Genomic DNA, 57671 nt, shown 5'->3' on the forward strand with positions numbered 1-57671 from the left:
TACAATCCGAAAAAAATGAATCATCGTATTGACCAACCCTCCTTTGCAACAAAATAAACGACTGCGCCTTCTGACGAAAAAAATGAATCAAATTTTCAATCCCAAATTCGTTGGTCAGTTCCTCAACAATCGATTTGTCCACCATGGATATATTTTTATATGGAGGAAAATCATGCCATGGAGTTTTAAAGATTCTTGTCAGACTTCACTGAAAGGAATGCTAGTTTCACTTTCCATTTCACTAGCACTTGCCTTGTTACGAGCTTTTTGCTTGTTTTTAATAGCCACAATGATTTCTGGTGCTGATTTCGGTAATCGTGTTTTTTCTTTTTCGAGGTAATGATCTCCCAGCTCATTTCGTAAAACATTGATTTCGTCAACGATTTTCTGGAAATTACTATTGTCGTTGTTCAGGTTGGCTATACGCCGCAGCGTATATTGCGACAAGGTACCATAGTCGATTATATCTTCACGCAACATTCGTAAAAAAGGCTTGATGGGCAATAGTTCAGGTTTGTTCGAGCGTATCCAATAATCGAGTTTATTGAGTGCGATTTTTTCAACACTTTGTTCTGAGATCGAAGACTCGACTTTTGGTTCAAATTTTTTTATCATTTCGTATTGTTGCCAAAAATCATTATCCAGAGGCAGCGCTTCAGTATCGGGTTGGCATTCTATTTCATCGAGCACTGTTTCGAGCGATACCTCCTGAATATCCACACCGTTATTGGTGGGCTGCAACATGCGGATATACAAACGGTTTTTTTTGAAAACTAAAATCAAATTGTCGTGTTCCGATGGTTTCACAACTTTTATACGGTTGGGTAAATTGGCCAATCGATCCACTATATCGGGGTATTTGTTTTTGTACTCGTTGAAGCGGTTAAGAACTTTAGTGTAAAAGCTTTCTTCCTCTGCTTTGTCGGGGTTTTGCATAATTTTACCATACAGTCCGGCGGGCGATGGTTCTTCATCAATATCGAAAATTTTAGCGTCTTCGCCCAAGGTATTATGAATCATAAACATCTTGTTCTGGGCAATCTCGCGCGATTTTACTAATTCTGCACCCTTCTCGGTAGGGAAAAAATTCACGATATATAACCGCTCGAAAACCTTTTTACTGATGCGATTGATACGTCCCAAACGTTGAATTACTCTTACGGGATTCCAAGGAATATCATAGTTGATGATCATTCCTGCTCGGTTGAGATTAAACCCTTCGCTCAATTTATCGGTACAGAGCAAAATATCGTAATTGTCGGTCTGATGAGGATGGGCTGCATCAAAATTTTTTACAATAGCTTCGTACTTCTCTTGTGTAAGATTACCTCTCACTACCAACGTGCGTTGCTCTAAACGAGGATCAGCTTTTTTGATATACTGATAGAGATAATCGACCGTATCGGCATACTCCGAAAAAATAATAATTTTTCTCTTGGGTTTTTCCATTCGAGCAGAATCTCCAAATCTTTCATTGAGGTGTTTTATCAAGCAAGCAGCTTTAGGATCCTGAGTCAAAAGCTCATACTTGTTTAAGCGTTCTAGGATTTCGTCGAAAAGCTTAAGGTCGGAGTGAATATCTTCAATAAATTTAACTTTTTCAGCAAAGGATCCGATTTTGTATCGCTTATGTTTTTTGGGATAAACACCATTGCGAATTTGGGCTTCATATTCGTTAAGTTTTTCTTCGATTTCATCCTCATCGGAAAGTTTTATGATATCTTCGAGCAGGGTGCGATCGAGAATATATTCACCATCAAGCGGATTGTCTTTGCCGGTTTTTTTTATAAAATCGAGAACCGTTTGAGTGATTCGTCGGAAATTGCGTATAGTTTTTTCGAATGCACCAAACGAACTTTCGAAACGTTTGACAATCAAACGTCTCATGAGGTTATAGAGGTTTAACTGCTGGACAAATTCGCGGGTCTTCTGGGAATCTTTTTCTTTGATGGAGGAAACTCCCACTTCGTATTCGTAAGGGCGATAGATGGCACCCGTAAATCGTCCTCCTTCGGCGGGGTCAGCAAAGTACGAGCTTATGATTTCATCATAAAACGCCGACTGCTGAGGGGTAAGTTCGTAGAACCATTCAATAGGATCGTCGACAATCGAAAGTTCTTTCACTTCATTGCTATAGTCGGGGTTTTTCTGCAAATCAAGCCGATTACGACGTATCGTAATAGGTTCAATAACATTGCGAATTTTTTTAGCTAATTGTCGGGTTCTTCTTGTCACCTTCGATAAATTAATAGTTTCTTCTTTGAAAAGCTTTTTATAGTATTCTCGAGCTTTAGATTTTTTTGTAGAATCTTTCGACTGCCAGTTTTTTCGGATATAAGCAAGCATGTCAAATTCGTTGCTAAAGCTTCGAAACTCATCGATTATATTGCTATCAAGTGTAATCGACGACTTTCGAGGCACAATAAACAGGTTGAGCAAAGCAAGAATATCGTCGGGGCTGTTGTTGAAAGGGGTTGCAGTAAGCAAAATAACTATGCGCCCACGACATATGTTCTTGAGAAGCTCATATCCCTGAGTATCGGGGTTGCGAAAACGATGAGCTTCGTCGACAATGATTACTTCAAAATCATTGTGTTCCTTGATATACTGAAACGTTTCTTCGAGCTTTCCTATCGACCTTACCTCCCAGTCGTGAAGTTCAAACTGATCGAGATACTTATTCCAACCCTCAGTTTTATTATCGTCACCTATCAAACCTGGAGGACATATGACCATGCCACGTTTTTTTAAAGCCTTGGCAATGGCACAGGCTATAATGGTCTTTCCAAGCCCTACTACATCGGCCACAATTACCCCATGATGCTTTTCAATGATCGATAAACCCATTCTGATAGCATCGAGTTGATATCGATAGCTTTTGTAGCCTATTTTTTCAAGAAACTGCGGAATATAAGTACCTATGTCTTTATGCTCATACGATTCAAGATACGATTTAAGTACCAACAGATAAGCCTCGAAAGGAGAGATTTTTTTAACATGCGTTTGATGTTCAACGATTTCAATGAGGCGTTTTTTAACATCCTCCCTTTCGGTTATTATTACTGCTTGTTCCCAAAGTTTATCAAAATATCGCTCGGCATCGTCGAATCCATAATCTGAAATTTCAACATTAAACTCGTTTTGTTTGGAAAGACCGGCTTGTGTTAAATTGCTGCTACCGGTAATGAATAAGCTTTTCGTAATTTTTTGTTGGTCGTCCAAATTAAAAAGATAAAGCTTGGCATGATTGGGCTCAAAAGTTTTCCGGATTTCGATTCTACCTTCAGCAATAAGTTGCAAGAAAAATCCAACCTGTTCGTAAAAGTCTTTGTTGTCGAAATCATCACTATTTAAAGCCCGCCGAACAGATCGATATAAAGATTCGATTTTTTCCTCATCACTTAGGTATTCATTGTTAGCATATTCGAGCAACCGGCCGTTCACCTGATCTACATCAAGACCCACGAGAATTTTAAGTTTGACATCCTTTTTATCCTGTAGCGCTTGCATGAGCTCTCGTAAACCCGAAAAATAGAAAAAACCAACAAGAAATTTCAACTCACGGCTAAACGCTATAATTTCAGTAATTCTTTTTTTCAGTTCTCGAGTTGGATTGTTGGTAATAAAATTCGACATGGATATTAGATGTTTATTTTTATTCAAAAATAAAAATTTATTTTTACAGCAGACCAATTTTACCAACTAATTACCTATTGTATTTCTATATCCTTGCCCGAGTTTTCCGTGGCATGGAGACCAGTTCCACCCCCCTTTATTATACTCCAATATCTTTGCCGTAGCTTTTGCTAACAAAGATGCTAGCCTCCTCCACATATATTACACATTGGACATACTTCAGCGTTTTTTTCATTTTCATAAAAACACCAACATGATTTTTTGCATTGAAATTGAACTTTACCCTTTTCTTAACAAATTTCTTCTTTGGCAAACTTCATTGAGTTATTTTGCTCCGCATAACAGAAAATTCACTACGGAACGGTTACATTCATGGCTAATGAATCTTTATGTAAATCTTTCTTACGATGCAACATTTAACATTGAGTGCCTACACTGATTGTATTTGAGGGTAGTGATTAAGATTTTTTAATGATTTCTTTACAGTCATTACAGAAAAAAGAGTTAATTTTGAAAAAAAAGATGAAACAGATCTGTTTTTTTGCTTTTGTAAGTTTATTTTGCATATCGTTTTTTTCACAACAACAAACTTTAGCCAGTTGGTACTTTGATGGATTGCCAGCTTCTCCTAACACGCCAGTAGTGATAGCAGCCGAAGGTGGCATTCAGCAGGGGGTCGCTACCATCTATCTCAATGGAACTCAAGGGTCAAGTAGTTGGGTTCAAGCTACAGAACTCAATTCATTCAGTGGAACGACCCTCAACGATGACCGTCCTACCCCCAATGCCAGTCAAGCTCTTGCTCTTGTGGGTAACTCTGCCAACGGAAAAAGTTTTGTCATTGTTTTTTCTACAACTGGCAAGAATAATATTCAATTGAGCTATGTGGTGCGTGCAACTTCGACAGGCTTTTCTTCTCATCTTTTTGAATACAGCGTAGATGGGATTAACTTCATTTCAATAGGAACTATAACCATTACTCGTGATGGGACATTCCGCTTGTATTCTCTCGATTTCTCTTCTATAACAGCCATGAACAATCAGCCTACTGTTTATTTAAGAGTTACTGTTAATGGTGCAACATCAGCAAGTGGAAATAACCGCCTCGACAATATTCTGATTAAGGGTACACCTATAGGAGGTGGATCCATAGATACCATACCACCTCTTGCCTTGAATGCGTGGGTGGTCACACCTCGACGTGTAAAGGTATCTTTCAATGAAGCCATAGCCGATACAGCTGCTACAAACCCATCGCACTATCAAGGAGTAGGTAGCATGGATTCGATTAAACTCAATACGAGTAAAGATACTGCTACTTTATTTCTAACTCAACCCCTGGCCAATGCTACTCCTTACATCCTCCATATTTCCAACTTACGCGATATTTCCAACAATGTGATGGACAGTATATTCACATTTACCCTATTCTACGATACGTTGCCTCCTCAACTTGTGATTACAGAAATCATGTACAATCCTCCAGAAAGCGGAATAGATAGCCTCGAATTCATTGAGATCTATAATAATGGCCCTCAGACTATTGACCTAAAAGGCTTTACGTTACGCTACGGTTCAATAAATTATGTGTTTCCCAATCATATTTTATTATCATCTGGAAGCTTTTTCCTAATAGCTCCCCAGGCTGCAAAAGCATCCAATTTTTATGGAATGACATTTTATCAGGGTCCTACAAATGGAATTAGTAATTCCGGAACAACCATCAAAATTTTAACTCCTAGTGGTCAGTTCGTTGACTCAGTTAGATACCTACCCAATGCACCATGGCCAACAGCTGCCAATGGTCAAGGTTACAGTTTATCGTTATGCAATCCAAATCTCGATAACAACAACCCTGCTAACTGGGGACTTGGAACAAACGCCTTTGGTGTTGTTAATGGATATACAGTCTACGCTGACCCAGGTCAACTCTGTACGACCCCGCCCGACAATACACCACCTACGCCTATCAATGCATGGGCCACGAACTTTACTACAGTAAAAGTATCGTACAACGAGCCCATCGACCCAGTAACGGGTACCAATCCCGCCAACTATACTGGCCTTGGCACCATTTCTAATATTGTTTTAAATTCATCCAAAGATACTGCCACTCTTCAATTGTCATCACCTTTACAAAATGCTACCATGTATACATTAACTATCAACAACATCAAAGACTTGAACAACAACCAGATGACTCAACCCGTACAATTTATCATTTACCTTGATACCAACAACCTCATTCCTAATATCGTTATTACAGAAATTATGTACAATCCACCCGAAAGTGGTATAGATAGCCTAGAATTTATAGAATTCTACAACAACGGTAATGGGGTTGTAAATTTGAAGAATTTTACCATCAAACATGGGTCGGCAGTTCACACCATTACCCAAAATTATTTCCTTCAACCTCATCAATACTTTCTCTATGCTCCGAAAGCTTCAGCAGCTTCCAATTTTTATGGTCTCAATTTCTATCAAGGTGCTACCACAGGACTAAGTAATTCTGGTTCTACCATCAAAATATTTGATGCTCAGAATAACTTATTAGATTCAGTCAGGTATCAGCCTTCAAGTCCTTGGCCTACCCAAGCCAATGGTGGTGGTTACTCATTATCTCTATGCGATCCAAATAGCGATAACAATGATCCAAGTTCCTGGACATTAGGTCATCAAGCTTTTGGAGTTGTCAATGGTGTAACAGTATATGCTGATCCTGGGCAAGGTTGCCCTTCTCCCATAGATACCGTACCACCAGTACCAATTTCTGCTCAAGCCGTCAATGCTACAACCATTAAAGTTACTTTCAACGAACCTGTGGAAACCATATCAGCAACCACAGCTTCAAATTATTCTGGTGTTGGTGCCATTACGAACGTAACTCTTGATGCTTCGCAAACTGTTGCTACTCTTGCCCTCTTAACACCACTTACACCTAATGTCGTATATTACCTTACCGTGCAAAACATATCTGATCTCGCATATAATATCATGCCTCAACCCTATATTCTGCAACTGATCTATGATACCTCAACAACTACCAAAAAACTTGTCATTACAGAAATTATGTATAATCCCCCTGAAAGTGGTGTAGATAGTTTAGAATTCATTGAAATTTATAACAACGACAACGCTAGCGTAGATCTGATCAATTACGTCCTTAAATATGGGGGAGCTCAATATACTTTTAGTCAGTCTACAGTCATACAACCCCAAGGATTTGTCATTCTCGCTCCACGTAAAACTGCTGTAAACAGTTTTTATAACGTTAATTCTATACAAATTTCTAATACAGGATTGAGTAATAGCGGTACGTTCATTGTCCTGAAAGACAACCAAGGAAGAACTGTTGACTCTGTCTATTACCTACCTTCTTCACCTTGGCCTACACAAGCCAACGGCCTTGGAAGATCACTGACACTTTGCGATCCTAATGCTGACAATACTTTACCTTCAAACTGGTATGTTTCTAACCAATGGATTGGAGAAATAAATGGTTACGGGGTTTACGCTGATCCCAACTCCTTGTGCATTTTACAAAATATTGAAGAAAAAGACAATGTCAACATCGTTGTATATCCTAACCCATTCTCCGATAGAATTAAATTAATAAGTGCTGATCCTGTATATTCTATACGAATCATATCAATTACAGGAAAAATAGTATTCGAAGAAACATCACCTTCTCATACAAACTCATTCGATATTTCTGTGGAGCATCTTTCTCGAGGCGTCTACATCGTTAGTGTTTACACTACTCGAGGCTCAAAACATTTCTCATTGATAAAACAATAAAAAACGAACGATTTCATCTTGAAGGTTACCCTTGCGGTAACCTTTTTTTGTAATATTTCATTAATCTTAAATTATTCTAAATAAGTTTTGTATATTTACCTCGAAAAAATCGAGTTATGGTATTATCGCAAGATGAAGTCATACAGTTGTTTTCAAATTTTCTACAACAGAAAGGACTTAGGAAAACAAGTGAACGATATATCATTGTAAAGGAAATATACAATTTGCGACGTCATTTTGATGTGGATACTCTGTTCATCTATTTAAAGAATAAAAAAATTCATATCAGTAAAGCTACTCTGTACAGCACACTCGACCTTCTCGTCGAAGCTGGGTTAGTAGTTAAACATCAGTTTGGTGAAGCATGCGCACAATATGAGCCAAGTTTTAGATTTGATATGCATGATCATGCTATTTGTATTCGTTGTAAGCAAATTATTGAATTCTCTTTTCCCGACCTGGATGCAATCAAAGAAAAATTTTCTCAACAACATAATTTCATCATAACCAGCTATTCTTTTATTCTATATGGTATTTGTAGTTCATGCAAAGTAAAAGACAAGTAAAGACCGATTTTATTATTTATCCGAAAAACATATTAATTTTGTGAATAAACCAACTAGATGAAATTAGATGTTGTTTTAGGCCTTCAATGGGGCGACGAAGGGAAGGGAAAAATTGTGGATGCTTTGGCACCTGAATACGATATCATTGCACGTTTTCAAGGAGGACCCAACGCAGGTCATACCATTAGTTTTAATAACAATAAATATATTTTGCACATCATACCTAGTGGAATATTTCATGAGAATATTATCAATGTAATTGGCAATGGTACAGTTATTGATCCCGTTTTATTCTCATTTGAGTATGAAATGTTAAAAAAGGTTGGGCTTTTTCCTGAGAATAATCTTCTCATAAGCAATAAAGCTCACCTTATTACTCCTACTCACAAGCTTTTAGATTACTACCAAGAAAAAAAGAGAGGTGATAATAAGATTGGAAGTACCCTTAAAGGGATAGGACCCTCCTATGGTGACAAATACTCTCGAAAAGGGCTACGCGTTGAAAGTATTTTTCATTCTTCATTTTTTGAACATTACAAAACCTTACGTAATCATCATCTCGAAAGCTTAAGAGAAATAGATATTAATGAAGTTAAACTGGAAGGATATTCTTTTCAGGAATACGAAGAAAAATGGTTTCTTTCTATCGAACTTCTAAAAAAATTCAACATCGTTTCCACTGAAATTTATTTAAACAAAGCAATCGATGAGAAAAAGAGAATTCTTGCTGAAGGAGCTCAAGGAACATTGTTGGACATTGACTTTGGTTCCTACCCCTATGTAACTTCCTCCCATACCACCATCGGAGGAGTCATAAGTGGTCTTGGAGTGCCTCCTCAACGAATTGGGCGAGTTTTTGGTGTTTTTAAAGCATATTGCACACGTGTTGGAAATGGGCCATTTCCAACCGAAATCAACTCTGAAGTAGGCAATATGCTTCGTGATTTAGGGCATGAGTACGGTTCTACCACCGGTAGGCCCCGACGAGTAGGCTGGCTCGACCTCCCTGCCCTTCGCTATGCTATCATGATAAATGGTGTAACTGATCTCATTATGACTAAAGCCGATGTCCTTGCTGATTTGGATTCGATCAAAATTTGCTATGCTTATCAAGTAAACAACAAAAGTTATACTCATCCCGTTTCAGGAAATTTTAATCATGTTATTCCTCTGTACCGTACATTTTCTTCCTGGGATCATGACTTAGTCAACATCAAACAATTTGATGATCTATCCCCAAATCTTCATGAATTTATTCGTTATATCGAATCACAAATTGAAACATCCATTTCAGCCATTTCCCTTGGACCTGATCGTGAACAATTGATAAAGAAAAACATATGAAAAAAACAGGTTTTCTTTTTTTATTTATAAGTTTTTTTGTTGTTATTTACGGACAGAATTTTAAAGAAACTTCGCAAGTACCCGTTGTGGTTAGTTCTAAGTTGGATAACCTTTATCCACAACACGAGCAGGCTAAATGGTATACCGACGGTTCTCAGTACATGGCTAAATTCACCTTGAATGGCTTATCAACGCGTGTTTATATCATGGAGTCAGGACGATGGGTAGAAACCCAACAGGATTATTTCATCGAAAATTGCCCCAGGAACATGCAAAAACACATCTCACAAGAATTTGCCGGATACAATGTGAAATCAATTACTAGGGTAGACAACAAAGACAAATCTGAATTTCGCGTTGAACTAGAACAAAATAATATCATCATTACCGCTACCTACGACGCTTCTGGCAAATATGTGGAACAAAAGTCTTCCCAAAACCAATCCCAGGACCTTACATCTCAAGGTGGTAATACACAAAAAGAAAAAAAATTACCCGTACATCCTAAAGAACTTCCGAGCAACATTACGTCGTACATTATGAAAAATTATCCAGGTTATTCTATCAAAGAATGCTACATCCTTAATGATGAAACATATCGTAATGCATATCACGTTATTCTATCAAACTCTGCTGGAGATATGCAAAAACTCTGGTTCGACTTTCAAGGAATTTTAATAAAAGTTGAAAGCAAAGAAGTTCTCACTAGTCAAAATGAGCAAAAACAAGCTAAGAATGAGAAAAAATCTGATAAAAAGACAGCTAAACAACGTGTTCCTATCCCTGAAAGCAAGGTTCCAACAGCTGCATTAGATTATTTCAACAAGAAAGCTAAAAAATCTGAAAACGTTCGTTGGGATACCATTAATAAAGAATATGTGGTTTCTTATGTCGATCCTGTAAAAAACAATGAATGCCGCATGCATTTTGACCAAAAAGGAAATTTTCTCAAACAAGTGACCCTCATACCACCAAAAAGCCTTGCCCCTCAAATTGTATCTTATATTCAAAAAAATTATCCTGGTCTTGATTTGCACGAAGCTCAAAATGTCGTCACAGCCGATAAGAAAAAATATATTCTTGTTCTCATTTACAGTCCCACATGGATCAATGATCCGATGGTTTATCATGAATTATATTTTTCGGGAAATGGTAAACTCGAAAATGAAATTCTTGCTGATTACATCGACGAAAATGATGAATATTTTAACAAATTGAAACAAGAAAAAGAAACCTATTTTATTGAATACTTAGATCAAGATAATCCGGATATAAGTGATCCAAATCTTATTGATGGTCAGCCAGTTTATCTCAAAGATCTTCCCTCTATCATCATTAACCATCTTAAAACAAATTATCCCGATTACTCCTTCAAAGAAGGTATTATCATTACCGAAAATAATCAGCTCATTTATAGTTTGATAATTAAGAAACAAGGATATAAGGAAAGAAAAAGGGTTTTCTACGACATAAAAGGTAAATTTGTTCGAGAAGAGAATGTTTATTAAAAGATGTTTTTTCTTATATCTTATCTTAGCAAACTCTCTGGTTGCTCAAAATAAAAAAGTACTCTTACAAAATGCTAACGTCCTTGAATATAACAAGGATGTCAATCCTGACGTTCAGCGATTAATTGGAAATGTAATTTTTGAACATGATGGCTCTTTACTCTTTTGCGATAGTGCCTATTTTTACTTATCTTCCAATTCTGTAAAAGCTCTCGGTAAGGTTCACATACAAATCAATGATTCTGTTAGTGCTTACGGAGATGAACTTTTCTATGATGGAGATAAGAAACTAGTCCACTTACGAGGCAAAGAAGTAGAATTGCGCGATGGTAGCATACGTCTCCTAACTAAAGAATTATCTTATGATATTAATCAGCAACAGGCCTACTATTTGGATGGTGGTATTATCCAGGATCCACGCAATACACTCAAAAGTAAACATGGGTATTATTTTACCGATCGTAAGGAATTTTTCTTTCGATTCAACGTACAAGCTGAAGGAACAAAATACAAGTTAACTTCTGATTCCATGCTTTACAATACGGATACGGAGATTCTTAGTTTTTTCGGAAAAACACATATTACATACGACTCAACGCATCTTTGGTTTAAAATGGGGTGGTTTAATAGCATAAAACTCACAGCTAAAGCTTGGGATAGTGCTTTTCTTCGCTATCGTAGTTCTATTCTGAAAGCCGATACTATTTTTTATGATGATAAAAGTAAAATAGGAAAAGGATTTATTCGTGTCCATTTTACGGACACCAATGAAAGAACTGCGTTTACTTCAAATTTTGCTCTATATCGGCAATTAGATAGCTCAATACTACTAACAGACAGTGCACTTTTTTTTACCTGGAATGAAGAAAACGACACTCTATACTTACATGCTGATACGTTGTTTTCGTATGTAGACAGTATGAAACAAAGATGTGTGGCAGCTTTTCATAAGGTGCGGTTTTACCACCCTCAACTTCAAGGACGTTGTGATTCTTTATTTTATACGACAGCTGATTCAATCCTAAAACTCTATTATTTTCCCATCATATGGTACGATCAATTTCAAGCAATTTCCGATACTATCCAATCATTACTTGGAAATAAAAGCATCAAAGAAGTCATGCTCAAATCCAACGCTTTCATTCATTACCCTTTCAAAAAAGATAGCTACAACCAAGTCAAAGGAAAAAATATTCAGATCATCTTCCAATCTGGTCAAATTTCAAAAATGAACGTTATCAACCAAAGTGAAATTCTTTACTTTATCGATGACTCTGTTCGTGGAGTAGCTGCAGATTACAGCCAGGCTGAAAAAATGACTATTCTTTTTTCTGAAAACGAAGAAATAGAAAAGGTATTTTTTTACCAAAAGATAAAAGGTTCGATTTATCCATACGATCAAATTCCAAAAGAAAAAAAAATATTAGAAGGTTTTCATCAACATTTGCTTCTAAGACCTCAGTCAGTCGGCGATTTGTTTCGTTTTTAACCTTCTGTCTGCAATATTATACGAACAATCGTTCCTTTACCTAGTGTCGACGAATGAATAAAAATTTTGCCGTGATGATCTTCCTCTATAATTCGTTTTGCAAGAGCCAGGCCCATACCTCGAACTGTTCCCTTTTTTGTAGTAAATCCAGGTTCAAATATTCTCTTGAAATAAGCACGTGGAATGCCTTTTCCGTTATCTTCCACGTCAATAATGATTCTTTTTCTTTCTTTAAAAACCCTGATAATGATATCTCCTTCCGATACGAGAGCATCTACAGCATTTTTTAAAACATTTTCCATCACCCACATAAAAAGTTGCCGGTTAATTTTAGCATAGGCTTCCATAACATCATTGATTTGAAAATGAAAACGTATTTTGGAAGGACTTCTTTTTTGTATGTACGTAATAACTTCTTGAATGAGTGGCAAAATATTCATTTTTTCCAGTTGAGGTTTAGTTCCAATTTTATCGAAACGATCAAGTACACCACGTAATTTCATTAAATCTTGCTTTATTTCTTGAATATAAGGTGACTTAACACCTTCGATCTCAAGCATTTCCACTTTGGCTTCCAAAGAAGACAACGGTGTCCCCAATTGATGAGCTGTCTCTTTGGTCATCCCGAGCCAAATTCTGTGCCGTTCCTCTCGTTTAAACGTAGAATAGTAAATAAATATGAGCAAAATCATAAATATCAAAATTGCCACTAACAAATAGAGAGACCATTTGATGTTTTTTACCCATGGTGACGACTGATAGTAGACATAATGTGTTGTGCCATCCTTAAGTTTAATCTTTAAATAGGTATTTTCGGATTTGAGCTGGTTAATAAATTTCCATAATTTAATAGAATCAGTGTCATAATTAGGAGGCAAATTTCCTTTAGCAACGACTCGTGTTTTGGTTGAATCTAAAATGACTACAGGAACTTGAAGAGAGTTTCGAACTATTTCACTTAGAAAATTACCAATCAGATCTTCCAACATTTTTTTAAGCTCGTGGAATAAGATTGATTCCTTGTAAAACAAGTAATTACGAATGGATTTATAGTTGATCTCAATAGGAGGATTATGAGAAAATTCTTGATAAAGCTTCCCAGTTAAGTTGTGAACCGTATCTGGAGAAAAATCCACGTTTTTTACAGCAATGATCTTCAAGTTTTCATCGGTCAAAACAACTGGTATGGTTGTGTTGCGAGAAATGATATAGATATAAAAACTCAGATCTTCACGATCATCAGAATAAATTAGCCTTTTAGTGGCTTCTGCCCAAATTTCAACTCGCTTTTTTTCTTCTTCTTCCACTTTCTGGAAAAACTCACGAGTATAGTCAACGAGTTCAGCTTTTTTCTGAATGGTCGATGCCCACAGGGTAACTTTATTTTCATCCTCTTTGACCACAGAGTAAATAAGCAAATTCACTGCAAAAGCGAATACCAAAACAAAGATCCCACCAAGAACAATTAAAATAATTTGCCAATGATATTTTTTTGCTCTAGATAACATAACAAACAAAAACAAAGTTAGCGTATATTTCAAAACTCTATTTTGTTCGAACTAATGACTGTTATCGCAACAAATAATACATCATGGAATCGTTCCGGGTCATATATCCCTTGCTGGAAAGAACATGCTTTCTCGAATGCAGTTTTAAAATCAAACTTGAATCCGTTAAACGAGTAAAAATTTTTCAATAAGTTCTGATAAAATATTCACACCAGTTCAAACAACCTATTCAATGTTATTGTTTTGTGAGGTTTCATGGAAAGATTATAAAAATTTGAAAATAATTCCCCATGTAAACTTTCAAAAACGATGGAGATCGGTAATTTATATTACAATAAAATAAAAAATTCAAATTCCTTTTTTGATTAAATGAAAAAACCATCTATGAAAATAAATCAAGTCTTATTTCTCTTCATGGTATATGAGCAAGAAAACATACACCTTAATTCTATTTTGCTTTGACCACTAGAATATCTTCCCAGCGAGTGGTATAGGATGGGGAAAGTTTTTGTTGCAATACTTTGTGACGCAAAGGTGCTTGCTGAGCAGCAATTCGAAGTGTATCAAATCCATACTTTTCATTGACTTTGTCGAGAACATGCATTAATTGCTCATGTTTTGCAAGATACTCGTGAAAAAAAGAAAGTTCTCTCGCCTCGGATGAGACTAGATCCATAAGAATAATACCTGCTTTTTTGATGGGATGAGGTTCATAAATCTTTTGTAATACGCTTTTAGCATAATGTAACAATTCGATAGTTGAATCAGTTCGGTGCGAAAGTCTTGCTAATCCCTGACGAAAGAAAATTTTTTCGTTGTTTTTGAAAGGATTAGATCGAAGGTAAACCATAAGCATTCCTGCAACTGAGTTTTGTTTGCGAAGCTTGAAAGCCCCACGCGAGACAAACGTAGCAATGCGTTCATATACTTCATTAAAAGTGGTAAGTTCTTCATAAAATGAACGACTTACAGAAATACTTGACCGAACATTTAGATTTTCTTCTAATTCAAAACAGGATTCACCCATTAGCTCCTTTTTTAACCGAAGCCCTACGATAGTCATCCGCTTACGGACCCATTCGTCTGAGAGCTGCGTAAAATCATAGGCTGTCTTAATTCCAATCTTATGAAAACGTGCAGACCATCGGGAACCTATACCCCAGACATCTTCAACCGGTAGCCATTTCAAAGCCTTTTCTCTCTTTCTTTCATCGTCTATGGCATAAACTCCTTGTGTTTTTTCGGGAAAAGTTTTGGCTATTTTATTAGCAACTTTGGCAAGAGCTTTGGTTGGAGCAATTCCAATGCTGATGGGGATTCCAGTACATTGATAAATGTATTTTTTGATTTTTAATCCATACTCTCGTAGAGAAGGTTCAGGTGAGAAACCACGAAAGTCGAGGAAAGCCTCATCGATACTGTAAATTTCAATTGCTGGGGCAAATTCTTGCAACAGGGTCATAACTCGCCTGCTCATGTCACCATACAACATGAAGTTAGAAGAAAAATATGTTCCATTGTGCAGATCCAGTAGGGGTTTTATTTCAAAAAAAGGAACTCCCATTGGAATTCCTAACTTTTTAGCTTCGTTGCTACGAGAAATTACGCAACCATCGTTATTAGAAAGGACCACTACGACTTTACCACGCAAATCTGGTCGAAAAACTAATTCACACGATACATAAAAGTTATTACAATCCACCAACGCAAACATTCACAAAACTGATTTAATCACATACGTAACGATGCCCCAAATGATAAAATCGTTATCTGCTGTTACCATGATAGGTGGGTAGTCGGAGTGTGCTGGCATGAGATAGCAGATATCTTTCTCAAAATGAAGGCGTTTAACAGTGAATTCTCCATCTAAAAAACACACAGCTATTCTTCCTTCTGCAGGTGAGAGGCTGCGATCGATAACGAGAATGTCACCATCACCAATTCCTGCGTCTTGCATGGAATTACCAGCTACGCGTGCGAAAAAAGTTGCTGAAGGATTTCGAATAAGAAGCTTGGCAATATCTAAAGGCATTTCAGCAAAATCATCAGCCGGAGATGGAAACCCTGCAGCAATGGTTTCGACGAACGGAAACTCACATGCTGCCTCAGATGAAGCAGAATACATCGTCCACGTAGAACTTGACCAAACCTTTTTCATTTCCATAAACACAAAATAATTTCTGGCAGATAAAACTTTATTTGATTTTTTGGATTAAAACGCGTGTATAATCGCCCGATGACGATTGAAGAAGCAACATGTATTGTCCTTCACTCAAAGATGCAAGTTGCTTCACCTGAACCAATTCCCTGTTGTCAATTACATCCTGAAAGACTATTTGGCCTATCATATCATAAAGGCTCACTTTACCAGAGAATGGTTTTTCGAAACGAATCGAAAGTTCATGTTCAAAGGGTATAGGGTAGATATAAATTCCCATTTCAAATTCACTCACAAATGAAGAATTTAAAACTGTTACGCATTGGGGCACCACAAGTGTATCAGAAGGCAAAGGTGAATTAGATGCTATGAGGGATACAGTATACGAACCACTTGTAGTATAAGTATGGACAGGATTTACCTGAGTAGAAGTTTGACCATCACCAAAATCCCATAAAAAAGTGGTAGCATTTTGACTTTCGTTGATGAAAGTAACTGTAGCATTGGGCAAAAAAACTGTATCTTGATCAGGATGAAAAGCAGCCTGAGGAAGGTTTTGTGTCCAGTATACGAAACCATCTGAATAGGCATACGAATCTTTCCCTGCACCGTTTAGAGCCCTTATGCTAGCATAATAACGCTGGCCATAAACGAGCGATGGTAAAGGTATGGTAATTTGAGTCAAGGTTCCAGTTGAAGCCCATGTAATGACATCATCCAAACCTGGAGCAGTTCCTAAAGCAAACCAATACTGACTGATACCTGAATTTGGATCTTGAGCTTCCCAACTAGCAGAGTATACCTGACTATCATACAACGTATCCACATCGATATTAATCCCATCGCGAACCCAACTAAAAACAGGAGATGTTAAATCCACGTTAACTAAACATTCAAAAGCTAAAGATATATTATGAGCACTGTCCGTTACCAGTGAAACAATTTTAGCACCAGGTGTAGATGGATTTATATTATCATAAAGTATATGAGCACCATTACCCTGTGTACTAATGGTCACTTGAGGATAGCGTGTCCGGTAAACTTTCACGTTGTTGATACTAAGACGGCTGTTGCCACTACGAAACGATATGTATTTTCCAGTAGAAAATGGCGCATCATCTTTCCACTCGCCCACAAGAACATCATCGAGATAAACAAAAGTTTCGCCGGTGATGCGATCAAAAATAATTTTCACATTATACCATTTTCCAAGTTGAATATTACACGGAAGTACCTTTACTTGTTCGAATACGTCGTTATATACTTTATAAAACTCGAGATATTTCTCTTGAGTAGCAGGTTTGATCCTAAACCAAACAAAATAGGAGTTTCCCCGATTTGTCAATGATGCAGAATCACTCATATAATGAAAACCTGCACGTATGTTGGTGCCACTTCCTTCTATTTTCATGTCAAATTCGTAAAGGTAACGATTACTGAGATCCTGTTTTAAATAAGTCCAGATATTGGTATTTGATAAAGATTCATCTGTCTGAACTAAAGTATCGCCATTATTAATAATCCACGTACCCGTCTGAACAGTCCACGAAGACAAAGATGAAGAGTTAATGTCATCGTAAATGAAACCTGCTTGAGAATTAGCAGTCCATTTGTTTCCATTCCAGCATCTTGCTTGGTAAAATCTTCTAGAAACTCCACTCCCATTGACATTATCAGAATCTTGAAAATTTACAATAAAATCAGATGTTTGCCATCCTGATACAGAAAATTGAGTGGTTGGTCTTGTCCAATCAATTTTAACGTTTTTTATGACTACGTTTGACCAATTTTTTGCTTTATCCAAAACAACTGTATTGATTCTGCAAGCTTCTTGACTTTTTGTTGGACTTTGATAACGAATCATTTTATTAGACTGGCTTCCCACAGTAATGAATTCTAAATGATCTCGAGATACGCGTACTTTAAAATCATCATAAATACCAATGCAACCACCAGTCCGAAGAGAAATATAATTGCCTGATGTTAGAGGATTAGGATCTGTCCATGAAACAACAAACGTATTATTGACATACACTTTAATGGTACCGGTGGATGGATTGTAGGTTACCTTGAAGTCATACCACACGTTGGGATCGATGACATAAGTTCCTTGAGCTAAAATTCCACTGATGGAATTGTTGGTACTTTTATATATTTCAACATTGTCACCATCAGCCCTGAAATACACCATATAAGCATTTCCACGATAAGTTTGCGTAGCATCCGAAGCAAAAAAGAAAAAGCCGAATCTACGATTAGTGCCAGTACCTTCTATACGACCAGCATATTGATAGAGGTAAACGTGTTGAGAAGTTTGAGTTAAAGATGCATAAATGTTAGGATTGGTAAGACTTTCATCACTTTGTTTTAGCCGACCATTGTCAATCGACCAATTACCCGAAACAATAGTCCAATCTGGATGTATGGTTGGTCCATTGAAGTTATCATTGAACATACCATGCTGAGCATTACATCGCCATTCAGTACCGTTATATTCAATGACTTGAAAAAATGACGTATCAATTCCAGAACCCCCAGGGTTGTCATAGTCGTCAAATTCTACCCAAAAATCATTTCCACGCCAATCATTCAATACATTTCCATCTATGTTGATGGTAGTAGCAGGAGGAATATTGTCGGAAGGTTGCGAACAAGCAAGAATTTTGTTTTTTGTTTCCGTGCGAATGAACGAGAGCTTATTATAGAGAGTATCTCCCGGGCATGTCGTTCCTCCGACATTTACATCTCTATGACCACAAATACGCTTAACAGTACCTGTTCCTCCGCTTTGCAAAACAATACTTGCTGAGGAAGTGGGATCAAATCCGTAATGATGATACCACCAAGCAAGAAATTGTGCACATTTATCAAGTTGAACTGCCGTAGGGACAGTTACATCTGCATTACCAAGGAAATTAATTCCTATGGAATATGAGTTAGATGCACCTGCATGTGCACCTTTTACGTCTCTATAATTGGAAGGATTCAAGTAGTTTGGATTATGACGTCCCTGATACATATTACCATACTTGTCAAATAGATAGTTGTAACCAATGTCGCTCCAACCAAGTGTGTTTACATGATAATTCCAATAGCTGTATACCACAGCTGCTCCATCCGTATAGGTATTTGGTGATGCACCATGATGAACTACCGTATGAGTCGGATTGATGTAAGTGATAGTATATGTGGGATTTAAACATGCATTATTACTTCCACACCAGCCTGATCGACCAATGTAAGAAGGAAAAGCAGGACAGGACTTGGGATGATCCTCGGGTGATGGATGAAGCAAACCACGATCCTCGTAATTACTCTCGGGAACAAATTGAAATGAAATTCGAATTTCTTCAATTTTGCATCTGACAGGTGCATAAAGTATGGCTTCAATGCTGTCGTGCTCGCCCATATCTATACCAAAAAGAAGATCAGTCCAAAATAGACCTGTGGGAGTTTCTTCAGGAGTCACGAATGCATCAGCATTTTTCCAGAAATCCCATTTTCCTTCTTTTTTGTGGACTCTGTAAGTAAGTAAAAATTCATTTCTCTCAACTTCATATGAAAAACATCGCCAACCTATTCCAAAGCTATTAAAAGAGATGGGTGAAGCAAGTTTAAAATAATATCCCCCTTCTTGAGTTAATTTAAAATCGTTAATTTGAACTTCAACATTTTGATTTTTCTTAGATTGTGATGGGGATATTTCTAAGACTTGACCACGTACGAACACAAAGCTCAAGAAAAACGAAAATACTAAAAGGATCTTCATACATTTCTTTTTTCAAAGATATCATATATAAACAAATAAAACAAAAAAGCAGCCCGAAGGCTGCTTTAATTATTGTTGGGAGCTATCTTGTTGCCCTGGCCGGGCAATGGATTCACGCATAGTTGTATCCGCTTGAATGTTTTTAAGACGATAATAATCCATAATGCCAAGATTGCCCGTTCTGAAAGCTTCTGCGATGGCTTTCGGAATCTCAGCTTCGGCTTCGATCACCTTGGCACGTGCACGTTGTGCTTCTGCTTTCATTTCTTGCTCAAGGGCAACTGCCATAGCTCTACGCTCTTCTGCTTTAGCTTGAGCAATATTCTTATCTGCTTGAGCTTGATCCATCTGAAGAATAGCTCCAATGTTCTTACCTACATTAATGTCTGCAATATCAATGGAGAGAATCTCGAAAGCCGTTCCAGCATCAAGTCCACGAGCTAGAACTACCTTGGATATTTTATCCGGATTCTCCATCACTTCTTTATGGTTTTCACTGCTACCAATAGCTGTAACTATACCTTCACCAACCCGGGCAATGATGGTTTCCTCACCAGCCCCACCAACCAGCTGTTTAATATTGGCACGTACAGTAATTCGAGCAAAAACTATCAACTGAATACCATCCTTTGCCACCGCCGTCACCGCTGGAGTACTGATCACTTTTGGATTTACACTCATCTGCACTGCTTCAAAAACATCACGACCCGCCAAATCAATAGCAGCAGCAGCCTTAAAATCAAGTGGAATATTTGCTTTATCCGCTGATATAAGAGCTCGAACCACATTCTTAACACGACCCCCCGCCAGGTAATGAGCCTCTAGTTCATCTCTATTTAATTTAATCCCAGCCTTCCACGACGTAATCATGGCATCCACAATTACACGAGGTGGCACTTTACGCCATCTCATTAAAATAAGCTGAATCAGAGAAATTCGAACACCAGAAATTAAAGCATTGAACCACAGCCCAATAGGAATTAAATAAAAAAACAACCACAACAACACCAGAATTCCCAGAATCATCAAAAGAATGGGACCAGTTTCAGATTTCAATAAAATGAATAAAACTTCCATTTTTTACTCTTTTTTTAATGGTTCTACATAAATTTTATATCCTTCAATCTTGACAATCTTAACAGAAACATTTTTTTCAACAAACTCGCCAGAGGAGTGAACTTCCATGATTTCATTACGAATTAGAGCTTTACCAGAAGGAGTTAATTTCGAAACCGTAACACCAATGTCTCCCACCTCGACAACATTGTTAACCTCATTAACTTTGCTGTCAATAGCATTATTCAAAGCAATTCTATTCCACGTTTTTGATTTCATGACAAAATACATAAGTACAACAAAAGCCACAAGTGTAGAAATCAGCGTAATATGGCCAGCTTCAGTTCCGTATACTTTATAAGACTGATAAACACCAATTAAAATCGATATAGCACCTAGTATACCTGCTACAAAACCTGGCAAAATCAAAAATTCCAGAATGAGCAACAACATCCCAAGTACGATCAAAAAAATGATAGCCGTCCATGTCATGATCATTCAATTTTAGAACTGAGGTTACATGATCTTAATTCTTCTTGATATTGACTTAGCAACTCAGGCGAACCTGTTTTTAAGATGCATGTACCTCTCAAATGAGTGATTAAAGTAATTTGATATGCTTGTTCCTCCGAAAATTCAAAAATACTCATCAAACATTCTAAGACATATTCAAACGTATTGACGTTGTCATTGATTAGATATAATGATCTGATCGCTTCTTTATCTTGATTTTGTTCGAGCTTTTTTCTTTTTTCAATTACCACGTTTCGAAATTGTTTTACAAAAATAAAACTTTTTACTTAATCAAAAAAAATTTATAAAAGATATTGTTTTAATATATTCAAAGTATTATTTTCGTATAAATCTATACGTAATGGTTCCTCTTTGAATTTCGGGTGCATCTTCGTCTTTGTTAAATCTGGCCTTAAGTGCTGCCTCCTTAGCAAGATCCCAAAGAGGACCTGGTTTTGCTGTTGTTCCCACTGCACCAGGTTCTGCACGAGTAACGTTACCATCTCTGTCAACCCATATAGTAACAACCACAATCCCCTGTTCTTCCTCATCATAGGACGGTAATGGTAAATTTCTTACACTCCTGCCAACCAGAGAATACGAAGGACCGGTTCCGCCTCCAGTACCAGTTCCTACTCCCCCACCTGCTCCACCACCACTTCCTGGTCCGCTTCCAGTACCACCACCTCCGCCATTACTCCCTTTTCCGCTACCTTTTCCTTGTCCCCAAGCATAATTTTTCAAACGTTCATCAATCTGGGTGTTTTGCTGATTTTCTTGTGAAGTAGATTGTGATGTTGGATTGCTAACATTATTTTCTTCCACTCGCTCAGTCGTGGTAGGTTGTCGATTTTCAGGAACAACATAATCTACAGGTTCGGTATTTTGCGTCAAAATTTGTTCGAGTGGTTTTGGATTCGAGGGAAGTTTATATTCCTCCGGATTATCAATAGCTGTCGAACTACTTTCACTTCCTCCACCACCTCCCCCTCCTACTTCGATCACTACCCCTTGCTCCTCGGGTAATGGCAAAGGAGTTCTGAAAGCCATTAAGAAAAGGAGCACTATGATCAACACTGTTATAAGTGCTGTCAAACCTGCCGACTTATATTGCTCGCTCGACATTTTCATGGTTTATCAGGTCTGGTTGCTAATATTACCTTATGGGTTGTATTATTTACTTTATTAATGTTGTTGACTATATCAATCACGTTGACAGCAAACTGAATAGGTACAGTTGCATCAGTTCTGAGAACCACGGAGGCATCCGTTTGCCCAGCAAGAGCGTTGACAATTCCACTTTTCAAACCTTTTTCATCCACTGGAATATTTTCGATATAATATTGATATTTTGCATCGATATACACATTTACAGCTCGTTTAGGTGCCATAACTCGTTCACTTTTACTGCTTGGCAGCAAAAGTTTAATTGCATTAGGGCTAATTAAAGTAGAAGTCAACATAAAAAAAATCAATAACAGAAAAACTAAATCACTCATAGAAGCGCTATTTACGTCAATCCCTCTTCTGTTTCGCATACGCAGATTCATAGGCACTACATTTTATTATGAAATAGGTTCATTTAATATATCCATAAATTCTGTAGCACGAGCTTCCAAGATAAAAACAATTTTTTCAATTCTTCCCACAATTATATTGTAAGCCAAGCTTGCTAGAATGCCCACAATAAGACCACCTACAGTTGTCACCATAGCTTCATAGATACCTCCCGAAAGCATGGAAATGTCGATGTTGTTTCCAGATTTTGAAAGGTTATAGAAAGCATTTATCATGCCTGTAACCGTACCCAAAAAGCCAATGGAAGGAGCCACACTGGCAATTGTTGAGAGAAAAGCTACGCTTTTTTCTAGCTTAGCTACTTCTAGTTTTCCCACATTTTCAATAGCTGCAGCAATATCTTCAAGGGGCCTTCCGATGCGAGAAACCCCTTTTTCTATCATCCGAGAAAGAGGTGTGTTACTAGCACGACACATGGCAAGAGCGGTATCTATTTTCCCATCTTTAATAAATTGCTTAATGTTCATCATAAATCCCTGATCTTCTTTACCTGCTTTATTGGTTACAAAGTACCTTTCAAAGAATATATACAAAACCAAAATTAGCAAAATACCTAGTACGATCATGATCGGCCCTCCCTTGAGGGTCAACTCCCAATACGAAAGGGTATCATACCCCTGTGAAGTTTGAACAACATTAGCGGTATCACTTACCACATTGTTTGTCTTATTTACCACAACATCTAGAAGAACTAGCAGATTCATAATTTTTGAAATTTACACAAAAATAACAGTTTATTTGATAACGATTTTTTTATGAAAATTATTTTTTTCGTGTTTTGTTGTTTTTTTAAAAAAAATTATATATTTGCACTGCAAAACGGTCCGGTAGTTCAGTTGGTTAGAATGCATGCCTGTCACGCATGAGGTCGCGGGTTCGAGCCCCGTCCGGACCGCTTAAATTTTTTAAAGCTTTCCTTCTTGTAATTTTTCGTTTTTCTCAACAACCTCTTTTTCAAGTTTCTCTTTGTAAGCAATGATTTTTTGTTGAATTTCAGAATCGGAAACACCAAGTATTTGAGTTGCTAAAATGGCAGCATTTTTAGCATTGTTCAAAGCCACGGTTGCAACTGGTATTCCGCTTGGCATCTGAAGAATAGAAAGCACAGAATCCCATCCATCCATAGAAATGCTCGACTTAATAGGTACACCTATTACAGGCAAAGGTGTAAGCGCAGCAATAACACCTGGTAAATGTGCAGCTCCTCCTGCTCCAGCGATAATCACTCCAATACCTCTTTTATGGGCATCGGATGCAAATTCGAAAAGTCGCTTTGGCGCTCGATGTGCCGAAAGAATTTGCAATTCGTAAGGAATACCAAAATTTTCCAACATTTCTGCTGCTTGTCTCATGATCGACAAATCTGAATCTGAACCCATTAAAATGCTAACTTTCTTACCCATAAGCGTAAAATTTTGCTCAAATGTAAAAAAAATAATAAATATGTTTTACACAAAATCCTTTTGTGTTGTTGTTGTTTAAAATAAAAGTTACTATACTGATTCATATTTAATGCCTTTACCCTATATCATAAATCTTAAAAAAAAATCATCACATTTTATTGTTCGTATCGCTCTTAATATTTTTCTGAAAAAAAAGAAAGTTATCTACTACTTGAAATTCAAATCTGATAACATAAGGTTTATCTTTGGCATGGTTATATTCTGCAAAAATCAAAATATTGCCATCAGAATATAAGATGTCAAATATGGACTCTTAAACCTGAATTAAAAGAAGATCAGATAGTTACTTTTGAATTAGGGGGAACGTCCGTTGTTATCCATGTGTTTCCTCCAATGATAGAATTTTGACCAATTCGAACTCTTCCCAAAATAGTAGCATTAGCATAAATGATGACATTGTCTTCTACTATGGGGTGGCGAGGTATACCTTTGACAGGATTTCCATTTTCATCCAAAGGAAAGCTTTTAGCACCTAATGTTACACCTTGGTATATTTTGACATTTTCACCTATTATCGTTGTCTCACCTATTACAATACCAGTGCCATGATCCATAGCAAAATATGGTCCTATCGTTGCACCTGGGTGTATATCAATTCCAGTTTTGGAATGAGCAAGTTCGGTCATCATTCGTGGGAGAATAGGAACATTCTGGACGTACAGTTGATGTGCTATCCTATAATGCATCATGGCAAGGAAACCTGGATAGCATAGGATAACCTCTCCATGATTTTTAGCAGCTGGGTCACCAAGAAAAGTTGCATGTGCATCTGTTATAAGCATTTCCTTAATAGTAGGCAGAGAATCCAAAAAAACCTCAACTTCCATCAATAATTTTGAAAAAAGTTTTTCATCATACTCGTCATTATTTAAGCCGTGATCATCACACCCATAACAAAATGATTTCTTAAGTAAGACCATCAGATTGCTTTTGGCTTCAAGTAACTTCGACAACAAAAAATCATTCAAAGCAACGGATTTTACAATATCTGTCGAAAAATAAGTAGGAAAAAGGATTTGTTTGCAGGTGCTGACAAATTCATCAACTTCTTTCCATTGTGGGAATATACCCGATGAACACTTTTGAATAAAAGGATATGTACTATCTATTCGATTAAGCTTCTTTATCAGCTGCTGCAAGTAGTTCATCTAATTTCACTTTTTCAGCAATTTCGTTATCAACTAGGATTCTACCACAATATTCACAAATCATTATTTTTTTATGCATGTTAATTTCCAATTGTCTTTGAGGTGGTATCTTGTTAAAACACCCACCACAAGCATCTCTTTCAATTTTCACAACTGCCAATCCATTTTTTACGCTCGAACGAATTCGTTGGTATGCTATTTTATATCTGTCGTCAAGATTATCCCATGCTTTTTCTCTAAGTTCGAGCAAAAATTTTTCTTCTTTTTCTGTTTCTTTGATAATTTCTTGTAGTTCTGCTTCTTTTTCCACAAGAATTTCTTCTTTCGAGGCTATTTCTTTTTTAACCTCTTCTATTTCAAATTTTATTTGTTCAATTCTAGACTTTGCTTCGCGAATATGTTTTTCGAAAAGTTCAATCTCCAGTTGCTGATATTCAATTTCCTTCGAAATAGATTCATACTCCCTGTTATTGCGTATTTTTTTTAGATCTTCATTATATTTCTCAATTAACAGTCGAGATTGTTCAATAGATTGCTTGTTATGATTGATGAATTTTTCTTTTTCAGAGATTTCTTCAATAAAATTATTTAATCTTGTTTTTAGACCATCAATGCTATCCCGAAGATCTTGAACTTCCAGAGGTAACTCGCCTCGAATGATTCGTATTTTATCAATCTGGGTATCTATATTTTGAAGAGTATACAAAGCAACAAGTTTGTTGATAACAGCTTTTTCAACTGGATCCTGAATAACTTGTTCAGTCTTTTTAATCTCTGCTGATGATAACGTATCCAATGTTGCTTTCTTTTCTTTTTCTTTTTTATCTTTGGAAGAAGTTTTTGTAGATTTTTTCGATGTAGCCATAATTGTACATTAAAAATATTGAACTTTGTTTTGTTTCTTATACATTTTTACGTTTGCAAAATTAGAGAATTTGGAAATTAAATTAAACAATTTTTTCAATCCAACATATTCCATTTCATAGTGACCTGCATCAATTAACCAAATTTTTTCGTAAGCATCAATAAAATCATGATATCTAATATCTGATGTGATGAATGCATCGGCGCCTAGCTTCAATGCTTGCCTAAGCAAACCTATGCCTGATCCACCACAAAGAGCAACTTTATGAATACGAGAAGAATTACCAACAACAAAACGTAAAATGGGCATGTCAAACACATCTTTTACCTTTTTTAATAATTCCTCTGGAGGTAATGGAACAGGAAGCATTCCTGCAACTCCTAAGCCTACCTGTGGCCAGTTATTTTCGAGTGGGTAGATGTCGTATGCAACTTCTTCATACGGATGCGCAGCAAATAGTGCCTCAAGAATTTTATCTTCAAGATCAACAGGATAAATCGTTTCAACTCTAGTCTCAGGTTCTTTATGGAGCTGACCTTTGTTTCCGACAAAAGGATTGGTTTGTTCGTTACCTCTGAATGTCCCGTAACCTTCGACGTTGTAACTACATGAGTCATAATTTCCTATGACTCCTGCTCCAGCTTTAAAAATAGCCTCTCTGACTTTTTCGACGTAATCATGTGGACAAAAAGTGACGAGTTTGCGCAATTTCTTTCTTTCAGGCTCTAAAATTTGAACATTCTCCAAACCAAGAGCTTCTGCAATGGAAAAATTTACTCCATATCGACTCTTATCCAGATTTGTATGGAGGGTAAAAACGCAGATTTGATGTGTTATGCAATATGAAATAATTTTTCCATACTCCGACTCAAGAGGAATGTTCCTGAGAGGATGAAAAAACAAAGGATGATGTGAAATCACCAAATTTGCATCATTTTCATGAGCAAATTGCAATACATTCATGTCTACATCTACACATAAAACCACTCCTTTGAGTTCAAGAGAAGTATCGCCTATCTGTAGACCCGAGTTATCGTAATTTTCTTGCCAACTGACAGGAATGAATTGTTCAAGATTGATTAAAAATTCTTTAATCGTAAATTTCATGACATTTCTTAATTTTGCTTTTACAAAAATATGTTTTATGAAAAAATCTGGTTTTATTTTGACATGTGTAGTCATTTTTAGTTTGAACTCACAAGTTTTTTATTCAGGTTTTGAATCATGGACTGGTGGAATTCCTGATCAGTGGAATGGAGTTCAGACAAACATCGGAAGTGCTAACATTATTCAAGTTACATCCGGAGCCTTGGAAGGTAATTTTGCTGTTAAGCTTGTCAATTCTTCGAGCACACATAAAAGGTTTACAACCAAGTCACTTTCGATCAATGCAGGAGAAACATATAAAATCACTTTCTATGCAAGAGGGGGTGGAGATGTGCGTGTGGGTTTATACGATGGCAATGCTTCGCAAAATCAATATTCTTCTTACACAACATTAAACAATGCTAGTAACTGGACAAAAATAACAGCCATGCTCACGGCTGATACTACGTCTACTGTAGCTGAATTTATCATCTCTGTGAGAAATACCAATAATTCTCTCGGTGACATTCAAGTTGACTCTTTCTACGTTCAAGTAGCAAATGCTCCAGAAGTTTCTGTTCAAAACATTCAATATACAACAAATACTTCAGGAAGTAGCCCTTATGCAGGTCAAGTAGTTAAAACTCGAGGAGTAGTAACTGCCGTATATCCAACTAAAGGATATTGGATTCAAAATGGCTCAGGTCCTTATTCTGGCTTGTATATTTATGATCCTAATCATTCACCTACTTTAGGGGACAGCATCGAAATCGTAGGACTGGTAGAAGAATATTACGATCTGACTGAAATGAAAAATATTTCTATTTACCAAGTCCTTAGTTCTGGTAATTCTCTGAAATACACTAATATTACACCTGCACAAGGTAACACTGAAGCTTTTGAATCTGTCCTCGTTCAACTCAATAACGTTGTATGTATTAATACCAATGCTGGTTATGGCATGTGGACTGTAGGCGATGGAATGGACACACTTCTAGTCGATGACGTTCTTTATGCTTTTTCTCCCTCTCTAAATGCTCATTATAATATTAAAGGAGTTATATACTACAGTTATTCTCAGTATAAAGTTTTACCACGCTTCGATACAGATATACAACAAATTACCACAAGTATTCAAGAATATGAAGACATTGCCGTGTATCCAAATCCTTTTTCAAGCTATCTTTACTTACAGGGACTTTATGGTACTCTTTCAATTTACAACTTAGCAGGCAAACTCATGCACGAAGAAATTATATCAAATCCACAAATAGACCTCAATCACTTAAAACCAGCCATTTATATTGTAAAAATCAAAAATAACAATGAAGTACATAATTTTGTAATCGTAAAAGAATAGATTTTCAAAGTATGTCTTTTTTTAGTTTAATCACTAAAAAATACTTCTGGAAGCATACTTTGCTTATGCTTTTTATTACTTTCATACTTGTTTTATTAATCCAAATTTTCTTACGTTTCATTACATTTCACGGAGAAAAACTTGAAGTTCCTGATTTTACGGGAATGAATATCGTTGAACTTCAAGTCAATAAAGAATTTAGGCATTTTCAATTTGAGGTGATAGATTCCGTCTATAATAACGATAAAAATCCTGGAACAGTTGTTTCGCAAATTCCTTCACCGGGCTCATTCGTAAAAAAGGGACGCAAAATATATCTTACCATTATTTCTTTTTCGCCTGAAATGACAAAGATGCCCAATCTGATTGATTTATCCTTGCGAGAATCACAAGCTATTTTAAAAACTTACGGTCTTAAAATAGGTAAAATAGAATATGTACCTGATATTGGCAGAACAGTCATTCGAGCTAAGTATAAGGGAAACGTCATTGCATGGGGAGCTCCCATTCCCAAAGGTTCAAAAGTTGATTTGGTAGTAGGAAACGGAAGTAGAAGTGTGGATTCTGAGGAAGAAATCATTGTTCCCAAACTAATCGGTCTATCAAGAACAAAAGCACTCGAAAAAATTAGTTCATGTGGCCTCAGTGTGGGAAAAGAAGTTTTCCTGAACAATGAAATTAAAAACGACGATCAATATCGTGTGGTAAAACAAAAACCCGGACAATCTCAAAAAGTCGACTATGGAACAGAAATTGACCTTTGGTATGAATAGTAAATTCTTTCCTCTACTTCTTTTGCTTACGATTTCTTTTTCAATGATTTCTCAAGAAATAATTTCATCTTGTCATGTTTTCCCACCCCATTCATTCTGTTCTTCAACTAAATCTAATCCGATTAAATTGCCTTTTTATGAAGATTTTTCCAGTACTTATGGAAACGTTGATTCTTCCAAATTCTCTGCTAGCACCAGCTTTGTGAACAGAACTTTTGCCATTAATCCTCCAACTGTTGGAACTTTACTTTTTGATGCTTTAAATGAAAGAGGCGAAATATACGCTCACGGGAACACTTATCACTTCTTAGCCGATTCGCTACTTTCCAGACCCATACGACTTGATTCCATTTTTATTGGAATTCCTCACAAGACAACGCCTGCCGATAGTATTTATTTTAGTTTTTTCTATCAGCCACAAGGGATTGGTGAAGCCCCTGATCAAAATGATTCATTAATACTTGAATTTTTCAATCCAACGCTTAACACATGGAATAGAGTATGGGCTTCAGCGGGACGATCTTTTCAACAATTCATTCAAGAATATCCTACTGGCTGGGCATATGTGATAATTCCTATCATTGACACTACATATTACCGCCATAATTTTCAATTTAAATTTAAAAATTATGCTAGTTACGCTAACAATCAATTTCCTACATGGTCAAGCAACGGTGACTATTGGCTTATTGACGCTATTTATTTGAACTCTCAACGAACCATACATGACTCCTTACCAGCTGATTTGGCTTTTAAAACTGACATGATTACCATCCTCAAAGATTATACGTCTATGCCATGGAATCAATTCTTGAATTCCCCAAGTGCAATAAAAACATCTATTTCCCTACCCTACAAAAATCACTCTTCACAAATTCTTAATGTATCAGAACTCATCAAGGCAAAAGAACTTTCCGGAAATGGAACCAATTTCATATCCCCTTTACTCGCCAACAATCTTTTTCCATACAAAGATACTGCTTTTTATCGTCAACCCATTCCTTTTACTCTAAGTTCTACTAAAACAAAAAATGTTGATTTTAAGATTCAATTTTGCATTAATACCAATACCATTGCAGATTCATTCCAATCCAATGATACCATTACCATATACCAACGATTTTATAATTTTTTTGCTATTGATGATGGAAGTGCCGAAGCTGGTTATGGTCTTTCGGTTGCCAATGGAGAGTTCACCCTACAATTTACTTTATACAAGCCTGACACTTTGAGGGCAATTTTACTGTTTTTTAATCCAGTCTTTTTTGAACCGTCTGAAATACCATTTTTTGATCTTGTTATTCGTAAGGATGAAAATGGTTTTCCAGGAAATATTATATATCAAAAAACTTATCTTGAACCAATTTACGATGGATACCAATACATCAATTATGTTCTGGACGAACCGGTTGTTATTCAAGGAAAAATATACATTGGAATACGACAACACTTAGATGAATCGATTAACATAGGATTTGATCTCAACACGCCAAACAATAATCGTTTATTTTTCAATGTAAATGGTACATGGTATAACTCTCTTTATAATGGTGTTCCCATGATTAGAGCTGTTGTTGGTCAAAGTTCTGAACCTTATGTCTCTTCCAATGTTCTCGAATCGCAACCTCTTTTATTTCCTCACCCTTGTCCAAGAGGTAATTACCTTTTTCTGAACCTGCAGGAACCAACCAAAATTTTCTTATACAATCTGGATGGAAAATTACTTTACGAATCAACTTCTTGTGAAAATAAAGTTTTTATACCTACAGAAATGACACCTGGATTTTATTTGATGAAAATTAAGACTTCTTCTGCTGAATATTATCAACAGATTATCATTCAATGAACGATCTAACATTAACAACAGAAAATCTTGCTGATAGCGAAGATTTTACGAGCGATTTGTATGAACATTATCGCATAGTGGTAGATCCTGGTCAAGAGCCTTTTCGAATCGATAAATATTTAACTCAAAGACTTCCTTACGTTAGTCGTAGCAAGATTCAGCACGCCATTAAGGCTGAAGCTATACTTGTCAATGATCATCCTATCAAATCTAATTATCTCGTTAAACCCCACGATGTTATCAGAGTTCTATTACCTCGCCCACCTGTCGATATAAAAATTTTTCCTCAAAATATACCTATCGATATGATATATGAAGATCGATGGTTGATCATTGTTAATAAAAAACCAGGTATGGTCGTCCATCCAGGCTATAATAATTACGATCAAACACTACTTCATGCCTTGCTCTATCATTTTGAACAACATGGAGAAACCCATGCACAACCCTATCTCGTGCATCGTATTGATAAGGATACTTCAGGATTAATAGTTGTAGCTAAAGATGAATATGTTCAGACTCATCTGGCGAGACAGTTTTTTGAACACAGCATTCAGCGCAAATACATTGCACTTATTTGGGGCAATATCGATACAAACGAAGGAGTTATTGAAGGTTATTTAAGTCGTAACCCTAAAGATAGAAGAAAAATCATCCTTCATGCAGACGAAAACAAAGGAAAGTATTCAAAAACATTTTTTCGCGTGCTGGAACGTTTTGATTTTATGACTTTAGTCGAGTGCCAACTTGCTACAGGCAGAACACATCAAATTCGAGCTCATTTCGCATCAATTAAACATCCCCTGTTTGGAGATCCTCTGTACGGAGGTAATGAGATTATTATCCATAGCACACGACCAAAATTCAAACAATTTATATCGAATTTGTTTTCGTTTTTTCCACGACAGGCTTTACATGCTAAGGAATTAGGTTTTTTTCACCCTATCTTAAATCAAAACCTTCTGTTTAGCTCCAGTTTACCTCCTGATTTTCAAATGTTGATTAACAAGATCCATGCATACATAAACACCTAAAACATGTATCAATTTTTTTAATAACAACAATCATTTGTTTTTTTTAAAAAAGATTTCAAATAATTTTTGCGAATATCATAGTTTTGTAGAAACGACAGGATTATGAAAATTTCTCATATTGAACACATAGGGATTGCCGTTAAAAACCTCGAAGAGAGTATCAAGTTTTATGAAAATTTATTAGGCATAACTTGTTACGCCATAGAAGAGGTTGCTGACCAGAAAGTTAAAACAGCTTTTTTCTTAGTGGGGCAAACAAAAATTGAATTACTTGAAAGCACCGACCCCGATGGACCTATTGCTAAATTTATCGAAAAAAAAGGCGAAGGCATTCACCATATTGCATTTGCTACTGATGAAATTGAAAATCAATTACAAAGGTTAAAAGAGACTGGAATTGTACTTATTGATGAAAAACCAAGGAAAGGCGCTGAAAACCTCGATATTGCTTTTTTACATCCCAAATCAACAGGTGGTGTTTTGATAGAACTGTGTGAAAATAAGAACAAAAACAAGTAAAATCATATGTCGATAGAAGATAAAATTAGGGAATTACTTGAAAAGCGAGAACTAGCTCGTTTAGGGGGTGGAAAAGAGAAAATCGAAGCTCAACACGCTAAAGGTAAATACACTGCACGTGAACGCATACATATGTTGTTAGATGAAGGATCCTTCGAAGAATTCGACATGTTTGTATCCCATCGTTGCCATGACTTTGGAATGGAGAAACAAAGAATTTTATCCGACGGAGTAGTTACCGGTTACGGAACAATCGATGGGAGACTTGTGTATCTTTACAGTCAAGATTTCACTGTATTCGGAGGTTCACTTTCAGAAACATATGCAAATAAAATTTGTAAGATCATGGATCATGCTTTGCGTGTTGGTGCTCCGATCATAGGTTTTAATGATTCTGGAGGTGCTCGAATTCAAGAAGGTGTAAGAAGCCTTGGAGGTTATGCTGAAATCTTCGAGCGGAATATTTTAGCATCAGGTGTAGTCCCTCAAATATCACTGATTTATGGCCCTTGTGCTGGAGGTGCAGTATATTCTCCTGCCCTTACTGATTTTATCATCATGAGCAAACGCAACAGCTACATGTTCGTAACTGGACCGAAAGTAGTTAAAGTTGTTACAGGTGAAGTTGTCACAGAAGAAGAATTAGGAGGGGCCATGATTCATGCTGCCAAATCAGGAGTAGCTCATTTTGTTACTGAAACTGAAGAAGATGGCATATTACTCGTGCGTAAACTTTTAAGCTATTTACCTTCTAATAACCTCGAAGATCCACCTTTTATTCCCACAGATGATCCTATTGACAGACTAGACGATGAGTTAAACTATATCATTCCAGAAAATCCTAATAAACCATATGATGTTAAAAAAATCATCCTTTCTATTGTTGACAATCATGAATTTCTCGAAGTTCATCAGCTTTATGCTCCTAATATTGTAGTCGGTTTTGCAAGAATGGGTGGTATGACTGTCGGCATTGTTGCAAATCAGCCAAACTATTTGGCAGGAGTTTTGGATTGCGATGCAAGCAGAAAAGCAGCACGTTTTGTTCGCTTTTGTGACGCCTTTAACATTCCCATCGTGACATTAGTAGATGTTCCTGGTTTCATGCCTGGGACACAACAAGAATACAACGGAATTATCATTCACGGAGCTAAATTACTTTATGCATATGGAGAAGCCACTGTTCCTAAAATTACTGTGACACTACGTAAGTCTTATGGCGGAGCTCATGATGTTATGGGATCAAAACAGCTAAGAACAGATATCAACTATGCCTGGCCAACAGCAGAAATTGCTGTTATGGGTGCTCGTGGAGCTGTAGAAATTATAGAAGCTAAAAGGCTTGCTCAAATTACTGATGAAGAAGAACGCCGTAAATTCATTGAAGAAAAAGAACGTGAATACCGTGAAAAATTTGCTTCTCCTTACCAAGCTGCTCGCTATGGTTATATCGACGATATTATTGAACCAAGAAATACTCGTTTTCGGATCGTAAGAGCTCTGCAATCTCTCTCAACCAAGAAACAAACATTACCCCCTAAAAAACATAGTAACTTGCCCCTTTAAAACTATATTGAAATGAAAAACTATCTATTATTTCTTGCTCTCATGCTTTACTTTCCTGTTTTTTCACAAAAACAGGAAGACGTACGAATCAATGAAATTATGGGAATTAACAAATCATCTATTATTGATGAATTTGGAAGACATCAACCATGGTGTGAACTTATTAATACTGGATTTGGAACTGTGAACATTTCTGGAATGTACCTTTCAAACGATAAAAACAACTTAAAAAAATATCAAATTCCGGCAAATAATAAAATGATTCTACCTCCACAAGGGGTGGTTGTTTTTTTTCTCGATAGTAATGATCATTTTGGTATTTTTCATACCAATTTTCTACTTAAGCCAAAGGGTAGTCTTTATTTAACCGGCACAGATGGTAAAACAATTATTGATTCAATTTCTTTTTCATTTGTCTACCCTGACGAGGTCTTGGCACGAATCCCAGATGGAAATGGTAATTGGCAAAAAAGCAATATATTCACCCCTGGTCAATTAAACCAACATGAATTAAGAAGCAAGACAAATGAAATTTTCTCTACTCATGACCCTTATGGTTTTGCTGTTACTATCATAGCTATGTCTGTAGTTTTTTTTGCATTAATTCTATTAACTTTGATATTTTCCTATACAGGAAAATACTTTTCCCGCTCCATACACATTCCGATAAAACTCAAAAAGACAAGTAAAAATAACAAAGATGAAATTGAAGATACTATTGAATTAAGCAGCGAAACAATTGCTGCAATAGCAGCAGCAATTTATCAATATCAGTTACAACTTCATGATCAAGAATCAACTATCCTAACGATAAAAAAAATAAGCAAACCTTACTCACCATGGAGCTCAAAAATTTATACTTTACGACAATTACCCAATAAAACATATCGTCGATTTAATACAAATCGAAATCAAGGCTAAGGAGGGAAAACATGAAAAAATTTTCATTTCAGATTCATGGAAATAAATACGAAGTAGAAATTGAAGAAGCGGAAGGAAAAAATTTGTTGGTCCAAGTAAATGGTATTCCTTATCAAGTAGTGTTGGAAAAAGAAATTTACGAAGCAAAAACTCCAAAACTTGTTCAAGGAGCAACCATACCTAATACTGACATTGCTAACCAAACCAAAAAAACATCACCACCGTCTCTGGGCGGCGCGATTAAATCACCTTTACCTGGTGTCATATTAGAAGTGCATGTTAAAGAAAATGATAATGTTTCGATGGGTCAGAAAATCATTACTATTGAAGCTATGAAAATGGAAAACGTCATCTACGCTGATAAAAGTGGCAAAGTAAAAGCAATCAAAGTAAAAAAAGGTGATAATGTTCTCGAAGGTGATATTTTAATTGAACTTGAAACTTAAAACATAATATTATGAATTTTGGTCAGTTTGTCATTGAGAAGATTGAGCAATTTTTTCAATATACGGCTTTTGCCAACTTCACTATTGGGCACATGGTAATGATTATCGTGGGGTTATTTTTTATTTACATTGCCATTAAAAAGCACTATGAACCTTTACTTTTAGTACCTATCGGATTTGGAATCATTATAGGAAATATTCCATTTTATCCAGGTCTGAAAATAGGTATATATGAAACAGGGAGTGTTTTAAATTACTTGTATTTTGGTGTCATTCAAGGAATTTATCCTCCTCTCATTTTTCTAGGCATTGGAGCTATGACTGATTTTTCAGCATTGATTTCTAATCCCAGATTATTTTTAATTGGTGCTGCAGCTCAATTAGGCATTTTTGGAGCATATGTTTTTGCACTTCTCGTTGGCTTTTCGCCTCAGGAAGCAGCTGCTATTGGAATCATTGGTGGAGCAGATGGCCCAACTGCTATATTTCTTTCATCTAAGTTGGCTCCAGATTTGATGGGTGCTATTGCCATTTCGGCTTATTCCTATATGGCACTTGTACCCGTGATCCAACCACCTATTATGCGTCTTTTAACTACGAAAAAAGAACGTCTTATTCGAATGAAACCTCCGCGTGCTGTTTCTCAAACAGAAAAAATACTTTTCCCAATTATTGGATTGTTGATTACTGCTTTTATCATACCCTCTGGTTTACCATTGCTAGGGATGCTCTTTTTTGGAAATTTACTCAAAGAGAGTGGTGTTACTCGACGTTTGGCAGAAACTGCCCGTGGGCCTTTGATCGATATAGTCACAATTATGATAGGCTTGACAGTTGGAGCATCAACACAAGCAACTAATTTTCTCACAACCAAATCGATTGGAATTTTTACATTGGGTGCCATCTCGTTCATTATTGCTACGGCAGGTGGAGTTCTTTTCTGTAAGTTCTTCAATCTTTTTCTAAAAGAAGGCAACAAAATTAATCCTCTGATAGGTAATGCTGGTGTCTCGGCCGTCCCCGATAGTGCTAGGGTATCTGAAATCATCGGATTGCAATACGATAAAAACAATCATCTCCTCATGCATGCTATGGGACCCAATGTCGCAGGCGTGGTGGGAAGTGCCGTTGCTGCAGGTATCTTACTTTCTTTTTTGTACTAAATTTTACTTAGCTTTTTTCTTAATAATCAGAAATATCATTTCAAAACTTATAATAAAAAACATGGTAATAATCGTACAAAAAATTATGTCTTTGAGGATCGTAAATTGAAAACGAAAACTGAAATATTGTAAAAAATACAACACTGTGCTATATATCAAGGTCATTAAAAGCACATAACCCAACCATTTTCTCCAACCAAGCAATTTGCTATCAACCAAAGATCCTTCAGCAAAAACTTCCATTCTTGAAAAAAGCTGAAGTACGGATGGCCTAATAAAAGAGATAAACGTGAGTGCTGCAGCATGAAGGCCTTGTTTGGTGGTAAAGATATCCTCCATTAATCCTAAAAAGAATCCCACTAACAGCCCCGCATACCATGGCAAAGGAAGTGGCAAAATCAACAAAATCATGATATATGCAAATGAAGTATATGACTGATGCCAAGTGTAATAATTGAGAACAAAAATTTGAAAAAATAATATAAATAATGAACGCCAAAGAAATTCATAAAATCTCTCTAATTTCATTGACTTATGTTTGTAAATTTATGCAATTGGTTAATTTCTTCTTTTAATAAGTCGGTCACCACATAAACAATCGACAGGTTTCCAAAATCCACAGCCAGCTTAAATTCCAAAAGATAAAAAGAATTAGACTCATCAATATCAATTTTTTCAATGGTGCCGATGAGTAATCCGGCTGGAAATATATCTGAATAAGGACTAGTAATCACGGAATCACCTACCAATGGTTTCACGTGTAAGGGAATATCTTGTAAAATACCATATGAATAATGTTTTCCACTCCATGATGCTGTACCGACAGAGGGCTTACCTTTGATTTGAGCACTGACAAAAAAACGACTATTTAAAAACGAACGTACAAGGGCATAGTTAGGAGTCACCTCTTCAACAACTCCTACAATGCCGGTTGGTGAGAAAACACCTTGTCCTTTTGCTACACCCTGATTAGTTCCTTTGTCTATCGTGATGTAATTATCTTTATATTGAGTTGTACTACGGATTACTGTTGCAGGAACAAATCGAAACCGTTGCCTATAGAGTGTATCATTTTTCTGAAAACTTGCTTGGTAAGAAATCAAATATGATGTTTTTAGCAGAGAACGTAAATATGCATTTTCTTTTTTGAGTTGTTCGTTTTCCTGTTTTAAATAAAAATATCCCACGATACTTTCACGAAGATAAGATATTTGACCTTCGATGGCTACAAAAGAATTAAAAAGAAGTGTTCGTTGATACAATGAATTTTCGTAAAGCATGAGCAAAGACAAAACTTCTAAAAAAAGAAATAATAAAATATGCTTAATTCGTTGTAAAAACAACCATAGATTTCTCATTACTATTTAAGCAAAAAGGGGAAATTATCAAAATTTTTCAATGCAATAGCTGCTCCACGAGCAACTGCATGCAAGGGATCTTCTACTCTATGAACTTTTAATTTTGTCTTTTCTGATATCCTTTTGTCAAGACCTCTTAGAAGTGATCCACCTCCTGTCAGGTAAATTCCTGTTTTTAAAATATCAGCAGAAAGCTCAGGAGGCGTATTTTCAAGGGCATTAAGAATAGCCGTTTCTATTTTTAGAATTGTTTTATCTAGAGCTTCAGCAATTTCATGATGGCTAACCATCACTTCTTTAGGTATTCCTGTCAGAAGATGTCTTCCCTGGACGGGGAACTTAGGGGGAGGGTTATCAATGTCAGGAATAGCTGCGCCAACTTCGATCTTGACGCGTTCAGCCGTTCTTTCACCGATACTAAGGTTATGTGCCTTACGCATGTATTCTTCTATGTCAGCATTAAAATCATCACCTGCAATACGAATACTTTTGTTACTTACGATACCTCCTAAAGCTATAATGGCAATTTCACTAGTACCTCCTCCAATGTCAATAATCATGTTACCTGTTGGCTCCATGACATTGAGACCTATACCTATGGCAGCTGCCATAGGTTCATAAATCAGACGAACTTCACGAGCTCCAGCTTGCTCTGCCGAATCTCTTACAGCACGAGTCTCTACTTCAGTTATCCCACTTGGGATACTAATCACCATTTTCAAAGCTGGTGGAAAAAGTGGCTTACGCTTATATATTTTGTTTATCATTTCTCTCATCATGTACTCAGCCACCTTGAAATCAGCAATAACTCCATCTCGCAACGGACGTATAGTTTTAATGTTTTCATGTGTTTTACCATGCATCATCATAGCAGTCTTGCCCACAGCAATAACTTTGTCTGTTTGTCTGTCAATAGCTACAATGGAAGGTTCATCCACCACAATTTTATCATTATGTATAATGATGGTGTTAGCTGTTCCAAGATCCATGGCAATTTCACGAACGAAAAAATTGAAAATTCCCATATAACCCTTTTTTAATGTTTAAAGTACCTTTGATGTGTAAAAATAAGAGAAATTGTTTTTTCTTTACAAAATTGAATAATTTCTTTGTCTCGGATACTTCCACCTGGTTCGATAACTGCCTTAATACCTTCTTGATAAGCAAGTTCAAGACTATCAGTAAAAGGGAAAAAACCGTCACTAACCAGAATACCGCCATTGAGATCAAAACCAAAACGTTTAGCCTTCTCAATAGCATGACGAACTGCATCAACCCGATTAGGTTGCCCCATTCCAGCACCAATTAATTGCTGGTCTTTCACTATTACAATGGCATTGGATAATAAATGTTGAACCACTTTAACTCCAAATTTAGCATCAGCTAATTGCTGATCTTCTAGTTCATACCCAGAAACATATTCCCATTCTTCAAAATTTATTTTCTGTTTTGTTTGCAATAGGTAACCTAGATTGATTTGCCTTAAAACACGATCTATCTCAGGAAACGACTTTATCTTAATCAAAATCCTGCTTTGCTTAGCGGACAATACTTCAAGAGCATCTGGTGTAAAAGATGGTGCTAAAAGCACTTCATAAAACATTTGCGATAAAAATTCTGCATCCTGCCTTTCTACCTGATCATTGGTTGCGATGATCCCCCCAAAGGCAGAAATAGGATCACTAGCTATAGCTCGTTGTAGACTTTTTTCATGAGATTTTCGAGAAGCTACCCCACATGGATTACCATGCTTGACCACCACCGACACTGGTTCCTCAAATTCTTGCAACAAAGAAAGCGCCGAAGAAATATCAAGTAAATTATTATATGACAATTCTTTTCCTTGCAAAATATCGAAATATCGAGTTAAATCTCCATAAAAGTAACCTTCCTGATCTGGATTTTCACCATAACGTAACCTCATAGGATTTCCCAATACAACAAAATTTTCGCATTCAAATCGGCCTAGCCAATTAGCAATGCAAGCATCATATTTGAACGTGTTGAAAAAAGATTCATATGCAAGCTTTCTTCGTTCCTCATAAGTTGTAACTTTCTTTCGCAAAATATCACGCAAGACTGGTAATTGATCTTCCGATGAAATTACGACAACATATTTATAATTCTTCGCAGCAGCACGAATAAGAGATACACCTCCAATATCAATTTTTTCGATTAATGCATCTTCATCTTTTCCTAGTTTAAGATATTCTGCAAATGGATATAATTGTACGCAAACTAAGTCAAACGGTTTTAAATTGTGGTCGACTATATCTTGACTATCGGGTAGGAAATCGTTTCTGGCAAGAATACTTCCAAAAACAAGTGGATGCAGAGTTTTAACTCGCCCATCCAACATAGCCGGATAGCCAGTCCACTCAGAAACAGAGGTACAAAGAATTCCATGTTCTCGTAAGAATTGAGCTGTCCCATCCGAAGCTATGATTTCTCCTTCAAACTGACGAAGTTCAGGAAGGACAGATAATAAAGCTTTCTTATCGAACCACGAAAGAAAAATTCTTTTAATTGTTCGTTCTTCTAGCATAATTGATATAATTCACTGCAAAAATACAGGAATAATAAATAACAAATAGCACTCTTTTAACAAAAGCATATTTATATACCAGATCTATACAAAATCTTTAATCCGGGTTTTGTTACCACGCCTGTTGATTGCCTAGCATCAATAACAACCTCGACAGGCTCATTAAATTGAACGTGTCGAATGAACTCATTTTCATACCGTGCCTCACATCGATCTAAAAAATCATAATCAATCCATCCCTTTTTTTGATAAGGATTTATGGTCAAGTACCCCACTCGAAACGAAGTTAAGTTTTGAAAAAAATGCGTTCCCTGGCTTGGATCAATTTGATACTTTTCAAGACTAGTTTCTACGATAACTTTAGCAGCACTTACATGTGGCCATTTAACTGGTATTCCTAGCCATGGATCGCTCGTACCCCACCGACCAGGACCAATCAGTATATAATTTCGCTTTCTTTGGACAAAAATCTGATTCATCTTATCGATAGAAGCAACCATTTCCTGAGTCTTAGAGGGATCAAATGAGTTTGGCTTTATATATATAAGATCCCTAATATTTTCATAAACTCCATTTCCCAAAGCAGAAGGACTGAATATCATACAACATGTAGGAGTAATTTCATTGATCTCGATTTGAACAAGTTCTTTATTATCAACAATAGGTCTTATTTGAAGCAAATGTAATATAATACTATCATGGTGAGTTCCATCAAATTGTAATGAAAACTCAATTTCTACTGGTTTACCCATTTCGAATTCACATTTTTTTAAAATATCATATATAGCACCTGAAAGTGGGATTTTGTGATATTTGAAAATATAATTAAATGAAACCACAGGTATCCCTATGCCAGAAGATATAGGCATTTCTGAAAACATATCGTCTTGCACTGAATAAGTAGTCACTGCTTTTCGAACCATTGGCGAATCTAACATATCCCTCACTTTCAATCTGGTAAGTTGAGCGCTATCATCAACAGAAAAATTCACATAATAATTCGACAAATCTATCACCAAAAATTCTTTTTGTGTTTCTCGTAGCATTAACTCTTTGGTAGAAAGCTGTATGGCTTTTTCGGGATGCACCGGAGAAATTCGAAGACTTAAACCACCATCCACTATGTATTTTCCAAGACCTAGTGCAACATTGAGAATTCCATCATCAGAGCGTTCACCTTCTAAAGGATAAAAATTAAGGGATCTTGCCACCCCACTGAGATACGGAAAAAAGTACTGTTTCCATTGTGAGCCACTAACCTCCTGAATAACAATGGCCATCTTTTCCTCATCAATCACGTTCGATGTCGCTCTAATATAAGATTTACTTCCTTGATAATATACTGAAGCATATACTGCTTTAATTGCCTGTTCCAAATTATAAAGCCTTTGTTCAAACGTACCAGTATTAGGAATAAGATAAGTACTATAAATGCCAGCAAAAGGTTGATAATAAGAATCTTCGAGTAAGCTACTCGATCGAATGGCAAGAGGTTTTTGAAATACATCTAAAATTTTTAAAAAGTCATCTTTCAATTCGACAGGCAAAGGACAAGAAAGAAATTTTTGAAATATTACTTCATCATTTTTTTCTTGAGCAGACCACTGAAAAAGTTCATTTTCCTCCATAAATCGAACGAAATAATCGGTTGTCAAAACCACCGTTCTTGGTATAGAAACTTCTAAGCCAGGGTAAGAATTTGTTAAATTGTATTTTTTTATGATATGATCCAAGAAAGCAATGCCACGACCTTTACCTCCAAGATTACCCTTGCCTAATCGACTAACAATCAAATAAGGATTATAAGTTTCCCTGTCAAACGTGGCAATGATGCCTCTACTTCGCTGTGCACGATATCTAGCAATAGAATCATATAAAAACTCCCTCACTTCATCGAGATTTTTAAAATCCTGAGTTTTCGCTCTTCTAAAAAGATCTGCCAGTGAAAACAATGCTCTTGCTCTGAGCCATCTAGAAAAGTGATTTCGTTCAATGCTATATTTCAATGAATTGTGAGGTATCTTATAAATAATCTCCTGCAAAGATGCTAGATCACTAGCTCTCATGATCTCTTCACCGGTAACAGGATCAATTACAATGAAATCTCCAAACGACAAATATTGCCTAAAAAATTGAATCAGCTCCTGGTGAAGAGTCTTTGAATATTTATAGAGAAACTGAACACCTAATTGATCCGCGTATCTTTTATTAGATAAATCAGAAGATTGAAGAAGAATAGGAAGTTGAGGATCCTGCGATCGAACAATTTGGCAAAATTTTACACCAGCCATGGGGTCTTTTGTCCCACCACTTTTAAAACTTACATCCGAAATAATACCAAGAATGTTTGACTTGTATATCTCATAATAACTGATTGCCTGTTCAAAGCTCGTAGCAAGCAATATTTTAGGTCTACCTCGCATTCGCAACATTCTTTGGTGCTCGTTGAGACCTTCAGTCATAAAAAGTTGGCTTTGTTCGAAAAGAATTCTGTACATGGTTGGAAGGTAACTAGAATAATATCGTACTGAGTCTTCAATAAGAATAATTGCCTGCACGCCAATCTGACGAATATCATGATGAGCATTCATTTTATCTTCAATAAGTTTGATGATAGCCAGTAGAATATTAGGGTTCCCCAACCAGCAAAAAATTTGATCTACTGAACTTAATTCTTGGGTCATGAGCCTTTGTGAAATTTCTTTCGAAAAAGGAGTTAAAATTACAATAGGTACTTGGGGATATTTTTGACGAATGAGATGATTAAGAAGAAAAGGATCTATGTCGTTAATACTTAACATGTTGATGACAAGATCTATGCGTTCCTGTTCTAGCATTTCCAAAGCATGTTTACCTGAATGTACCTGAATAAAAGCTGGAGGATAACGAAGATTTAGAGAAACATATTCTTGAAAAATGCTTTCATTGATTCTTCCATCCTCTTCAAGTATAAATGCGTCATAATAACTGCAAATTAGCAAAACATGCTGAATACGTCTTTTCATGAGATGGTCAAAAGACGTATCTTGAAAAAAATAATGCTCCAGATCAAATTTTTCTCTGTATCCCATAGAAAAAATTTTTTCAAACAAGATGAATCATGGCTTTTCTTTGCTTGCCATCAAGAAGGATCTGAAATTTAGAGTTAAATTGTACTAAACGTACATAATCCAATTCTTCCACTGTCTTTTGATTAACTATCAAATCCCAGTTGATAAAACCCTTGTTATGAACCGGATCAATCGATACATAGCCAATATTTAATGACGTCAGGTTATGAAAAAAATGGCTTCCCATGCTAGCGTCTAAAGGAAAATCTTCCAACCCAAGCTCTACAATTACCTTTGCCTGTGAAATTTGGTTCCACTGCACAGGTATACCAATAAACTTATCTCTTGTACCCCAACGTCCAGGCCCTATTAAAACGTAATGTTTCTTTTCAGTAAGCATTTTTTCATTTATCTTTTGAATCTCAGTAGCTATAAGTTCCGTTCTTGTTTTATCGAATTGTTCAGGCTTCACATACAATAGATATGAAATGTCACTATATTTTCCATGACCCATGCTTTTCTCAGCTTTTATGATACATTTTTCATTAGGCACGCCAGTAAAATCAAGCTTTACCTCAGCTGTATGCCCAAGTAAAGGCTTTATTTGTAGGATGTACATTTCAGCCAGGGGTTCAGGATTAGATTTAAGTTGTATAGCATATTCAATTTCAACAGGACCACCTATAGCTTCTTTGAATACGTCAAGTAAGAAAGATATGGACTCCGATAAATTCACAACTCCATGCTTAAGGATGTTGGCGAAATTAATCACACGAGGTCCCTCTATATGAAGTCCAGGAATCAAAGTTTCATTGTTTGGATCGTACGTGCTAGCAAGGTGTTTTAAAGTGCCATGTCTTTCTGCATCATAAATGCTTAATCTTGCTAAAGATGACTCCTCACCTTGCAATATATCAACAAATTTTTTTCTGAGGTCTATGGCCCAAAACTCAGTCTGGCTGTTCTTAATTTCTTCCTTAATGGTTTGAACACTGACTGTCGGATATTTTGGACAAAAACGGTACGATTTTTCACCTTCTACTACATACTTTCCTAAACCAATTGCCATGACAGCAACACCATCTTCTGGCTCCATTTTCTCTAGAGGATAATAATTGTAAGATTGAGCAGTTCCCGCAATATGAGGATACCAGTAAGCCTGTTCATAAGCATTCCCAACAACATCTTGAATAATTACAGCCATTTTTTCATCTTCAATCTTAAAACCTACCGACTTAAAATAGGATTTTGAGACGGGTGAAAAAACTGAAGCATAAACGAGCTTGATAGCCAAAACAAGTTGTCTAAATCGTTCCTCAAAATCCTCATGTTGATTGGGTAAAAAATAAGTTTCAAAGATGCCAGCAAAAGGTTGTCTCATAGAATCCTCAAATAAACTAGAAGATCGTATTGCCAGAGGTTTATTAAGAATTTTTAATAGTTTCCTCAATTGCTTTTCTAATTTTGGCGACAATTTTGCCTTAGCAAAATTTTTTTTGACTTCATCGTAGTCTTCATTGAGAGCAATTTTTAGTAAATCATTTTCTCGCATAAAGTATTCAAATTCATCTGTTCCAATGATAGCAGTTCTTGCCACTTTGAATTGCACATTCCCCATTGAGGAAAACAGATTACTTATACTGAGAGCAGCTTGCAAGAAAGCTAGGCCTCTACCTTTTCCCCCAATGCTGCCCGACCCCAAAAGAACAATGTTATTATCATCGAGAATTTCAACTTCATCGAAAGGAACTAACCTGCCTTTATTTTGTTCCTCCCGATAACTCTTGAGAATTTTAAGCAAACCATGACGAATTTCACTCATTGAACTTAACGAGAGTATACCAGCATCTTTTATTCTTCTTACAAGTTCAATTTCACCTCGAGCTAAAAGCCAATGAATAAAGTGATTTTTTCTTAGATGATACTCGATTGAATCGTCAGGAATGTTTCTCAATATTTTTTCAAAATCACGTACATCCTTAGCTTCTGCTATGAAATGCCCTTGCGCTGTTCTGAATGTTAGCGAACCAAAATTTAGTGTATAGGTAATAAAACTTTTTAATTCATCATACAAAAACTCACTTTCTTTATGAATAAACACACATTTGAGCCGGTGTGCAAGATGTATATTTTCCAATTCGGTAGAATGTAATACAACAGGTAACTCAGGATACTTATTTCGCAAGTATTCAATAAGTTCTAAACCAGCACGTTCCTCCAATTTACCCCCTTTATAAAATTTAACATCTGAAAAAACAGTCAGTAAATAATCTCCAAACTGATCAATGTATTCAATAGCTTTTTCATAACTCTGAACATGTATGATTTTTGGTCTTGTTTTAAATTTCAAAATACGCAAAATAGGATCCTTTACTGTCTCATCAACAACCTTACTAATCTGTTCGAATAAAATGGAGTACAATTGAGGCAAAATCCTACTTGCATGAACCAAATCGTCTTCAATAAATAAGATGAATCTTACGAAAGCTCTTTGTATATCTTCTCTGAGATTTCTAGCATCCTCTAATAATTTCACCATAGTAAAGACAAGACTCGTCTCACCATTCCAAATAAATGCCTTGTCAATCAACTTAAGGGTAGAAGTTTTGGCAAATAATTCTTCCTGACTTTGCCTTGAGTTAACTAATACGTAAATAGGGATATATGGATATTCGGTTTTAATTTTTGCAATAACTTTTAGGGGAGTCGAGAGATCAGCAGTTATCATGAAAATAATCAGATCGAAATGCCTGTTCATCAATTTATCATAAATTTCCTCTTCACTACTTGCACCTGTTATTCTAGGGAAATACATTCCTTCTCTAATGAAAAAATTGTGGAAAAAAACATCGAGAAATTCTCCGTTGTTCACAATGTGAAATGCATCATATAGAGTAGAAATAAGCAAAATTTCTTTGACAGAGAATTTCATCAGATCCCTGTATGTATTTCTTGCATCATTTCTTTTTTGCAAAAAAGTCTGAAACAATTTAAAATTATGTTTACCTTGTGATGGAAGTGTTTCTGTTGAAGAGGATTCCGAAAGCCACGTCATGGCCTGCAAAGCTCGATGACTATTGATGTAGCCGGAGATGATTACAGCTATATTCTCAATAAGATCTTGTTCTTCTTTTAGAAATAGATTTTCTAAATTAATTTCCTTAACTATTTCAGATCTATACTGAACAATCACTTTACCTTTAGTTCCATCAAAAGACTGAAAAGATGCCTCAATGAAAAACTCACCTTCCTTTGCAAACCGATTAGTAGTAAATTGCAACCCCCCATATTCAATCGAAGCTTCTGCATACTCTGGAAATTGCATAGCAGGGGGTAACAAATAGCAAATATCCTGCAAGGTTTCTTCTAAGGTTTTATTTTCACGAACAACTCGAGATGCCTTATTGATAGCATTCAATTCTTTCAAACGTTCACGTTGTTCATACTTTAATCTTTCAATATCTTGTTCATTGAAATAAGTCATCATGAAACTTTTTTGTAAAAATATGAAATCCTTAATAGAAAAAAAGCTGCCCAAAGGCAGCTTTGCTACTATCAGATCCTATAGATTATTATTTTATGCCTAATTTTTCTTTAACAAAGGGCATAATATCATCAGAATCTTGATAATACAAGAGAACACCAACTCCAGTATCAAAAATATAGGTATAACCTTTTTCCTTTGCAACTGCTTCGATGGCTTTTTTAGCTTTGTTGATTAATGGCTGCAATAATTCTTGTTCTTTTTTAGACAAAAGTTCTTGCGACTGGTTTCTGAATTCTTCAATCCTAGTTTGTAAGTCTACCAGTTCTTTTTCTTTAGACTTTTTGACAGGTTCTAGATATTTTTCAGAATTTTCAAGATAATCCTGATATTTGGTCTGAAATTCATTGAGCATCATGTTCAACTGGTCCTGCAAATTTTTTGCATAATCATTCAAAACTTTTTCTGCAGAATCACGGCCAGGCATTACTTCCATTAAATCATTAGAATTAATATGACCTATTTTAATTTTTTGCTGACCGAAAATCATCATTCCACACATAATGAAAACCACAAACGCATATTTTTTCATACAATCAATTTTTGCAAAAATAAGAATTTATTTTTTGTAACCTAATTTTTGAAGAACTTCGTCACTTTTATCATATTTATCATTCGCATAGATGACGGTCGTTGAACCAGCTCTATCAAAAATAATTGCATAGTTTCCTTCCGTAGCAATTTGTTCGATAGCATTATACACCTTTTCCTGTATAGGACGAATCAGTTCCTGTCGTTTTTTGAAAAGTTCGCCTTCTGTTCCAAAATATTTTTTTTGCAATTCTTTGACTTCCTTTTCTTTGTTGATTATCTCTTCTTGCCTTTTCTTTTTCATCTCTTCACTAAGCAAAAAAGCTTCGTTCTGATACGCTTTATACATCTTATCAATCTCAGCATATTTTTGTTCAAGTTCTTTTTGCCATTGCAAACTTAATTCGTCCAACGTATTTAAAGCTTGCTGATATTCAGGAATGTGTTCAAGTATGTATTTCGTATCTACAAAAGCAAATTTTTGAGAAAGCAAAAAACCAGAACTCAAGAAAAAAATGCTCATAAAAACTAAAACTTTTTTCATATGATTCTTTTTTAATCAATTGACGAATTAATTGAGAAATGAAACTGTCCCTTAAATGGGTCTTGTATGCCAGGGATTTTATCAAAACCTATGCCATAATCTAAACCCAACAAACCAAACATAGGAAGGTAGACTCTTACCCCAAGGCCAGCAGAGCGTTTAACCTGAAAAGGTGTAAAGTCTTTAAATCGTAACCAAGTATCTCCACCTTCCATAAAAGCCAGAACAAAAATAGTTGCCATAGGGTTGGTCGATAATGGATAACGAAATTCCAACGTATACTTGCTGAAAATTGTAGCTCCCACTTGTCTCCCTTTAGAATCACGCGGGGTAAGTACCTGATTTCCATATCCTCGCATACCGATGATTTCACGTCCGTCTAAAGCAAAACCTGATAATCCATCTCCACCCAAATAAAATCTTTCGAAAGGCGACAAGCCAACATTAGCATTGTACATTCCAAGAAAACCATATTTTACCCTGAACATGAGGACTAAGTTCTGAATTAGCCTGGAGTAAAAAGTCATGGATAGTTTCCATTTATGATATTCAAGCCACTTGAATTTCTCTTCATCAGACATTTGAGAATAATCTCTTTTATTCATTAGCGAATAAGGGGGAGTAAATGCCGCAGAAATCGAGATATCTGAACCGCTTTTGGGAAAAATGGGATCGAAAGTCGAATTTCTTGAAAGAGTGATGTTTAAATTTATGTTGTTAGAACGTCCCTTGGTAAAAGTATAAGCTTCGAAAAAATCATCTAAATAATAATGTTGATAACCCAACGTGTAGAAAATGTTAAAATAATCATCTGGCCATTTAAGGCGTTTTCCTAGTCCCAAACTAATACCCGTGATTTTAATTACTTGCCTTTTTAATGTGTCGCCCGTTTCACTTAAAGTTCCATCTTTCTTTTTCGAAATACCATTGGTTTGTATGGAATGATAAACAGTAAAAGAGAACATATTGGGTTTTCGCCCACCTAACCATGGATCAATAAAATTAAAATTATAGCTTTGATAGTACAAGCCATTCGATTGTGCTCTGACGGAAACTTTCTGACCATCTCCAGAAGGTAGTGGCCTGTAACTTTTAAAATCAAGAAGTTTCCTAGCTGAAAAATTATTGAAAGAAAGTCCGAACGTCCCAACTATTCGTCCCATGCCCCACCCACCTGATAATTCCAACTGATCGTTCGAAGTCTCTTCAACAGTGTATTCCAAATCGACTGTGCCATTAACTGGATCAGGTTTGGGATTGACACCTATTTTTTCATTATTAAAATACCTAAGTTGCATCAATTCACGCTGCGAACGTATGATATCAGCCCTACTAAAAAGGTCGCCGGGTTTTGTTTTTAACTCCCTAAGTATAACATGATCATTTGTCTTTGTATTGCCAACTATAGTTACATCATTAATGATAGCTTGTTTTCCCTCATAAATTTGCAATTCAATATCGATCGTATCATTGTATATTTTCTTTTCTATGGGACTAACAGAAAAAAACAAGTATCCATCGTCCATGTATAAAGACGATATATCTTTTCCATTTGGATTCATGTAAAGACGAGTTTCGAGCCATTTTTGATTATAAGGATCACCCTTTTTTATCTCAAGAATATTTTTAAGTTGTTCGTCAGAATATTTTACATTACCACTAAAGGTGATATCACCAAAATAATATCTATTACCTTCATCGACAAATACGTATACAATCAAACCCTTTTCCCCACGAACGAGAGAATCTTTAATAATACTAGCATCTCTATATCCTTGTTCTCGATATTTCTGCAAAACAAGATATTTGTCTTTTTCAAAATCCGATCTAATAAGCTTTGAAGTTTTGAAAATTCCATAAATTCTTTTTTCTTTGGTATCTTTCATCGTCCTCTTGAGCTTACTCTCCGGTATAGCAGATGCTCCTATAAAATGTATTTTTTCAATTTTAACCCGTTTTCCTTTATTTATTTCGAAAGTTAATGTTTTGTAAGCACCACCGACAGAATCTGAACTCAAATAATATCTGACATCTGCCTCATAAAAACCTTTTTTTACAAAATAGTTTTCGATGATTCGTTGAGCATTGAGAATAGCATATGTCGTAAGGATGTCACCTTTTTTTAGATTTATTTTTTCTTTGATGTTTTTTGCTTCACTTTTCCGAAGTCCTCTGATACCAACAGCCAAAAGACGCGGCCTGTCTTTAATGTCAATATTGATATAGATAAAATTCCCTTCAACACGAGTAAGTGAAATTGTTACATTTTCAAAAGAACCATTCTTATATATTCGCCGAATAGCGTCTGAAAAAATATCGCTTGGTAACTTAACCTTTTGCCCAATACTTAATCCGGACAAGGTAATGATGAGATCCGGGTTGGATACATTTTCGCCCGAGACAGTAATGCCAGCAATTTCATACTCTTTTGGAATTCTGTAATCCAGATTTAGTAAAACTGTATCTTGCTGCGAAAAAATAAAAAAAGATGTTTGGAAGATAAATCCAAGAAAAAAAGAAAATTTATTCATCATGTTGAATTTGCTCTGAAATTTTTCCAAAACGCCGTTCACGAGAATAATAATCTGCCAGTGCTTTTTCAAATTCAGTTTCATCAAAATCGGGCCATAGAACTGGTGTAAAATAAAGTTCAGTATAAGCTAATTGCCAAAGTAAAAAATTAGAAATCCTTAATTCACCTGAAGTACGAATTAGCAAATCGGGATCAGGTATATCATTCGTATAAAGAAAACGAGAAAATAATTTTTCGTCAATATGGTCTAAAGTTATTTTTCCATCCAATACCTGACGACTAATCTCTCTGGCTGCTCGAACAATCTCACACCTTCCTCCATAATTTAAAGCTATGTTGAGCACAAGGGTAGAATTCTGGGCTGTTTCTTCCTGTAATTTATTGATCATTTCTTGAATATGCTTCGGAAATTTACTCAAATCCCCAAGTATGCGAAGTTTAATTCCACGACTAGTAAACTCCTCCCGTTCTGAATGCATTCTTTCGACAAGTAAATTCATCAACCCTTTTATTTCGTTTTCGGGCCTGTTCCAATTCTCAGTAGAAAAGGCAAAAAGGGTCAAATATTGTATTTTGTTTTTGATAGCAGTTTTAACAATGGTCTTGACTGTTTCAGCCCCTTTGGTATGACCTGCAATTCGTGATAAACCTTGTTTCTTTGCCCATCTTCCGTTTCCATCCATGATGATAGCTACATGCTGCAGAATCTTCTTAGTTCCCATGATTTATCGATTAAATATAGATTGATTTTGTTTTTTCAATTTTTGAAAAAGGCTTTTTCTATCCTTATTGCGTCTTCCTGAATAACACGATTCAGATTTATCCTTAATTTTGAAAGAACAAACTAATCCAGCCCACCCATACCAGTCCTTGGTTTGATGATTGCCCCGATCAAAATCTTTCTTGCCACCTGTCTCATAGTATGAAGGATCTGACAACAAAAGTGCATGAGCACCATTTTGAGATAAAATCACCTGAGGATCAGGATAGGTCTTACTACAATCATCCAAGTAGTCGGTAAACGTCATTCGCATGCCCCATTCGACTCCGAAGACAAAAGAACCAGTTACATTCCACTTTATACCCATCCCAAAAGGAAGACTCACTGTTACCAAGGAATAATTCTTTCTATCAGGATATGCCGTTGTTCCTTGTCCTTCGGTGCCGAACTGATGTAAATAATACGTTTCATCATTAATTATTGCAACTGGATTAAATCGAGTAAAAGTAATTCCTGTAAAAAGATAAGGTGTAAATGAGTATTTTTCAGAACCTATTATGAATTTCTTGTATGTCAACTCATAGATGCCAGCTAATTCAAGCAATGACGACTGAAAAGAAAGTTTCCTTTCAGGATAATAAGAAGAAACTTTATCATCCCCACGAATGGAACCATATAATACTTGCAGTCGCAGGCTCATTCGTGAATTAAAATTATATCTATACATCCCACCAGCAGAAGGTTGTGTCTGAAGAAATGGATATAAAGGGTTTAAATCACCCATGTAATACATTCCACCTGCTAAAATACCAATTTCGTGTTGCTGTGCAAACAAACCTGCAAATAAAGTATATAATATAACTGTCAGCTTTTTCATTAGATTTATTAACGGTAATTAGCTTTCTTTATTTTAAAATTAAACCCATTCAAATGAATGGGTGACAAAATTATGCAATTTTATGATGGATAAAAGGCTAAAATTTTGGAACCGAAAAACCTCCTTTTCTAAGTTTATAGTAAATAGTAATCTCAGCAAACAAATAGGCATCTTTGTATTTAGGATCACCGCGCTGTTCACCAGGTAAAGTTTGAGCCTCAATGAGACCAAGCGAAGGATCAGCAAGATAAGCAGCGATATCACCAAAATGAGCTCGTATTTCATCATTATCATAATACGTGGTACTTACATCATCAATATAATCAGTAAAAGTTTTTCTCATACCATATTCAAGACCAATAGAAAAATCACTCGTCAAAGAATAGCGGAAACCAATGCCAGCAGGAATACCTATTTGAAAACGATGATAAGGTTTTCGAGTTTCGACTAGGCCCTGTCCTTCTGTATGTAATGGCTTCAGGTTATGCCAGGATCCGTCAATGTATCGGCCTTGGGGGTTAAACCAGAAGAAAGCTATACCACTAAAAAGATATGTTTCAAAATTCAACTCTCTCCAACCACGAACTCTTCTAAAACGTGTTGCTTTTAATTTATAGCGATGCCCCTCTCGCTGGATCTGAGTAAGAAGTACTTCAAACTGCCCTGCAGTTTCAATGATAGGACTTCTAAAATTGAGATTACGATTATTCCGAATTGGTTCTTTAGTAAATTTATCATCGCCGTATAAATAACCAAAATGAAAATTTCCCCTTAAAAAAAAATATTTCCCTCCTCTATATCTATAACCCATACTTACAAGCGGTCGTGTTGATTTCCAATCAAGATCTCGAAGAGTATGAGTTCCTATTTGGTTGGCACCACCAAGGTCTCCAAGAAAGTTTGCAGCACCAATACCCACAACCAAAAAGCGCCTATCCCTTCTCCACATTTCATAAAACTGTGCATCCAAAAATAAAGGCATGAGCACTAACAACATTATCAACAATAGCATGTATTTTTTCATCATATGTATTTTTTTACAAAATTAATAACTTTTATATAAAAGAAAAATTTTTTTCAGTAGATTTTTCATCATTGCGTATATCTTCACCCCATTTCATCTTTTCCCTTAAAATGTTAAAAAAATTATCACCTGGCATTTCCAGAAAAGGAATAGTAAAAGGTGCCTTTTTAACAATTATTTCCACATCATTTTCCACAAAAAACTGCATGGAATCAGCTGAAACAACAAATCGCTTTGTCCTCCCTTCTGGAATAAATGATATCACATAATTATCAGGAATTACAATAGGTCTGACAGAAAGATTATGCGGAGAGATTGGAGTAATGATAAAATCATGAACATCAGGAGAAAGAATAGCTCCCCCACAACTTAAGTTATATGCTGTTGAACCCGTCGGTGTTGACACAATTATTCCGTCACTCCAATACGCATTGAGGTATGTACCATTGATGTACGTTTTAACCAAAATCATACTCCCAGTATCGGTTTTGTGAATACACACATCATTGAGAGCATAGTATTCTTTTCCTGTCAATTCTCGTGCATTGGCTATTTCAAGAACTGTTCTATTAGATAACCTATAATTACCCTCTATGAAATTCTCCAGAACCAACGGTAAATCTTCACGAGGTGTGTAAGATAAAAAACCCATTCGTCCAAAATTTATTCCTAAAATTGGAATATTCCTATTTTTTACAATATTAACCGTAGCAAGTAAGGTCCCATCTCCTCCCAAGCTGATTACCAAATCAGTTTCTTCATCCAGCAAGTCGTGATCATCTAAAAAAACCGTATTCTTTGGCAACTGAAAAGCTGAAATTAAATCTTTTTCAAGATTTTTTGGGAAAAAAATTCTTCCTCCGGTTTCCAAAACTTTTCCAATGATGTACTGGATTTCTTGATAATATATGGATTGGTATGACCTTGAATATACAAAAACATTCATGGTTACATATTTAAATATTTAAACAATAATTGTAATCGTTCCTCGAAAATATCCTGAGAAAAATTTTCACCGGAAAGAGCTAATACATGATAATTGAATCGTTCAAAATGTGGTAGAATATAACTCACATCTTGTGTATCCAATTTTAAAAAAACTTGCATCAGCATACTATCAGGACATGTATGAACGAAAGTAGCAAGCACGTGAGCATTGTTTTCTTCAATTATTGATGAGATATGAGTCAGGGAGTAATCTCTAACTGGTAACTCCAACATGATAACAGCTCCCGGATAATGTGCAGATAGAAGTTCCGAAATCGACTCAAGTAATGATAGGGGTGAACAATATTTAACAAAACGATTTTTTCGATCCACGATAGGTAAAACAGATAATTTATGGGTAATAAATAAATAAAGCAAATCCAACACGTTGTCGGAAATTTTTCCGAAAACAGAGATAATTTTTAAAGGTAGGGCTCCAATAGCTTGTTTACTTTTTTTGAAACCGAGTATTTCGTTTTCATCTATGAGACCAAGATACTCCTCATTATTAACAATAGCCAAATGATTAATTTTATAATCTCTGAATATTTGAAGTACCTCTGAAACGGTGGAACTTGTTTTCACCGTAGGTATGGCCTCTGGCTTTAAGTCTTTTGCAAAAAAACCACTCATATTACAAAAATATGATTTTTACATAATTGATGATTTTTTGTTTTTTTTGCAAAAAAATGACACGACTCAGTGTAAACATCAATAAAGTTGCAACACTAAGAAATGCAAGAGGAGGCAATGTACCTAATGTTCAGCAAGTGGCTGTTGATGCTCAGCGTTTTGGTGCAGACGGAATCACAGTTCATCCCCGTCCTGATGAACGACACATCAGATATAAGGATGTCTACGATCTCAAGCCTCTTATTTCAACCGAGTTCAACATCGAAGGCTTCCCTTCAGACAAATTCATGCAGCTCGTTCTTGACATACAACCAACTCAAGTTACTTTGGTCCCCGATCCACCCGATGCATTGACCAGCAATGCTGGATGGAAAATCAAAGAAAATCTTTCTTTTCTCAGAGAAGTCATAGAAGCCATCAAGAAGAAAGGTATGAGAGTTTCTATTTTTGTCGAGACTGATTTAGAAAATCTCAAATATGCTCCGGAAACAGGAACTGATCGAGTTGAATTATATACAGAACCCTACGCCAAACTTTTTCCCCAATCTCCTCGAGAAGCGATTATGCCCTACATAAAAGCAGCTACCTTCGCACAAAACCTGGGACTAGTAATCAATGCAGGTCATGACCTTAATTTGCAAAATTTACATTTTTTCATTCAAAATATTCCATGGATAGCTGAAGTCTCTATTGGTCATGCTCTTATCTCCGATGCACTATATTTTGGTTTGGAAAATACCATTCAAATGTATAAAAGGCAACTCATGGTATGACCTACAACATAAAAGGACGAATCATTGTTAAAAAAAGTAAAATAGAATCAATCGATCGTTTTCATCCATGGATTTTTTCAGGTGCAATAAAGACTGTTGAAGGTAATCCTGCCGAAGGAGATCTAGTAGAGGTTTATGATCATCATGATCGATTTCTTGCCATTGGTCATTACGGTAATCAATCCATTGCGGTTCGAATATTATCTTTCTCACCCATCAAAGATTTAGGAGATCTATTTCAAAACCGTATAAAATCAGCATATGATTTTCGCTGCCGATTGGGATTCCCATCTCATCAAACTAATGCATTTCGTCTCATTTTTGCTGAAGCCGATCTACTTCCTGGATTAATTATAGATTACTACAATGGGCTTGTTATGATCGAGTACCACAGCCGCGGCATGGTAAATCACGAAAATGAAATTTTACAAGCTTTGCTTAGCTTGCGCCATGACTTACCCATTTATACAGTGTTGGCTTATGAAAAAAATACACAACCTAGTTCTAAAAAATGCATATGGGGCAAAGAACCTTTCGAGGAATTATACTTTTTTCTAGAAAACGGTCTTACCTTTCTCTTGCCATGGAAAGAAGGTCAAAAGACAGGTTTTTTTCTCGATCAACGAGAAAACAGAAGTTTACTAAAACAAATATCTCAAAACAAAAACGTACTGAATATGTTTTCTTACACAGGAAGCTTTTCAATATATGCTTTAAAAGGCAATGCTCTTTCTGTTACGTCCGTAGATAGTTCACAGAAAGCAATAGAAGTATACCAAGAAACATTAAAGGTAAACGGGTTTTCGCAACAACCAGCATTTGTTGAGGATGCTTTTGACTTTTTAGAAAGTCTAGAACCTAACATGTTTGATATTATTGTTCTTGATCCACCAGCTTTTGCTAAACACATACAACATCGACATCATGCTTTACTTGGCTATAGAAGAATCAATGAACTAGCTATTAGGAAAATTAAAAAAGGTGGACATATTTTTACTTTCAGTTGTTCTCAGGCTGTATCTATGACTCAATTTATAGGAGCTATTACTTCCGCAGCCATCCATGAGGGAAGACATATAAGGGTTGTTTCTTATCTTAATCAATCTCATTGTCATGCATATTCTGTTTTTCATCCAGAAGGCTCCTATCTTAAAGGTTTATGGCTTTATGTAGAATAATTTTTTTTATTTTTGTACAATAAAAATCTAAAAAATGAAAAAAGTAGTTTTGTTTTTCGTCTTTAGCTTTATTTTTGTTTTTTTGCAAGCACAAGAACAAATAATCGATGATATAGATATCAAAGTTGACCTCAAGGAAAAAAAGCTTATGATTACCATCAAGGATGAAAAAGTTAAAAGCTACGATCTTGTGGTGTACAGAACTTATGAAGACGTCATTCTGTACCAAAATAACTTACGTGATAATCCCATCGTTT

The 57671-nt window shown here is 36.0% G+C and carries 46 protein-coding genes and 1 tRNA gene (1 of these 47 running past the window's edge); 18 read left to right on the top strand and 29 right to left on the bottom strand.

Annotated elements, in window-relative coordinates:
- Nucleotides 1-198 precede the first annotated feature (198 nt).
- Nucleotides 199-3636 (bottom strand): helicase-related protein, encoded by a 3438-nt coding sequence (locus N2Z72_04180; protein ID MCX7696876.1) that lies wholly within the window; start codon nucleotides 3634-3636, stop codon nucleotides 199-201.
- Nucleotides 3637-4158: 522 nt separating this feature from the next.
- On the opposite strand from N2Z72_04180, the gene N2Z72_04185 reads away from it, so the two are divergent.
- The 5 genes from N2Z72_04185 to N2Z72_04205 all read left to right on the top strand — a co-directional run bounded on the left by N2Z72_04185 (nucleotide 4159) and on the right by N2Z72_04205 (nucleotide 12344).
- The gene (locus tag N2Z72_04185; protein ID MCX7696877.1) at nucleotides 4159-7437 is read left to right on the top strand and encodes a lamin tail domain-containing protein; all 3279 of its coding nucleotides are present in this window, start codon (nucleotides 4159-4161) and stop codon (nucleotides 7435-7437) included.
- A gap of 116 nt (nucleotides 7438-7553) precedes the next feature.
- Nucleotides 7554-8003, top strand: a complete 450-nt coding sequence (locus tag N2Z72_04190) for a transcriptional repressor (GenBank protein ID MCX7696878.1) — start codon at nucleotides 7554-7556, stop codon at nucleotides 8001-8003.
- A 57-nt stretch (nucleotides 8004-8060) separates the two neighbouring features.
- Nucleotides 8061-9347, top strand: coding sequence for an adenylosuccinate synthase (locus N2Z72_04195; protein ID MCX7696879.1), 1287 nt, complete (start codon nucleotides 8061-8063; stop codon nucleotides 9345-9347).
- Nucleotides 9344-10855 carry a PepSY-like domain-containing protein gene (locus N2Z72_04200; protein MCX7696880.1) on the top strand — a complete coding sequence of 504 codons (1512 nt, stop codon included), beginning with the start codon at nucleotides 9344-9346 and terminating at the stop codon, nucleotides 10853-10855. The genes N2Z72_04195 and N2Z72_04200 overlap by 4 nt, the downstream gene beginning before the upstream one ends.
- Complete coding sequence (locus tag N2Z72_04205; GenBank protein MCX7696881.1) at nucleotides 10845-12344, top strand: hypothetical protein; 1500 nt, start codon at nucleotides 10845-10847, stop codon at nucleotides 12342-12344. Before N2Z72_04200 ends, N2Z72_04205 begins: the two co-directional genes overlap by 11 nt.
- Here the strand turns inward: N2Z72_04205 and N2Z72_04210 are convergent.
- The 10 genes from N2Z72_04210 to N2Z72_04255 all read right to left on the bottom strand — a co-directional run bounded on the left by N2Z72_04210 (nucleotide 12341) and on the right by N2Z72_04255 (nucleotide 23630).
- Nucleotides 12341-13852, bottom strand: a complete 1512-nt coding sequence (locus N2Z72_04210; protein MCX7696882.1) for a HAMP domain-containing histidine kinase — start codon at nucleotides 13850-13852, stop codon at nucleotides 12341-12343. The two genes, N2Z72_04205 and N2Z72_04210, sit on opposite strands and share 4 nt — an antisense overlap.
- 448 nt (nucleotides 13853-14300) lie before the next feature.
- Entirely contained in the window at nucleotides 14301-15566 is a 1266-nt protein-coding gene (locus N2Z72_04215; GenBank protein MCX7696883.1) for a Y-family DNA polymerase, read from the bottom strand.
- A complete protein-coding gene (gene umuD, locus N2Z72_04220; GenBank protein MCX7696884.1) occupies nucleotides 15567-15977 on the bottom strand; it encodes a translesion error-prone DNA polymerase V autoproteolytic subunit in 411 nt (136 codons plus the stop codon). It lies immediately after the preceding gene.
- A 70-nt stretch (nucleotides 15978-16047) separates the two neighbouring features.
- Nucleotides 16048-19779 (bottom strand): N-acetylmuramoyl-L-alanine amidase, encoded by a 3732-nt coding sequence (locus tag N2Z72_04225; protein MCX7696885.1) that lies wholly within the window; start codon nucleotides 19777-19779, stop codon nucleotides 16048-16050.
- 69 nt (nucleotides 19780-19848) lie between these two features.
- Complete coding sequence (floA, locus tag N2Z72_04230) at nucleotides 19849-20856, bottom strand: flotillin-like protein FloA (protein MCX7696886.1); 1008 nt, start codon at nucleotides 20854-20856, stop codon at nucleotides 19849-19851.
- A 3-nt stretch (nucleotides 20857-20859) separates the two neighbouring features.
- On the bottom strand, nucleotides 20860-21327 hold the full coding sequence (locus N2Z72_04235) for a hypothetical protein (protein ID MCX7696887.1): 468 nt from the start codon (nucleotides 21325-21327) through the stop codon (nucleotides 20860-20862).
- 2 nt (nucleotides 21328-21329) lie between these two features.
- Entirely contained in the window at nucleotides 21330-21599 is a 270-nt protein-coding gene (locus tag N2Z72_04240) for an ATP-dependent Clp protease adaptor ClpS (GenBank protein ID MCX7696888.1), read from the bottom strand.
- An 85-nt stretch (nucleotides 21600-21684) separates the two neighbouring features.
- Nucleotides 21685-22479 carry an energy transducer TonB gene (locus N2Z72_04245; GenBank protein MCX7696889.1) on the bottom strand — a complete coding sequence of 265 codons (795 nt, stop codon included), beginning with the start codon at nucleotides 22477-22479 and terminating at the stop codon, nucleotides 21685-21687.
- Nucleotides 22476-22898 (bottom strand): biopolymer transporter ExbD, encoded by a 423-nt coding sequence (locus N2Z72_04250; GenBank protein MCX7696890.1) that lies wholly within the window; start codon nucleotides 22896-22898, stop codon nucleotides 22476-22478. Before N2Z72_04250 ends, N2Z72_04245 begins: the two co-directional genes overlap by 4 nt.
- A gap of 15 nt (nucleotides 22899-22913) precedes the next feature.
- Nucleotides 22914-23630 carry a MotA/TolQ/ExbB proton channel family protein gene (locus tag N2Z72_04255; protein MCX7696891.1) on the bottom strand — a complete coding sequence of 239 codons (717 nt, stop codon included), beginning with the start codon at nucleotides 23628-23630 and terminating at the stop codon, nucleotides 22914-22916.
- A gap of 117 nt (nucleotides 23631-23747) precedes the next feature.
- On the opposite strand from N2Z72_04255, the gene N2Z72_04260 reads away from it, so the two are divergent.
- A tRNA-Asp gene (locus tag N2Z72_04260) sits at nucleotides 23748-23821 on the top strand.
- A 10-nt stretch (nucleotides 23822-23831) separates the two neighbouring features.
- Here the strand turns inward: N2Z72_04260 and purE are convergent.
- The 4 genes from purE to N2Z72_04280 all read right to left on the bottom strand — a co-directional run bounded on the left by purE (nucleotide 23832) and on the right by N2Z72_04280 (nucleotide 27509).
- On the bottom strand, nucleotides 23832-24329 hold the full coding sequence (gene purE, locus N2Z72_04265) for a 5-(carboxyamino)imidazole ribonucleotide mutase (GenBank protein ID MCX7696892.1): 498 nt from the start codon (nucleotides 24327-24329) through the stop codon (nucleotides 23832-23834).
- A gap of 335 nt (nucleotides 24330-24664) precedes the next feature.
- On the bottom strand, nucleotides 24665-25537 hold the full coding sequence (locus tag N2Z72_04270) for a serine acetyltransferase (GenBank protein MCX7696893.1): 873 nt from the start codon (nucleotides 25535-25537) through the stop codon (nucleotides 24665-24667).
- Nucleotides 25503-26402, bottom strand: a complete 900-nt coding sequence (locus tag N2Z72_04275; protein ID MCX7696894.1) for a C4-type zinc ribbon domain-containing protein — start codon at nucleotides 26400-26402, stop codon at nucleotides 25503-25505. Before N2Z72_04275 ends, N2Z72_04270 begins: the two co-directional genes overlap by 35 nt.
- 9 nt (nucleotides 26403-26411) lie before the next feature.
- Entirely contained in the window at nucleotides 26412-27509 is a 1098-nt protein-coding gene (locus N2Z72_04280; protein MCX7696895.1) for a Nif3-like dinuclear metal center hexameric protein, read from the bottom strand.
- Between the two features lie 37 nt (nucleotides 27510-27546).
- Between N2Z72_04280 and N2Z72_04285 the strand changes: the two genes are divergently transcribed.
- From N2Z72_04285 to N2Z72_04325, 9 genes are all read left to right on the top strand, one after another.
- Nucleotides 27547-28848 (top strand): T9SS type A sorting domain-containing protein, encoded by a 1302-nt coding sequence (locus N2Z72_04285; protein ID MCX7696896.1) that lies wholly within the window; start codon nucleotides 27547-27549, stop codon nucleotides 28846-28848.
- A gap of 11 nt (nucleotides 28849-28859) precedes the next feature.
- Nucleotides 28860-29621 (top strand): PASTA domain-containing protein, encoded by a 762-nt coding sequence (locus tag N2Z72_04290; protein ID MCX7696897.1) that lies wholly within the window; start codon nucleotides 28860-28862, stop codon nucleotides 29619-29621.
- Nucleotides 29590-31467 carry a T9SS type A sorting domain-containing protein gene (locus N2Z72_04295; GenBank protein MCX7696898.1) on the top strand — a complete coding sequence of 626 codons (1878 nt, stop codon included), beginning with the start codon at nucleotides 29590-29592 and terminating at the stop codon, nucleotides 31465-31467. Before N2Z72_04290 ends, N2Z72_04295 begins: the two co-directional genes overlap by 32 nt.
- Nucleotides 31464-32501 carry an RluA family pseudouridine synthase gene (locus tag N2Z72_04300; protein ID MCX7696899.1) on the top strand — a complete coding sequence of 346 codons (1038 nt, stop codon included), beginning with the start codon at nucleotides 31464-31466 and terminating at the stop codon, nucleotides 32499-32501. The genes N2Z72_04295 and N2Z72_04300 overlap by 4 nt, the downstream gene beginning before the upstream one ends.
- A 102-nt stretch (nucleotides 32502-32603) precedes the next feature.
- Nucleotides 32604-33020, top strand: coding sequence for a methylmalonyl-CoA epimerase (gene mce, locus N2Z72_04305; protein ID MCX7696900.1), 417 nt, complete (start codon nucleotides 32604-32606; stop codon nucleotides 33018-33020).
- Nucleotides 33021-33026: 6 nt separating this feature from the next.
- Nucleotides 33027-34586 (top strand): acyl-CoA carboxylase subunit beta, encoded by a 1560-nt coding sequence (locus N2Z72_04310; GenBank protein MCX7696901.1) that lies wholly within the window; start codon nucleotides 33027-33029, stop codon nucleotides 34584-34586.
- A 12-nt stretch (nucleotides 34587-34598) separates the two neighbouring features.
- Complete coding sequence (locus tag N2Z72_04315; protein ID MCX7696902.1) at nucleotides 34599-35507, top strand: OadG family transporter subunit; 909 nt, start codon at nucleotides 34599-34601, stop codon at nucleotides 35505-35507.
- Between the two features lie 11 nt (nucleotides 35508-35518).
- A complete protein-coding gene (locus N2Z72_04320) occupies nucleotides 35519-35953 on the top strand; it encodes a biotin/lipoyl-binding protein (protein ID MCX7696903.1) in 435 nt (144 codons plus the stop codon).
- 11 nt (nucleotides 35954-35964) lie between these two features.
- The gene (locus N2Z72_04325) at nucleotides 35965-37116 is read left to right on the top strand and encodes a sodium ion-translocating decarboxylase subunit beta (protein ID MCX7696904.1); all 1152 of its coding nucleotides are present in this window, start codon (nucleotides 35965-35967) and stop codon (nucleotides 37114-37116) included.
- Nucleotides 37117-37119: 3 nt separating this feature from the next.
- Here the strand turns inward: N2Z72_04325 and mreD are convergent, their stop codons facing one another.
- The 14 genes from mreD to N2Z72_04395 all read right to left on the bottom strand — a co-directional run bounded on the left by mreD (nucleotide 37120) and on the right by N2Z72_04395 (nucleotide 55463).
- Complete coding sequence (gene mreD, locus N2Z72_04330; GenBank protein ID MCX7696905.1) at nucleotides 37120-37644, bottom strand: rod shape-determining protein MreD; 525 nt, start codon at nucleotides 37642-37644, stop codon at nucleotides 37120-37122.
- The gene (gene mreC / locus N2Z72_04335) at nucleotides 37641-38474 is read right to left on the bottom strand and encodes a rod shape-determining protein MreC (GenBank protein MCX7696906.1); all 834 of its coding nucleotides are present in this window, start codon (nucleotides 38472-38474) and stop codon (nucleotides 37641-37643) included. The genes mreD and mreC overlap by 4 nt, the downstream gene beginning before the upstream one ends.
- Before the next feature lie 2 nt (nucleotides 38475-38476).
- Nucleotides 38477-39499, bottom strand: a complete 1023-nt coding sequence (locus N2Z72_04340) for a rod shape-determining protein (protein ID MCX7696907.1) — start codon at nucleotides 39497-39499, stop codon at nucleotides 38477-38479.
- 11 nt (nucleotides 39500-39510) lie between these two features.
- Nucleotides 39511-41019 carry a bifunctional phosphoribosylaminoimidazolecarboxamide formyltransferase/IMP cyclohydrolase gene (gene purH / locus N2Z72_04345; GenBank protein MCX7696908.1) on the bottom strand — a complete coding sequence of 503 codons (1509 nt, stop codon included), beginning with the start codon at nucleotides 41017-41019 and terminating at the stop codon, nucleotides 39511-39513.
- Between the two features lie 71 nt (nucleotides 41020-41090).
- Nucleotides 41091-44090 carry a phosphoenolpyruvate synthase gene (locus N2Z72_04350; GenBank protein MCX7696909.1) on the bottom strand — a complete coding sequence of 1000 codons (3000 nt, stop codon included), beginning with the start codon at nucleotides 44088-44090 and terminating at the stop codon, nucleotides 41091-41093.
- 13 nt (nucleotides 44091-44103) lie between these two features.
- The gene (locus N2Z72_04355) at nucleotides 44104-47556 is read right to left on the bottom strand and encodes a pyruvate, phosphate dikinase (GenBank protein MCX7696910.1); all 3453 of its coding nucleotides are present in this window, start codon (nucleotides 47554-47556) and stop codon (nucleotides 44104-44106) included.
- A gap of 85 nt (nucleotides 47557-47641) precedes the next feature.
- Nucleotides 47642-48145: an OmpH family outer membrane protein gene (locus N2Z72_04360; GenBank protein MCX7696911.1), complete on the bottom strand. Its 504-nt coding sequence runs from the start codon at nucleotides 48143-48145 to the stop codon at nucleotides 47642-47644.
- A gap of 27 nt (nucleotides 48146-48172) precedes the next feature.
- The gene (locus N2Z72_04365; GenBank protein ID MCX7696912.1) at nucleotides 48173-48688 is read right to left on the bottom strand and encodes an OmpH family outer membrane protein; all 516 of its coding nucleotides are present in this window, start codon (nucleotides 48686-48688) and stop codon (nucleotides 48173-48175) included.
- 11 nt (nucleotides 48689-48699) lie between these two features.
- The gene (bamA, locus tag N2Z72_04370) at nucleotides 48700-51222 is read right to left on the bottom strand and encodes an outer membrane protein assembly factor BamA (protein MCX7696913.1); all 2523 of its coding nucleotides are present in this window, start codon (nucleotides 51220-51222) and stop codon (nucleotides 48700-48702) included.
- Nucleotides 51212-51943 carry an isoprenyl transferase gene (locus N2Z72_04375; protein ID MCX7696914.1) on the bottom strand — a complete coding sequence of 244 codons (732 nt, stop codon included), beginning with the start codon at nucleotides 51941-51943 and terminating at the stop codon, nucleotides 51212-51214. The genes bamA and N2Z72_04375 overlap by 11 nt, the downstream gene beginning before the upstream one ends.
- A 3-nt stretch (nucleotides 51944-51946) precedes the next feature.
- Nucleotides 51947-52819, bottom strand: a complete 873-nt coding sequence (locus tag N2Z72_04380) for a DUF6089 family protein (GenBank protein MCX7696915.1) — start codon at nucleotides 52817-52819, stop codon at nucleotides 51947-51949.
- A 97-nt stretch (nucleotides 52820-52916) separates the two neighbouring features.
- Nucleotides 52917-53843 carry a DUF6089 family protein gene (locus tag N2Z72_04385; protein ID MCX7696916.1) on the bottom strand — a complete coding sequence of 309 codons (927 nt, stop codon included), beginning with the start codon at nucleotides 53841-53843 and terminating at the stop codon, nucleotides 52917-52919.
- Between the two features lie 31 nt (nucleotides 53844-53874).
- Nucleotides 53875-54789 carry an NAD kinase gene (locus tag N2Z72_04390; GenBank protein ID MCX7696917.1) on the bottom strand — a complete coding sequence of 305 codons (915 nt, stop codon included), beginning with the start codon at nucleotides 54787-54789 and terminating at the stop codon, nucleotides 53875-53877.
- A 2-nt stretch (nucleotides 54790-54791) separates the two neighbouring features.
- On the bottom strand, nucleotides 54792-55463 hold the full coding sequence (locus N2Z72_04395; GenBank protein ID MCX7696918.1) for a CBS domain-containing protein: 672 nt from the start codon (nucleotides 55461-55463) through the stop codon (nucleotides 54792-54794).
- Between the two features lie 56 nt (nucleotides 55464-55519).
- Between N2Z72_04395 and N2Z72_04400 the strand changes: the two genes are divergently transcribed.
- The 3 genes in view from N2Z72_04400 to N2Z72_04410 are tightly spaced (at most 34 nt apart) and all read left to right on the top strand, a layout consistent with a single transcriptional unit that may run on beyond the window.
- Nucleotides 55520-56236 carry a pyridoxine 5'-phosphate synthase gene (locus N2Z72_04400; protein ID MCX7696919.1) on the top strand — a complete coding sequence of 239 codons (717 nt, stop codon included), beginning with the start codon at nucleotides 55520-55522 and terminating at the stop codon, nucleotides 56234-56236.
- Nucleotides 56233-57414, top strand: coding sequence for a class I SAM-dependent rRNA methyltransferase (locus N2Z72_04405; GenBank protein ID MCX7696920.1), 1182 nt, complete (start codon nucleotides 56233-56235; stop codon nucleotides 57412-57414). Before N2Z72_04400 ends, N2Z72_04405 begins: the two co-directional genes overlap by 4 nt.
- A 34-nt stretch (nucleotides 57415-57448) precedes the next feature.
- Nucleotides 57449-57671, top strand: partial view of a hypothetical protein gene (locus N2Z72_04410; GenBank protein MCX7696921.1) — the 5' portion only. The gene runs 98 nt beyond the window's last position; only the first 223 of its 321 coding nucleotides appear in the window; its start codon is at nucleotides 57449-57451; its stop codon lies beyond the right edge, outside the window.

Source organism: Bacteroidales bacterium, assembly GCA_026418905.1.
GTDB lineage: Bacteria > Bacteroidota > Bacteroidia > Bacteroidales > DTU049 > JAOAAK01.

Excerpts from the sequence above, each read along its gene's own strand:
- purE (MCX7696892.1), bottom strand. The coding sequence starts at position 24,329 with ATGGGTAAGAAAGTTAGCATTTTAATGGGTTCAGATTCAGATTTGTCG.
- N2Z72_04390 (MCX7696917.1), bottom strand. The coding sequence starts at position 54,789 with ATGAATGTTTTTGTATATTCAAGGTCATACCAATCCATATATTATCAA.
- N2Z72_04225 (MCX7696885.1), bottom strand. The coding sequence starts at position 19,779 with ATGAAGATCCTTTTAGTATTTTCGTTTTTCTTGAGCTTTGTGTTCGTA.
- N2Z72_04250 (MCX7696890.1), bottom strand. The coding sequence starts at position 22,898 with ATGAATCTGCGTATGCGAAACAGAAGAGGGATTGACGTAAATAGCGCT.
- N2Z72_04180 (MCX7696876.1), bottom strand. The coding sequence starts at position 3,636 with ATGTCGAATTTTATTACCAACAATCCAACTCGAGAACTGAAAAAAAGA.
- N2Z72_04405 (MCX7696920.1), top strand. The coding sequence starts at position 56,233 with ATGACCTACAACATAAAAGGACGAATCATTGTTAAAAAAAGTAAAATA.
- N2Z72_04375 (MCX7696914.1), bottom strand. The coding sequence starts at position 51,943 with ATGGGAACTAAGAAGATTCTGCAGCATGTAGCTATCATCATGGATGGA.
- N2Z72_04395 (MCX7696918.1), bottom strand. The coding sequence starts at position 55,463 with ATGAGTGGTTTTTTTGCAAAAGACTTAAAGCCAGAGGCCATACCTACG.
- N2Z72_04285 (MCX7696896.1), top strand. The coding sequence starts at position 27,547 with ATGAAAAAATCTGGTTTTATTTTGACATGTGTAGTCATTTTTAGTTTG.
- N2Z72_04315 (MCX7696902.1), top strand. The coding sequence starts at position 34,599 with ATGAAAAACTATCTATTATTTCTTGCTCTCATGCTTTACTTTCCTGTT.
- N2Z72_04190 (MCX7696878.1), top strand. The coding sequence starts at position 7,554 with ATGGTATTATCGCAAGATGAAGTCATACAGTTGTTTTCAAATTTTCTA.
- N2Z72_04290 (MCX7696897.1), top strand. The coding sequence starts at position 28,860 with ATGTCTTTTTTTAGTTTAATCACTAAAAAATACTTCTGGAAGCATACT.
- N2Z72_04350 (MCX7696909.1), bottom strand. The coding sequence starts at position 44,090 with ATGGGATACAGAGAAAAATTTGATCTGGAGCATTATTTTTTTCAAGAT.
- N2Z72_04200 (MCX7696880.1), top strand. The coding sequence starts at position 9,344 with ATGAAAAAAACAGGTTTTCTTTTTTTATTTATAAGTTTTTTTGTTGTT.
- N2Z72_04365 (MCX7696912.1), bottom strand. The coding sequence starts at position 48,688 with ATGAAAAAAGTTTTAGTTTTTATGAGCATTTTTTTCTTGAGTTCTGGT.
- bamA (MCX7696913.1), bottom strand. The coding sequence starts at position 51,222 with ATGATGAATAAATTTTCTTTTTTTCTTGGATTTATCTTCCAAACATCT.
- N2Z72_04210 (MCX7696882.1), bottom strand. The coding sequence starts at position 13,852 with ATGTTATCTAGAGCAAAAAAATATCATTGGCAAATTATTTTAATTGTT.
- mce (MCX7696900.1), top strand. The coding sequence starts at position 32,604 with ATGAAAATTTCTCATATTGAACACATAGGGATTGCCGTTAAAAACCTC.
- N2Z72_04205 (MCX7696881.1), top strand. The coding sequence starts at position 10,845 with ATGTTTATTAAAAGATGTTTTTTCTTATATCTTATCTTAGCAAACTCT.
- N2Z72_04270 (MCX7696893.1), bottom strand. The coding sequence starts at position 25,537 with ATGAACTACTTGCAGCAGCTGATAAAGAAGCTTAATCGAATAGATAGT.
- N2Z72_04195 (MCX7696879.1), top strand. The coding sequence starts at position 8,061 with ATGAAATTAGATGTTGTTTTAGGCCTTCAATGGGGCGACGAAGGGAAG.
- N2Z72_04215 (MCX7696883.1), bottom strand. The coding sequence starts at position 15,566 with ATGTTTGCGTTGGTGGATTGTAATAACTTTTATGTATCGTGTGAATTA.
- N2Z72_04340 (MCX7696907.1), bottom strand. The coding sequence starts at position 39,499 with ATGGGAATTTTCAATTTTTTCGTTCGTGAAATTGCCATGGATCTTGGA.
- N2Z72_04300 (MCX7696899.1), top strand. The coding sequence starts at position 31,464 with ATGAACGATCTAACATTAACAACAGAAAATCTTGCTGATAGCGAAGAT.
- N2Z72_04310 (MCX7696901.1), top strand. The coding sequence starts at position 33,027 with ATGTCGATAGAAGATAAAATTAGGGAATTACTTGAAAAGCGAGAACTA.
- N2Z72_04380 (MCX7696915.1), bottom strand. The coding sequence starts at position 52,819 with ATGAAAAAGCTGACAGTTATATTATATACTTTATTTGCAGGTTTGTTT.
- N2Z72_04235 (MCX7696887.1), bottom strand. The coding sequence starts at position 21,327 with ATGACATGGACGGCTATCATTTTTTTGATCGTACTTGGGATGTTGTTG.
- umuD (MCX7696884.1), bottom strand. The coding sequence starts at position 15,977 with ATGTATTCTGCTTCATCTGAGGCAGCATGTGAGTTTCCGTTCGTCGAA.
- mreC (MCX7696906.1), bottom strand. The coding sequence starts at position 38,474 with ATGAGAAATCTATGGTTGTTTTTACAACGAATTAAGCATATTTTATTA.
- N2Z72_04385 (MCX7696916.1), bottom strand. The coding sequence starts at position 53,843 with ATGAAAAAATACATGCTATTGTTGATAATGTTGTTAGTGCTCATGCCT.
- N2Z72_04185 (MCX7696877.1), top strand. The coding sequence starts at position 4,159 with ATGAAACAGATCTGTTTTTTTGCTTTTGTAAGTTTATTTTGCATATCG.
- N2Z72_04355 (MCX7696910.1), bottom strand. The coding sequence starts at position 47,556 with ATGATGACTTATTTCAATGAACAAGATATTGAAAGATTAAAGTATGAA.
- N2Z72_04325 (MCX7696904.1), top strand. The coding sequence starts at position 35,965 with ATGAATTTTGGTCAGTTTGTCATTGAGAAGATTGAGCAATTTTTTCAA.
- N2Z72_04360 (MCX7696911.1), bottom strand. The coding sequence starts at position 48,145 with ATGAAAAAATATGCGTTTGTGGTTTTCATTATGTGTGGAATGATGATT.
- N2Z72_04400 (MCX7696919.1), top strand. The coding sequence starts at position 55,520 with ATGACACGACTCAGTGTAAACATCAATAAAGTTGCAACACTAAGAAAT.
- N2Z72_04280 (MCX7696895.1), bottom strand. The coding sequence starts at position 27,509 with ATGAAATTTACGATTAAAGAATTTTTAATCAATCTTGAACAATTCATT.
- N2Z72_04245 (MCX7696889.1), bottom strand. The coding sequence starts at position 22,479 with ATGAAAATGTCGAGCGAGCAATATAAGTCGGCAGGTTTGACAGCACTT.
- mreD (MCX7696905.1), bottom strand. The coding sequence starts at position 37,644 with ATGAAATTAGAGAGATTTTATGAATTTCTTTGGCGTTCATTATTTATA.
- N2Z72_04320 (MCX7696903.1), top strand. The coding sequence starts at position 35,519 with ATGAAAAAATTTTCATTTCAGATTCATGGAAATAAATACGAAGTAGAA.
- N2Z72_04255 (MCX7696891.1), bottom strand. The coding sequence starts at position 23,630 with ATGAATCTGCTAGTTCTTCTAGATGTTGTGGTAAATAAGACAAACAAT.
- purH (MCX7696908.1), bottom strand. The coding sequence starts at position 41,019 with ATGCTAGAAGAACGAACAATTAAAAGAATTTTTCTTTCGTGGTTCGAT.
- N2Z72_04295 (MCX7696898.1), top strand. The coding sequence starts at position 29,590 with ATGGAACAGAAATTGACCTTTGGTATGAATAGTAAATTCTTTCCTCTA.
- floA (MCX7696886.1), bottom strand. The coding sequence starts at position 20,856 with ATGGAAGTTTTATTCATTTTATTGAAATCTGAAACTGGTCCCATTCTT.
- N2Z72_04275 (MCX7696894.1), bottom strand. The coding sequence starts at position 26,402 with ATGGCTACATCGAAAAAATCTACAAAAACTTCTTCCAAAGATAAAAAA.